Genomic DNA, 42110 nt, shown 5'->3' with positions numbered 1-42110 from the left:
CAGCTGATTTAATCAGCTGTGCTTTTTTATTGTTTAAAATAGGTTTCGAGAATGTTTCTATTCTGTGAGATCAGGTTATTGCTTCCACATTTCAGGTGGGATATATTTTGATATAATACAATCAAAAAGATTGGTGGACCCTTATGACAATAAAAAGACCATTAGTTATATTACTCCATGAAATTTATGGAGTAAACAATCATATGGAGTATTATAAAACGCTTTTTAATGATGAGGGGCTAGATGTAATAGTTCCTAATTTATTGGGTAGAATACCTTTTGATTATTCAGAGGAAGCAGAAGCATATGCTTATTTTATGACAGAAGTGGGTTTTGAAAAGGCTCAGTCGATAGTTGAGCAAATTATATGTGAGCAAAAACTACATTATGAGGACATTTATATCGTTGGATTTAGTATTGGTGCAACATTATCATGGCTATGTAGTGAAAAATCTGTATCAGCTGTTTTCGCTTTCTACGGATCTCGTATTCGCCAATATTTATGTATTAACCCGATGGTTCCTACTGTGGTTTATTTAGCTGAGCAAGAAAAATCCTTTGACCCTCGAAGAATTATTGACCAATTGCAACAAAAAAACCATGTTGATGCTTACTTAGTAAATAAAGAGCATGGCTATATGAATCCCTATGATAAAAATTTCGATAAATTAGCAGCTGAAAAATCAATAAATGAAATTTTTACATACATAAAATTGTCACTATAAATCCAATTTGTTATAATATATATAGAACAGAATGGAGTGATACGTATGTTTCTTCAAATTGAGCCACATTCAGATGTGCCGATATATACGCAACTAACGCAGCAAATTATTGAAGGCATTGCCAGTGGACAGTTGGAATCTGGGGAGTCCTTACCTTCGGTTAGATCTTTGGCTGCTGATTTAGGTGTGAATATGCATACGGTTAATAAGAGTTATCATGAATTAGAGAAGAAGGGGATGATCCGCATTATCCCAAAGTCTGGAGCAGTTGTTACAGGGCCAAATGATTTAGGGGTAACAAATGCACAAATGCAACAAGTTGAGAGAATGTTGCGACCTGTTGTTGCAGAAGGACTGGTCGTTGGATTAGGAGCACAGGATCTACAACACCTTGTACAAAAGCTAATTAAAAACTTGACATAAAGGGGCCTAAAGGAAATGGATAGTTTTATTTTTTCATTAGTTATGTTTGTTGTAATTGGTTTACTACAAGCGTTTGTACCATATTGGATTAAAGAGACAATTGTTTTTGGTGTGACAGTACCTGAACAAGAAGTTTATCATCCTGTAGTGAAAGCGTCAAAAAAGATATATACTTTAACGCTTTTAGGTTTACTGGCGATTATAATGGTGGGTTATGTTTTGTGGCATTTAAATAGTACAGCGAATGATGAATTACTTATCATTGTAGGAATTATCCTGCAGTTTATATTAATCGGTATAAGTATGTTGATGTATTTAATACTGCATAACAAAATTACGAAGTTAAAAAAAGTGGAGGAATGGGGAGCAGAACTGAAACAGGTAAAGGTAACAGATTGGTCCGTACGTGCACGTGATGAAATGTTGCCTATATTCTATTTTTTACTACCAATTTTTATTGTGGGTGGTCTGATTATATACACTTACTTGCAATATCCGCTACTTCCTGAAAAAATTGCAACACATTGGGGGCCAAACGGTCAGCCGGATGCTTTTACAGATAAAAATAGATTTTCAGTTATTGCACTACCACTTATTTTATTAGTAATGCAGATTATGTTTGCAGGCATTATTGAGTTAACACGTCGCTCGGGCATTAAGATTAGCGCTACTAGAACGAAGCAATCTATTCGTCAGCAATTAGCAATGAGAAAGTATTCGAGTTGGTTTATGTTTTTAATGACTATGCAAATAACAATACTCTTTAGTATCTTACAATTAACAACAATTCATAGTGACCTTGTTAGTGAGAGTACGATGCTTACTATGTTCATTGTTTTCATTTTTATCACAATTATTGGGTTAATTGCTTTTGCAGTGAAACTGAGCAGTTTAGGTGATTCTAAAGGGAATAATTATTCTACTTCGGGTATTACAGACGTAGATGAAGATCAGTATTGGATAGGCGGTCTTATTTACTTTAATCGTAATGACCCATCAGTATTCGTAGAGAAGCGATTTGGTGTTGGTTGGACGGTTAATCTAGCTCGTCCAATTGCTATTGCTTGTATTTTCGGACCGATTGTATTAATTCTCTTAATTTCAATATATGTATAGATAGATTGAAGAATTGCATATAAATTTAATTATGACCAAAAAGTAGCTAATACAAATTCAGCCTGTATAAAAAGACCAGCACAACATTTGTGATAGATACTAAGGGGAGAAAGTAATATAGAGAAGAAGCATCATCAGAGATGAACTGAAGATGCTTTTTTGCATTTCTATCAGAGAATAACAAATAAAAGTAGTTTAAGACCGACCTAATTTATTTTCTAGAAATTGAAGTGCTATTGGTTTTGATTTGTATAAATTTTGCTATAATTAAAGATTAGAAAGAGTGGTGAATTGACATAGTGTCGAATTGGTATAGTATTTTTCCGAAAAATCCATTGCTCAGTATTTCTGCTTGGATCTTTTTCTGTTTTGTCCCGTTCTACTTTGTTTTTCGTACAGCATCCTCATTAATTCTATCGATTGCTGCTGCTGTGTTGATTGTCTATCTCATTTGTTTTCGTTTTTCATATAGTACTAATAGTGGTTTAGTTTATGTGTGCATTGCCTTAGAAATGGTGATTAACTCTGTAATGACAATTCTCTTTGGCTATATTTATTTTGCTTTCTTCACTGCTTTCTTTATTGGGAAAATTCGTCATACTGTCGGGTTTTATATTATGTATGGCCTCCATATTGCAATCACTGTTGGTTCAATTATAGGGGGGTTCTTTATTGAAACAGAGCTATTCATTAAAGAAATTCCTTTTATTGTTATTGTTGTTTTCGGTGTGATTTTAGGACCGTTTTATTTATATAGTGCAAATAAACGTGAAAAATTACAAGGACAATTAGCAACTGCTAACGAACGTATTTCTGAACTTAGTGTCTATGAAGAACGTCAACGAATTGCTAGAGATTTGCATGATACTTTAGGACAAAAGCTTTCAATGGTTGGCTTAAAGAGTGATTTAGCCATTCGTTTAGTAAAAAAAGATCAAGAAGCGGCTATAGAGGAACTTCGCGATATTCGTCAAACAGCTAGTATTGCATTAAAAGAAGTGCGTGAAATGGTATCGAATATGAAAGCTGCAAAATTACAGGATGAACTAATACAAGTTCAACGAATTTTAACTGCAGCAGACATTAAGATGCGAATAGAAGGAGATTCGGAATTCAATCACATTCCTACAATTATTGGGAATACATTAAGTATGTGTTTGAAAGAAGCCATTAATAACGTAGTCCGACATAGTGATGCCACCGAATGCATAGTTACCATTATACAAAAAGCCGACGTGATCCAATTGAATATATTAGATAATGGTATTGGTATATCTAATATGAAGGTGAAACCATCAAGTAACGGTTTAAATGGTATGAAAGAAAGGTTAGAGTTTGTTAATGGTGAATTAGATATCTCTATAAATAACGGCACCCTTGTAAAAATTAGCGTCCCTAATGTTATAATGTATCAAAAAGAAGAACCACAGTTTAATTAAAAACATATAGTAGTATGTATTAAGGTCCCTAGCAATGTTTAAATGTTAAGGACCTTTATAGTATTCTTTATTTCCCGGGAAATATTGATGCTTCACCATTACTTAGATAAGAATTATATTAATTTGTCTAACCACACATGCAACAAATTGCAAAACAGACTTACAGCATTGTACAATATTGTGTAAATCGATACTGGTTTTTCGTATCGATCTATTTATAAAAGGATGTGATAATGGTGGCATATGCAACAAATTTGCCTGCTACAGCACAAACTCATGCAAAGCCTTTTAATAATAATTTGGCGAATCTTTGCATGGGGTGATTAAAGTATCATCGCCGTTGCATGTCATGTTATTCATTGAAATGCTTTGCCCTTAACTTCAATTATGATAGTGAAGGAGCGAGGTCCAATGCGATATATGAATGCACAGGATATAATACCGCAAAAGTTGTTAGCAGAAATTCAACAGTATGTACAAGGAGATTTACTCTATATCCCTAAACCTGAAAAAAGCAGGGTTAAATGGGGTGTTCATTCTGGTGAACGAGAAAGATTATCTAAACGTAATGCACTGATAAAAGATACATTTCGAAGCGGAGCATCACTAAAAAGCTTAGCCAAGGAATTTAATTTATCTGTGGAAACAATAAAAAAAATTATTTACACAAAATAAGTTGTAATAGCTGCTTAGGTAACTAGCAGCTATTTTTATGTAGAGTTTAATTATAAAAATAATCCCCAATTGTAGCGCTGTGATATTTGTAGTAAGTTGAAGACAAAGGAAGTGATACGAATGGAACACTTTATGAATGTGGAGCAATACCAGTTCTTGAAGAAGCAGGCTAAGAAAATAGCTAGTGCGTATTCGAACACGAAAGACGAGCGCATCATTCAAGCAATACAAGCACTAGTAATGGAGGATATTAATGAGAAGATTGTAGATTTAGATGAAGATAGCCTTCCAATATTAAAACCTATCGCAACTATACAAACGAAAGAGCAGCTTGAAGATTTTATTAGAAAGATTAAAGTTTACGTTGCTCCATTTGATAAACTTACTGAGAAAGAACTTAAAAAACTCTTTCCTAAGGATAAAAAATTAAAAGTTCCGGATCTGAAAAATATAGATTGGACTGAAATTTCTTATTTAAGTTGGCTCGATTCAGGAACTAATCGTAAATATATTGTATTTAGAACTGATAACGGCATTAAAAGCATCCGTGGAAGCTTTAGTCAATCTAATAAAAAGGGAATATGCACTATTTGTAATCAACATCAAACAGTCGGTATGTTCATGAGCTCCAAAAAGGGAAGAGCAGTAGGCACATATGTAAAAAGAGGAAATTATATATGCGTAGATAGCACTGTTTGCAATGAAAATTTATCAGATTTTAAACGGTTAACGGACTTCATTGAAACGATTGATGATTAGAACCTCAGAAAAAGAAAGTCATCTAATTTAGCTGATTAGCTTTTTGGTACATCTTTAAGATGGTTTTTAATATCTATCAACATTAAAAACAACCATTCTGATTCAAAATAAATAAACATCTCAGGAATATTATGATTTCTGAGATGTTTATAGTAGTTTGAATTGCGATATATTTAAAAAGAACTTAATTTAACAATTAATTATTTGTATCGAGGTAGCTACCTCGATACAAATACGAATACTTTCTGTTAGATCATCCAATGACCAGCTAGGGATTTTACCATGCTGGATAGCTAGTTCATGAGAAGCTGGAATATGTATAAACCCTGAAAGAATATTACTGTTCTTTGAAAGTGCATATTTTAGACCCTCATACATGATGTTATTACATAAATAAGTTCCTGCTGAGTTAGATATTTCCGCAGGATACCCTTTTTCTAAGAGTTGATTTATCATTTGACGAATAGGCAAATTAGTAAAATATGCGTCATTACCATCTGGATAAATTGCTTCATCTATAGGGGTATAACCTGAATTATCAGGTTCGCCATCTTTTGTATTGATTGCTATTCTTTCTGGCGTTATTTTAAATCGTCCACCTGCTAAACCAAGTGAAATGATGATATCTGGTTGCACTTTTTCAATTAACTGTTTAAATTGTATAGCGGATTGCTTGAAATCGACTACTAGTATTTCTGCATGTATTTCATAGTCATTGATGACCTTATTTTTAAATTGATTTACTACTTTCATAGTAGGATTCACATTGTAATGTAAAAAAGGTTCGAAACCTGTTAAGAGTATTTTCTTCATAGTTGTACCTCTTTCTTAAAGTATTTTTTGTCTGAATTTAAATAGCTTATTATTTCTTTTTAAAATGTAGATAGTATTTCCATGAAGCTGATGCTAAATTATTTATTTTAAATAAAGTGTAATGTTCAGAATATATTTGATATTATACAGAACTAAGTATATTGCCTCTTCCTTTTCAAAACAAGAGGCAATAAAATAATTATGATACAATCAAGTTAAACTCATCACTAATAGAACAAGCGTAAGAAAAGAAGGTGAAAGAATGTCGAACCAATCAGAAGAAGTAAAAGTTACACATCGATCAACTAAGGAAAAAGACGATATATTAAATAGGTTAAAACGAATAGAGGGGCAAGTTCGGGGTATTCAAAACATGGTTGAAAATGACCGTTACTGTGTAGATATCCTAATTCAAGTATCAGCAATTAATGCGGCATTGAAGAAAGTTAACATGAATTTGTTAGAAAGACATACTAGCCATTGTGTTTCGGACGCGATTAAGAATGGTGAAGGAGAAGAAGCGATAAAAGAATTAATGGACGTTTTCAAGCAATTTTCAAAGTCTTAAAAAGTTCGAGCCAGCATAAAAACTGGCATTTTATTTTTATTGTTGACATACCTAACGGGGGTATAGTAAATTGAGTGTAGAAGAAATTTTATATAGAAAGGAGAGATAGGAAGAGGAATCTTGAGTTTGTGATTTGTATATGTAGGTAGTAAGTGAAAAGTATAAATCGATCCAGTCATGCTAAGAAATCAGATTCAATATTAGAATATAAGAACCCAAACAACTAAGGAGGAATATTTTATGGAACAAATAACACTAGGTGTAAAAGGAATGTCTTGTGGACATTGCGTAAATGCAATTGAAGGAAACGTAGGGAAGTTAAACGGTGTAGATTCTGTAAAAGTGCATCTTGATACAGCTAAGGTAGATGTAGCATTAGACCCAAATGTCATTAGCATACAAGATATTAAAAATGAAATTGAAGATCAAGGTTACGATGTAGAGTAATCTGTCTAAATTAAAATAACTAATAAAGAAATCGTGCTGGTATTGGCACGATTTCTTTTGAAAAACATCACTTTCGAATGGTTGCTACTTAAGGAGTGAAAAATGATGAGTCAAAAAAAAGCGACTCTCCAAATAACAGGTATGACATGTGCAGCTTGTGCAAATAGAATTGAAAAAGGTTTATCAAAGATAGATGGTGTAGAAGAGGCAAATGTTAACTTTGCACTTGAAAAAACGCAAATAGTTTATGATTCAGATAAAGTGGATGAAAAGCAATTTAAAGATAAAGTAAAAGCTTTAGGTTATGACGTAGTAAGTAAAAAAGCTGAATTAGATATTACTGGGATGACATGTGCAGCTTGTGCAAATAGAATTGAAAAACGCTTAAACAAGATTGATGGAGTTGATACAGCTACCGTTAACTTCGCGCTAGAGTCAGTTCTTGTGGAATATAATCCGGAGCAAAGTAATGTACCTGAAATGCAAGAAGCAATAAAGAAACTTGGTTATGCTCTTATTGAGAAACAAGAAAAAACAGGAGAGTATGTAGACCATCGTCAAAATGAAATCAAGAAACAACAAGGGAAATTTACTTTCTCACTTATTTTATCTATGCCATTGTTATGGGCAATGGTCAGTCACTTTGAATTTACAAGCTTTATCTGGCTACCGAATATGCTTATGAATCCGTGGGTACAGCTAGCGCTTGCAACACCAGTCCAATTTATCGTAGGTAAACAGTTTTACGTTGGAGCTTATAAATCATTAAGAAATAAGAGTGCAAACATGGATGTACTCGTAGCATTAGGTACGTCAGCTGCTTATTTCTATAGTTTATATTTAAGTATCAAGTCAATTGGTTCTAACGCTCATATGGTAGAACTCTATTACGAAACAAGTGCAGTTCTAATTACATTAATTATTTTAGGTAAATTATTTGAAGCAAAAGCAAAAGGGCGTTCATCTGAAGCTATTAAGAAGTTAATGGGACTCCAAGCCAAAAATGCGACTGTTGTTCGTGATGGTGAAGAGATGATTATTCCAATTGAAGAAGTATTAAAAGGCGATATTGTCTACGTGAAGCCAGGTGAAAAGGTACCAGTTGATGGTGAAATTGTAGAAGGTCAATCAGCACTTGATGAAGCAATGTTGACAGGAGAAAGTATTCCTGTAGATAAAACGATAGGCGATATTGTTATTGGATCAACGATAAACAAAAATGGTTTCTTGAAAATTAAAGCAACCAATGTTGGGAAAGATACAGCACTTGCTCAAATTATTAAAGTTGTTGAAGAAGCTCAAGGATCTAAAGCGCCTATTCAACGTTTAGCCGACGTTATTTCAGGTATATTCGTTCCAATAGTAGTAGCTATAGCAATTATTACATTCCTTGTATGGTACTTCATGGTGAGTCCTGGAGACTTTGCTGAAGCACTTGAGAAATTCATCGCAGTATTAGTTATTGCTTGTCCTTGTGCACTTGGCCTTGCGACACCAACATCAATTATGGCAGGATCAGGTCGTGCAGCTGAGTTTGGCATACTGTTTAAAGGCGGAGAACATCTTGAGACAACACATCGTTTAGATACCATTATCCTTGATAAAACAGGTACTGTTACAAATGGAAAACCATCATTAACAGATATTCTGGTAGCACAAGATGTAGATGAGTCAGATTTCCTTAAGCTTGTAGGTACAGCAGAGAAAAACTCAGAACACCCACTTGCAGAAGCCATTGTTGCAGGGATAAAGGAAAAAGGAATTGAACTTGGATCTACAGATACATTTGAGGCCATTCCAGGTTTCGGTATTCAGTCGAAAGTGGATAGCAAAGAATTATTAATCGGTACACGTAAATTGATGGCGAAATACAATATTCAATTAAAAGATGAATTAGAGAATATGGAAGTGTTAGAGAAGCAAGGTAAAACAGCTATGCTAGTTGCTATCAATGGCCAATACGCTGGTCTTGTTGCAGTGGCAGATACAATTAAAGAAACATCAAAAGATGCTATTGATCGTTTACACAAGTTAGGTTTAGACGTTGTAATGATCACAGGAGATAATACGCAAACAGCGAAGACAATCGCTGATCAAGTTGGTATCAAGCATGTTATAGCAGAAGTTCTACCAGAAGGAAAAGCGGATGAAGTGAAAAAACTTCAAGCTGCTGGGAAAATCGTAGCGATGGTAGGCGATGGTATCAATGATGCTCCTGCACTAGCGACAGCTGATATTGGGATGGCAATTGGTACGGGAACGGATGTTGCAATGGAAGCGGCAGACATTACGCTAATTCGTGGTGATTTAAATAGTATTGCCGATGCGATCTTCATGAGTAAGAAAACTATCACTAATATTAAACAAAATCTTTTCTGGGCGCTGGCTTATAATAGTTTAGGTGTACCAATAGCCGCTGCTGGCTTATTGGCTCCTTGGTTAGCTGGAGCAGCGATGGCGTTTAGTTCGGTATCGGTCGTGCTCAATGCGTTAAGACTACAACGTATTAAGTTAAGAGACTAGAGGAGGAGAAAGGTATGAAAAGCAGTACTTGGATTTGGGCTCTATCGGCGATTGTGTACCTTGGTATCATCATAATAGGCTACAGTGTTTATGCCAATATGAACTCAAATAAAGAAGAAACAGCAAGTCATACAAGTAATGCTCATAATAGTAAAAAGTCAGATCAACCAAATCATGAAAATGAACACGCTGATCATAAAGAAAATGATATGAGTGAAGTGATCCCTAAAGTAAGTTATGCTAACGGAGTCACATCGGTTGAATTAAAAGACAATGATAATGAAGCCCTAGAATTAGACGTTTCACATAAGAAGCTTATGCATCTAATCGTTGTTAGTGCTGATTTAAAAGAATATCATCATTTTCATCCAGAGCAAAAGATTGAAGGAGTATATCAAAATACATTTAATTTAGCTGATAATTCTTATAAAGCATTCGTAGATATTAAACCAAAAGACCTTCAATATTCAGTGAAACCTATTGATTTACATGTTGGTAAGGGGCATCAAAAGAATTATAATAACAAACTTGATGTAGATAAGGACTATATAAAGACTATTAACAATAAAGCAGTTGAGTTAACTACTACTTCATTTGATACGAATAAGGAAATCACTTTGAATTTTGATTTAAAAGGGGCTGAACCTGAACCATATTTAGGTGCTTTAGGCCATGTTGTTATTTTAGATGAGGATGCGAAGAAGTTTATACATGTTCATCCCGCATCAAACAGTGAACCTGTTTTTAAAACAGAATTCACTGAACCTGGTATATATAAAATGTGGGCAGAATTTAAGTTTGGTGGTCAAGTTAACGCGTACCCATTTGTGATTGAAGTAAAATAGGATTGAATAAAAGGGTGTCTCTAAGCTGGTAAATTGGCTTATGAAGACCCCTTTTTAATTTGTACTCTAAACCGGCATTATCTTATGTTGTAGGTCGGACTTTTCAACTTGAAATGTCGCATGTGTAATATGGAATTCTTTTTCGATTTTATGAATGGCTTCTTGAAGTATCTGTTGTTCATTCTGATTATCCTCGATTAATAGATGACAAGTAAGAGAATCCAATCCGGATGTAATTGTCCAAATATGAAGGTCGTGTACATTGATGACACCGTTTAAATCGATTAATGCTTTTTTTACTTTATGATGATCAATTGAGACAGGTGTTCCTTCCAAAAGAATATGCACTGTATGTTTGATAATGCCCCATGCACCTCTTAAGATTAATAATGCAACGACAACACTAATAATTGGGTCTGCAATGTACCAGCCAAAGAAATACATGACGATACCAGCAACTATTGCACCGACAGAGCCTAGTGCATCTCCAAGAACATGAAGATAAGCACTTCTCAGATTTACATTGTCTTTCACATTCCCTTTACTCATTAAGGACCAAGCGCTTAGAAGATTTGCAAATAAGCCAACTAAGGCAATTAACATCATAGAACCACTAGCAACTGTCGGCGGCTCAAAGAATCTTCCATAAGCTTCATATATGATGAAGCCTGCAATTAAGAAAAGAGTGATTCCGTTAAAGAAAGCAGCCAAAATTTCAAAGCGATGATAACCAAATGTTCTTTTCGGTGAAGCGGCCTTAGCAGCAAACCCTATCGCCACTAAACTTAGGATTAAAGAAGCTGTATCACTTAACATATGCCCGGAATCTGCAAGTAAAGCTAGGCTATTAGTAAATAAACCTCCAAAAAACTCTAAAAACATAATTCCAGATGTGATTGTGAGAGCTATAATAAGGCCTTTTTTGTTACCGTCTCTGTCATGATCGTGCCCATGATCATGACTGTGTCCATGATGATGCATATACATTCCCCCTAATCATGTAATGAGTGGTCGATGACTTGCTTTAATATTTCAATAACATGCTCGTCATCATAGCTGTAAATTAATGATTTACCTTGACGACGCGATTTTACTAAACGTAAATTTTTTAGAAAGGATAGTTGGTGAGATACGGCAGATTGCGTCATGTTTAAAACATCTGCAATATGTCCAACTGAACATTCCTCTTGTGATAGTAGATATAAAATTTTCACTCTTGTAGGATCTGCTAATGCTTTGAAAGTTCTTGCAACATCTTCTACAGTCGAATCATTTAAAAAGTGATGTTCACTTTGCTTCAATCAATTGACCTCCTTCATATTAACATATGAACATGTGCTCATGTATTAATGATACTATAGAGCAAAATATTTGTAAACTAAATGGAATTTAATCTTTTGTGGAAGTTAATTCTTAAATTAAGGGGACAAATAAAATATCCCGCATACTCAGCTATAAGGGCATACGGGATTTTTACTTTTATTTCACTGTAAATGTTTTTTCTTCATGGAAATGAAGCTCTTTACCTTTTTCAACATGCAGAGTCACTTTATAAGTACCTGCATCATTGAAAGCGTGTTTAGCTTCATAAGTACCATCTGCTTTTTCTTTAAGTGTTAACCATTCAGCTTCTTCAGTACTATTATTGGCAATTTGGAAACGAACTTTTGCATCTGTCAGTGCTTTACCATCATGCTTGATTGTGACACCAAAATTAGTGTTTTCACCTTTTTTAGCAGTCGTTTGAGAGAAAGTAGCAGTAGTATCGTCATGAGCGTGTGCATGAGCATGTGCTTCTTCTAATTTGCCACCATGCTGATCAGCTTTCGAGTTGTCGCCAGCAACCTGCATGTCAGCATCAACCATTTCATGTGCCTCACCATTTGTAACATGTGCAGTGATTGCATATTCACCAGCTTCTTTAATTGTCATTTCAGCTACATAGATATTATCTTTATTTACTTTAGCTTCTAGCATCTTATCTGAGCCAGTATTATCGTTTTCCACTTCGAACATTACTTCAGAAGCGTCCGTGATTATTTTTTCACCTTCTGTTACTTTTACTTGGAATTCAACTTTATCTCCGATTTCCGCCTTTTTAGGAACGTTTAGATCAGCCTTAAGGACAGCAGTCTTGACCTCTTGATTTTCAATTTTATCTGTATTTTTTTCTTTATTATCATTACAAGCTACAAGTGCAATGCTTGAAAATAGTGCCAAAGCGGTAAGTGTAATTTTGCGCATAAAAAAAACTCCCTTCAATTGAGTACGATTGATTGTACCAAAAAAGAAGAGAGGGTTTGCAAAATATGTGTGAAGTTTTAACTAAATTGATTTATTTCTTGTCAATATAGTAGGTAAGGTCATACCAACTAATACAAGAATGATTCCTCCAATTTGCACCCAAGTTAAAGATTCATGTAAAACAACAACTGAAACAATAACCGCTACAGGTAGTTCCATGGCACTTAAAATAGAAGCCATGCCACCACCAACTTTAGGAACAGCAATTGTGAATAATAATATCGGTAAAATTATCCCGAATAATCCTAGTAATAAACCGAATTTCCATAGTCCACCACCAAATAGTTGTCCGTTCCAAACAATTTCAGGTGCTAAGAAGATAGAAGTTATAACAAGTGCAAAGAATGACATGATCATCATTCGTGCAATTGTCGATATTTCTTCAGTTGGTCTTGAGTTTATTTGGATAAAAATAGAGAAGCTGACTGCTGCAGCAAAACCATAAACCCAACCTTGCCAAGCAATGCCACTTAAATCGACATCTAATATTCCAGCGGCTAAAATTGTTCCCGCGAATAAGAAAATAAGTGAAATGACTTCCTCACGTTTTGGTAATCGATGGTGTAATAGACAATCTATAAGCATGCCAATCCAAGTGAATTGGAATAACATAACAACTGCTAATGAAGCAGGTAAATAATCTAAAGATTTTCCGTATACAATTCCTGTCGTACCTGTGAAAATCCCGGCTAAGACTAGTACACCAAGACTTTGTTTAGATAGTCGAGGTAATTTACGTTGTGTAAGTATAAAGAGTAGAAATGCTAATGAAAATCCAACAACATATTGGCTTGTAACGGCTTCAGCCGAATCAAATCCATGTTGCATAGCAACCTTTACAATAGTTGACAATATCCCATAACTACTAGCTGCAATTATAACTAGTAGCGAGTAAAATAGATTTTTATTCATAAAAACAACTCCTATTTTTGGTCAGTTTAGAATCAACCAAGAGGATAGTATAACATTTTTTTTGAAATTGTGAAAAGAGAAGTGTACTACGTAGTATTGCATTCCACACAAAAACATGAGTTTCCTTAAAATAAACTCATGATTCTATATTCATTTGTACTATCTCTAAATCGCCAATTTTCAAAGTTAGGGACTGATCTTCAATGAGTTATATATGAAAGAGAGGGCACTGAAAAAGTCCGTAAATTGAATTTTAGCCATGGTGGAAACGATTAATCGCTTCTACCATGGCTTTTTCTTCGATGCCGTTAATGTCCGTTCCGGCGGACGCTTTCCTGGGGGCGAACCTTGAGCCGCCTGCACTCCAATCAACTAGTTTATCTTTTTTCTGAGTTTTTTATTCTTTCTGATTCACACCTAACCCTTTTTAATGAAAGGACTAATTCAAGGTGATGCTGTCCATGATTTCCAAACAAGAAACAATCTCTCTAAGCCCTTATATGGTGATAAAAGAAAAATGTCCATTAAAACCAACTTCAAATGAAATCACAGAAATAAAAAGAAGTAGGTAAAAATCAAACACCCACAAACGTATTACTTTGACATAGAAAAATGTAAGGTTTGTCCATTACAAGATGGCTGTTATAAAGACGGTGCCAATTGCGGTGAATTTGAAACGCATCTTGAAGCTAATAAATGAAGAATAAGGGAAATACCAAAAAAAACACCGGCACTTTCTGTTCAAAATTGAACAAAAGGTGCCGGTGTTTACTATTGAAGAACATAACATTTGAAAAACGTTTAAGTTTTTCACAATAATAATTAAATTGATGTAAAGATTCTAGTAATCCTAGTGCATATTTAAATCTTTAATTTTTAGGTCCTACTCTTCCTCCCTTTGTTAACCAACTCCAACACATTCCAAAAAACTTCACCTTTTTTTGGAATATATAAGGAAGGCCAATTAACAACCAATACAAAAAAGCAAGAACCAACAAACCTATCAGTATACTGTTCATCTGTGTTGCGATAAAAATACTAAGAACCGTAATAAGAGCAAATAGTACCAATATTCTCTTGTAAGCTATCAAGAATCTCCCTCCTATTAATCCAATTATACATTAATGGAAGGAAAATCCAAACTTTACAAGCCAGCTACTTGGGTCACTCCACTCTCTCGGCACAAGACAAAAAGCGTCTTGTGTTCGAGCCCTCCAACGCCAGTCGAGTCTAAACGAGCGCCTTGGGCCAACAGGATGTTGGTCATGCAACCGTTGCGACAGGACGTCGGGAACTTAGGTTGCCTTCCTTAATCAGCATATCCAGCTTCAGCGACCAGACTCTGAGGTCACTTCCACTTTCTCGGTCGAAAACTAAAAGATGTTTTCGATTCGAAAGTTCCAGTGCTTGTCGAGTCTTGACGGGCCGCTTCAGCATTAAAGTGTATCCAGCTTCAGGCGCTAGCTGCTCGGGTCGTTTCAGTCGGGTACTCAAAGTCTAAGAGCGACTTTGGCTTCCGCCTTCCAACGACCTCGCAGCTAAACGAGCGCCTTGGACCCACAGGAAGTGGGTCATGCAACCGTTGCGACAGGACGTCGCGAACTTAGGTTGCCTTCCTTATTAAAGGGTTTTAACCATATGGTGGAATGGTTCGTCTATGATTGTCCATGGTTCGGTGATGACGTATCCCATACGTTCGTATAGTTGGCGTGCTTTTTCTTTTTGAGTTTCAACATTTAGTGATATTTTTTTATAACCTTTTTCAAGTGCTAGTTGTTCTGAGAATTCTAAGAGAATAGTACCGATTCCTTGACCGCGGAAGTCGGGATTGATGCAAATTGTATCAACGTAATATTCGTCTTCATGAGCTTCTTTATCTACTTTTGGTGTTTCTGCACCCTTTTCTTGTAGCCATGCTTCTAAGTTGGCATCCATTTGCGGTGCTGCATCACCTGAATAAATGACTAGAGTACCGACCACTTGACCATCATGTTCTGCAACATATGTATTAAGGTATGAGTGACGGTTATCTGTGCGCTCGAATAAGTTTATTAATTCACTTTCGATGGCTTTAGGTTCTGTTTCACCTGTCATACGATTTGCGATATCTCCTATAGCCTCAATAATAAGTGGTGCGACAAGTTTGCCATCAGCAGGTTCAGAATTTCTTACAGTAATCATCATATTTATCAAACTCCTTCAAGTTTAAGTATAGCAAAGAGAGACAGTAATTTCTGATTATAAGTGTTTGTGCCTAGGGCGATTTAAAGGAAGAGAGGGAGGTTCTCCTTAATTTGACGAAAGATGTCGAAAAACACGGAAAGAAACTTTTTCAATAAGTGATTTCATGGTACGCTAGAAGTAAGATATTTTGTGGAGGAGTTTGTAGATGTTAGACTCAAAAAAAGAATTCATTCTCGTATATGGAGATGCGTTTGTAGATTTTATTTCAAATGATAAGACTAATACGTCTTTTACTAAGTTTTTAGGTGGCGCTACTGTAAATGTAGCTGCGGGAATTAGTCGCATAGGTGCGCCTTCTGCATTAATCACAATAACAGGGGATGATGAAACATCTGAATTCGTCCGTAATGAACTAGACAAAGAGGGCGTAAATATGAATTATGCCAAATTTCTCCCTGAAAAACGCGTAAGTGGTGTACATGTCCATTTGACTGAAGGAAACGATCGTATTTTTACGAATTATATTGATGAAACACCTGATTTACAAGTAGAGACTGAGCATTTACAAGAAGAAGCATTTAGACGCGCTTCTATTTTTAACATTTGTTCAAATACTATGTTCCATCCGATTGCACTTGAAACAACTCGTGCAGCAGTAGCGTTGGCTAAAAAACATAATGTATTACTCGCAATGGATGCAAATATTCGTCCATTACGTTGGGAAAGTCAAAAAGCTTGTTATGAGACTATTAATACGTTTTTAAATAATGTGGATATGTTAAAGTTAGCTGATGAAGAAATGTTCTTCTTAACAGGAACAACAACACTAGAAGAGGGCATTGCAGCGTTAGCAAAATACAATATTCCGTTAATAATGATTACGGTTGGGGCACAAGGCACGCATGTCGTGTTAAATGGTGAAGTGAAACATGTACCTTCTATTCCAATTACATGTGTGGATTCAACAGGTGCTGGGGATGCCTTTATGGCAGGAATATTAAGATATGCACATTTAAATGGCATACCAAAAGCGATGGAAGATGCCTATAAGTGTGTATTCTTTGCCAATCAATTAGGGGCAATGGCTGCAACAAAAGCAGGTGCGATTACAGCAATGCCTTGTTTCGAGGAGATACAATCACTTATTAAAGAAGGTGTTTAATGGTGGAGAAAAATTATCAGGCATTAGTTGAAGAGCGTATCTTCTTCGGGGGAGCAGCAGATGCAGAATACGCTGTCACGAATGAAAAAGTTGATATTGTTATCGATTTACGTGTGAAAGAACCGGAAAAGGTTACTTATAATAGAGTACACGCTCCTATTGCAGACGAAGTAGAACAGGTTGAAGCTTCTATCTTGCATGCAGTCGATGAAGTAGTTTCAGCATACCGTGATGGGAAAAAGGTGTTTTTCCATTGTGGTGGCGGTGGTGGTCGTGCAGGTACCGTCGCAGTTGCTACACTTATTGAGCTAGGACAAGCAGAATCTGTTGAAGAAGCCGAACAAAAAGCCAAAGCTATACGTGATAAAGTAAATGTTCGTGAACCAATGAAAAAAGCTTTGCAAAATATATATAATAAATAACTAATAAATCCTTGGTGCATTTGCAGCAAGGATTTTTTGTATATATAAAGCTGAGCTTTTGTAATTGTAAATGGCCCGTTTAATTTCATAATATTCTATAACAAAACAAATGAGGGGTATTTCCTAAGGAGTTCCAATTTTATGAGCTAATTAAACTACACGGAAAGAACAATCAAACTGAATTTTTTTATTAAGAATGAACGAAGTACTCTTACAATATTGCAGCTATGGGAAAGGTTGCATATGTAATTTAAAGCGCCTGTCGAATTAAAGCGCTTTTTATTGAAATAAGTAACACATTATTAGAAAGTAATAAGTAGCGTTTTATATTCGCAAGTAATTTGAAAAGAATTAATTTTAATTTCCTCCAAGTAGAATGAATATCTGCCTATGGATAAGGTATTAAATATCCTTATCTCTCACAGTAATATACAATGAGCCATTTGGTTGAACTTGAGCATAGAATACTTCTTTGACAGCTTCTATATCTTTTTTACGTAGCTTACGTAATAGCCAATCCTCTGTTAAGTTTAGTTCCTCCATAGTACTCCTTACAATCTTCCCATCGGCGATTACTTCCATAGGTATATGCGGGGGAGTTGAGACATCGGCTTTTACATCTTGTTTTGTGGCACTCAGTTGCGGTGTTTTTTTCAAAATGCTTAGCTCTCCGTTTGTTTCTAAAATAGCATATTCTACATCTTGAATTGAGAAGACTGATTGTTCACGCATCATCATCATGACATCATCCATATGCAGCCTAGCGGACTTTAAGGCTTGTACAGATAGTTCGCCGTGTTTAATTATAACTGTAGGCGTATCATCTATTATGACTCGTATCTTTGGAAACTTTATTGCTAGAATACTCATAAGTATTGTTAAAACAGTCCACCATACTAGTGAAATCAAGCCATCAATAAATGGTGTTTCTTCTTGAGAAGCAATTTCTGCCGCTATCGATCCAATTGTAATACCTGTAATGTAATGGAAAAATGTTAGCTGACTTAGCTGTTTTTTTCCAAGCCAGCGCGCCAATATAAGCAATACAATAAATGATATAGTTGTTCTCAGCATCATTTCCCAAAAATTAATTTCGAAAAAATGGTCCATGTAAATCAAACTCCTTTTCACTTCATATCCATTAGCTTTCCTTTAAAGACTACAGATATTCCTAAAAAATATGAAAACATTTGCTTAGTTATTGCTATAATAAGTAAATTGATTATTTCGAAATCAGAAGGAAGTGTGACTAAATAAAATGACGACTGTAAATAAAACGCACTCATTAGGGAATCCAGTGTATCCGATAATGTTTGCAATAGGGCTTTGCCATTTGTTCAACGATACTTTACAAGCAGTTATCCCGGCTATGTTCCCTGTATTAGAAAGTGAGCGAGGTTTAACATTTACTCAACTTGGTTTTATAGCATTCGCATTAAATATGGTAGCTTCGGTTCTACAGCCGGTCGTTGGTTATTTTAGCGATAAAAAGCAAAAACCGTATGCATTACCGCTCGGTATGACTAGCTCATTTATTGGTATGGCAGGTTTAGCGTTTGCCGCAGATTACTGGATGATCTTAGTTTCGGTTATATTTTTAGGTTTTGGCTCAGCTATTTTCCATCCAGAAGGTTCTCGCGTTTCTTTTATGGCGGCAGGTTCGAAACGCGGATTGTCACAATCTATTTATCAAGTTGGTGGTAACTCCGGGCAAGCGTTAGCACCTTTAATTAGCGCTTTTATTTTAGTGCCATTTGGTCAAAAAGGAGCGGCATGGTTTTTAATTGTCGCAGCTTTAGGTATCATTGTTTTATCAAAAATTTCTGCATGGTATAAAAAACAATTAGAGGAAGAACGTTTATCTAAAAAGAAAAAAGGGATTATCTCTTCTTTACCACAAATGACAAAAAAGCAGGTAGGAATTGCACTTGGCTTATTAATGATGGTCATATTCGTCCGTTCACTTTATGTTACAAATATAACTAGCTTTTATATCTTTCATTTAATGGATAGATACGGTTTAACAATACAAAAAGGACAGTTAATTATTTTTGTATTTTTAGCTATTGGAGCGGTAGGAACATTCTTTGGTGGACCAATGGCAGATAAGCTAGGGCGTAAAAACATCATCTTATTATCGGTGCTCGTCCCGATGCCACTTGCTTTAATATTGCCTTATGTTCCATTGTGGGCAGTAGTTGTATTACTTATTTTAATTGGCTTCTTTATTATGTTAAGTTTCTCTGTAACAGTAGTTTACGCACAGGAATTAGTACCGAGTAAAATCGGTACAATGGCAGGGTTAACGGTAGGATTAGCTTTTGGAATGGGTGCGATTGGAGCAGTCGTTATTGGTATTATGATGGACCATTATGGGATTTTTAAAACAATGGTTGTTATATCTGTATTGCCTTTACTTGCTTTAGTGGCTTTTGCATTACCGACGGATCGTAAATGGAAATTAAAAAGTTAAAGTTATTTATAAATAAAAAAGCTGTCTAATTTGTCATTTGAATGACTGTTTAGACAGCTTTTATTATTGTCGCGATTTACTTGGTATTATAGTTGGATCTGTTACCCGGTTTTCAGAAATATGCACCTCATGCATTTTGTTGTCATGCATAAACTTGAAGATACCATTATCAAAATCAGTACCAATTTCTTTAAAGAAAATACCTTCGTAATAAATGTTCTTTGAGCATGTAAAACTTACTTTATAATCGTTACCGTCCTCTAGTAAATACGCTCGTACACCTTTTTCAAACATTGCATCTTCTTCATTACGGACGTGACGCTCTACAGAAACAACATGTAAATCAACAAAGGAAATTGTTTTCAGAAGTATGTTCATAAATGAACCTTTCGTAATTTCTTCCCAGCGGCTCTGTGCAGTTTGGCCAATAACGACTTGTGTAATGTTGTATAGGTGTGCAACCTCAGCAATAACATTTTGAATTGGTTTTTTCTCGTTGTCGCGGATGATAAATTCTTCTACTTCTAGCTCTTCCGCAAGTTGCTGCCAATTAGTAAGATATTCAACTTTTTCTGCATCGAAGTTATCGAATGGTTGCGGATCAACCGTCAAAATATACAGTGGGCAGTCAAGCATTTTCGCTATTTTATGTCCTCTGCGAATCAATCTATCTCCATTTGCTCCGTAGTATGCACATACTAAAATACTCTCGTCCATTCGTCCTCTTAAATGTTTCACGGTAGTTTTCACCTCGTGTTTATTATTTTGCTATTTTATATGAAAGTGCCTAAATTTTATACGGTTAGTTGAAGAAAGAATATAAATAACAGACTGTTTCAGTTCAATGATTTTACAAATAGTTTATACAAAAAATCTTTGTTTAACTGCATTTTTTAATGTCTTATCACTTATCTTAAATTTCTTTTGTTACAAAAGATTCGTCCGTTACTTCTCACTATTAGGTATGAACTTTTTCTTCAAAAAAAATCACGAATACCTAATCTGCATCCGTATGGCTTCTTATTATGATGGTACACACATTTATAGTCAAGTGCTCCCATAATTGAAAATTACTCTGGTAATAAATCTTTATATTTTAAGGGTGATTAACATATAGATTTCTTCAGAACTACAAGGGGAGCTTAAAACAAAAATGAGATGAAAAAATTGAGAAGAGAGGGCTGAAAAAGTTAAACATAAATTAAGCGAAATTAACAATTTTATGACTATTTATTGTGTTGGAGTTGTTTTTTTGTGATTTGAGTAGCATAAAAGTGAAATGAGCGAGAAAATATTGTATAATTTACAGAGAATCTCGTTATATCCTTTTAAAATTATAATCACCATATTCTGCATTGATATTTATTAAATGGTTGTAATGCTAGATTTTCACCACGTATTGTTTCACCCCTAATTCTACATTCTTACAGTAATAGAACACCAAAAGAGTCCATCAGGCTTCTTAATAAGATATTATATATTTTGTCCATCGAGTACCCTTTAAACATGAAAATTCACATAATATTAGAATACTGCAACAAGGAGGTTTGGACTTTTGACAATAAATTTGGCAATTGTAATACCGTTTTTGATGGCAATACTCATTCCAATTCTTTATAGGCGTTTTACTAAACTACATATTGGCTGGCTTGTATTAGTAGTACCTGTCATTATTTTTATAATGTTAGTCAGATTAGTACCATTAGTAGCGGAAGGACATACTTTCTCTCATACGTATAATTGGATTCCTTCTTTGGATATTAATTTTACAACGTATTTGGATGGGCTAAGTATGATATTTGGACTTCTCATCACTGGTGTAGGTAGTTTAGTTATTTTGTATTCCATTTTCTATTTATCTGCTAAAGAATCCCTTCAACATTTTTACTGCTATTTACTCCTTTTTATGGGCGCTATGTTAGGCGTCGTATTTTCTGATAATTTAATGGTGTTATACGCTTTCTGGGAGCTAACAAGCGTTTCTTCGTTCCTATTAATTGCGTTTTGGCATCATCGTAAAGCTTCGCGTGCTGGTGCACAAAAGGCTATGCTCATTACAGTTACTGGCGGCGTTTCGATGCTTGTTGGTTTTATAATGTTGCATATGATGACGGGTTCATATAGTGTGCATGAGATTATTCATAATGTAAGCCAATATACGGACCATCAGCTGTTTATTCCTGCAATGATATTAATATTGTTTGGAGCGTTTACAAAATCTGCACAGTTCCCATTTCATATATGGTTGCCAGATGCGATGGAGGCACCAACACCCGTTAGTGCTTATTTGCACTCAGCGACGATGGTGAAGGCTGGAATATACTTAGTTGCTCGGTTAACTCCTATTTTTGGAGGAGATGCAATTTGGTTTTGGCTCGTAACTGTAGCAGGGCTTGTGACGTTGTTCTGGGGTTCGTTTAACGCGGTGAAGCAAACGGATTTAAAAGCATTACTCGCTTTTTCTACCGTCAGCCAATTGGGACTCATCATGAGTTTGTTTGGTATGGGTTCAGTCGCTTTTAAGCTTGGCTATTCAGAATCAACTATTATTTATACACAGGCGACTTTTGCTGCGCTCTTTCATTTAGTGAATCACTCTACTTTTAAAGGTGCGTTATTTATGATGGTTGGGATAGTCGATCACGAGCTAGGGACACGTGATGTCCGGCGACTTGGGGGCTTGATGTCGATAATGCCTCTGACGTTTACGGTCGCTGTCATTGGTAGTCTATCGATGGCAGGAATGCCACCATTTAATGGCTTTTTAAGTAAGGAAATGTTCTTTACAGCTGCTATTCAAATGCGGGATCTCGATATTTTTTCAATCAGTAGCTTAGGGATATTATTCCCTGTTGTAGCATGGGTGGCGAGTATTTTCACCTTTGTATATTGCATGATTATCATCTTCAAAACATTCTTTGGTAAACCTTATGAGGAAGGCGAAGGTAAAGCTATCCACGAGGCACCAATAGGAATGCTAGTATCACCCATAATTTTATGTGTGCTTGTTATAGGAATATTCGTCTTTCCCAATGTTCTTGGGCAATATATTTTGAAGCCTGCAATGGCAAGTATTTATCCTGGATTTGCTCCAGCTGATATACTTACGCCAGAAATTCATGCTTGGCATGGTATTAATACAGAATTACTTATGACGATTGGAATCGTAATTGTTGGCTTATTGTTATACAGGAAATTAAAAACGTGGAAGCCTGTGTATCGTTTATTCCCTTATCGCTTTTCATTTAATGAACTGTTCAAGAGCTTATTAGAGAGACTTGAAATTGGATCAAATAAGGTGACAACAAATTATATGACGGGTTCATTAAGAAAATATGTAATTTATATATATTTATTTTTCATTGTAGCGGTCGGCGGCTATTTCTTATTTAGTGGTGGATTTGCTTATAGCAATGCAAATGATGCGCCCGTTGAGGTTTATGAATTGATGTTAATCACTGTGATGTTGTTAGCTAGCGTATCGATGCTCTTTGTAAAGTCGCGTTTAACGGCTATATTATTGAACGGAGTTATTGGGTTTGGTGTTTCAATTTTCTTCGTTATTTTCAGAGCACCAGACCTTGCTTTAACTCAACTTATTGTAGAGTCCGTAACGACGGTGTTATTTCTACTTTGTTTTTCATTTTTACCAGAATGGAAACGTGAAGATTCTTCTAAATCAGTGAAGGTAAGTAATGCAGCAGTTGCAGGTGCTGTTGGCGCACTAGTTGTTGTTATGTCATTTGCAGTTATGTACTATGATGAATTCGATTCCATTTCTGCGTATTTTGAGAATGCATATGAGCTAGCTGGCGGTGCCAATATCGTCAACACAATATTAGGTGATTTCCGTGGCTTTGATACGATGCTTGAAGTGGTTGTTCTCTTTATTGCTGGCTTAGGTGTTTATACGCTTATTAAGCTGAAGGCAAGAAAGGGGGACACAGACAGTGAAAATTAATGATGTAATATTGCGGACGGTAACAAAGATCGTCGTCTTTATCATTTTGACATTAGCTGTTTATCTGTTCTTTTCTGGACACTATTCTCCAGGCGGTGGCTTTATCGGCGGGTTAGTGCTCGCTTCTGCAATTGTATTGTTGTATTTAACTTCTGATATTGAAACAGTGCATAAAGGCATGCCGTTTGATTTTAAACTTGTTGCGGCACTGGGCGTTTTAATTGCAACAGGAACTGGCTTTGCTTCTGTCATTTTCGGCAAAGATTTTATGACCCAAGCCGCTACGAAAATGAATTTGCCGATATTTGGTGAAACGGAATTTGCCTCGGTTGTATTATTTGAAGCAGGTGTTGCAATGACAGTTATTGGTGTCGTTGTGACAATTATATTAAGTATAAGTGAGGATGAGTAGACGATGGAAACATTAATGATTTTATTAATAGGCGTACTAATCGCAGTCGCTACGTATTTAATCCTCTCAAAAAATTTAATCCGAGTGATTTTAGGGACTGCAGTATTATCGCACGCAGTACATTTGTTAATATTAACAATTGCTGGCGTGAAAAAAGGTAATGTACCGCTATTGAAGGAAGCAGAAGCTCCGTATACAGACGCTTTGCCACAGGCATTGATTTTGACAGCCATTGTCATTAGCTTTGCTGTGACCGCTTTTGTTTTGGTACTAGCTTATCGCACATATCAATCCAATGGGACAGATGACTTGGAAGGATTGCGAGGGCCAGAGAATGAATAATATTGTTGTAATTCCATTGATTTTGCCAATTATGCTTGGTATTGCACTCGTGTTTTTACGTCCGTATGTGAAGACACAACGTGTAATTAGTCTGTTGACGATGGTAGCAATTACTGTTGTGAGTATGATAATGCTTGGTAGAATCCAAGAGACGGGCATAATGCGACTTGATTTTGGTGGTTGGAAGCCACCGTTTGGTATTTTGTTTGTTGCAGATTCATTTGCCGTGTTACTTGTATTAACAACGAGTATTGTAACAGCCATTTGTTTGCTTTATGCGTTTTCCTCTATCGGTGAGAAGCGAGAGAATATGTTTTTTTATCCATTTGTACTTTTGTTAGTAGCAGGTGTAAATGGTTCATTTTTAACCGGCGATATTTTTAACTTATTTGTTTGTTTTGAAGTGATGTTGTTAGCATCGTACGTACTTATTACGCTTGGTGGGGAAAAGGCACAGCTCCGTGAGTCATTGAAGTATGTGCTCATAAATGTATTAGCTTCCTGGTTTTTCTTAGTTGCACTTGCTTATTTATATGGTACTTTAGGGACTTTGAATATGGCGCATTTAGCAGAGAGAGTTGCTGAAGCTGGTCAGGATCCAATTCTGACGACTATAGCGTTACTATTTTTAGTTGTCTTTGCATTGAAGGCAGGCCTACTTTTATTCTTCTGGTTACCAGGTTCATATAGTGTACCGCCAACTGTTATTGCAGCCTTGTTCGGAGCGCTTCTAACAAAGGTTGGTATTTACGCTTTGTTCCGTATGTTCACGCTCATTTTCATACATCAGCCGGAAGTAACACATTTGCTCATTAAAGGAATGGCTGCTGTAACAATTATTGCCGGATGTTTAGGGGCATTAGCATATAAAGATGTACGTCAAATTGTTGCATATAATGTTGTCATTGCTGTCGGCTTTGTATTAATTGGACTTGGCGTGTCGACAGAAGCAGCTTTCGAAGGGGCCATTTATTATTTAATGCACGATATGATTGCTAAGGCGATGCTGTTCTTACTTGCTGGTACTATGATTTTTTTAACTGGTGAGACACGCTTTGATAAAATGAGTGGTTTGATAAGAAATTATCCTGTATTCGGTTGGATGTTCTTTGTTGTAATGGTATCACTTGCAGGTATTCCACCTTTTAGTGGATTTGTCGGTAAGGTACTTATTGGACAGGGAATGATAGAGACAGGTTCGTACGTATTATTAGCACTGGCTTTTATATCTAGTGTAGTCGTGTTGTATTCATTATTACGTATTTTCTTAAATGCTATTTTTGGTGAAACAATTATTATTATTGAAGATGAAACACCGTTGCCGAAGAGAATGTTGACGCCAATCGTATTATTTGCTATTTGTACGATGGCACTTGGCTTTGGAGCAGAGGGGCTATCTAGTTATGTGAGTGACGCTGCGAATACTTTAGCTAATCCATCCATTTATATTGATGCAGTACTCGGCGGAAAATAAGAAGGAAAGAGGTGAGACGTGATGCCAGCACAGTTTTTATTAAATATATTTATTGCAGTGTTATGGATGTTATTGAAAGATGAAGATGCTCCGTATTTCACGACGTTTATGACAGGATTCGTAGTGGGGATTGGCATATTATATTTAATGCATCGTTTTTTTGGAACTCAATTTTACTTAAAAAGATTGTTTGCACTCATAAAATTGCTGTTTCTTTTTATATGGGAACTATTATTGTCTAGTGAGCTTGTTTTGAAGCAGATTTGTAGTCCGAAGTTGAAGATAAAGCCCGGAATATTCACATATAAAACAGCCTTAAATGGAGATTTGGAAATTACGACTCTTTCAATCTTATTAACGCTGACACCTGGTTCGGTTGTGATGGAGATATCGCCAGAAGGGGATCTTTTCTACATCCACGCGATGGATTTGGAGAAGTCAAAGGCAGATGTACTGCGCTCAATTGGGAACTTTGAGAAAGCCATTATGGAGGTGACACGCTAATGACGGAGACGATATTACTCATTTCACTGACTTTATTTGCATTAACAATTATGGTTGCGTTTTACCGAGTTTTACGTGGCCCTTCAATGCCAGATCGCGTAGTAGGTCTTGATATGATTGGGGTTAATTTGCTGTCGATGATAGCAATTATTTCAATTGTACTAAAGACGAAGGCGTTTCTAGAAGTTATTCTGATTTTGGGGATTCTGTCGTTCATTGGGACGATAGCATTTTCAAAATACCTAGAGAGGGGCGCTATCATTGAACGTAAATCCGATCATTGAGTGGGCAGGTGTGTTGTTGATCTTCGGTGGTAGTTTGATGAGTTTAATCAGCGCATTCGGTTTGCTTCGCTTACCAGATGTGTACACTCGTTCGCATGCAGCAACGAAGAGTTCAACATTGGCTGTACTACTGTCGCTTCTTGGTGCATTCTTATACTTTTGGGCGCATGATGGCTATATAAGTGTTCGTATAATACTTGGTATAGTATTTGTGTTTTTAACAGCTCCTGTAGCAGGACATTTGATCACCCGTGCTGCGTACCGTTCAGGCGTTGAGCTATCAGAGTCTTCAGATGATGATGAGCTTGAGGAGATTTTGTTTCCTGAGGGACGCGATAAGGGAAATTAAAAGATAAAGCCTCCGGCGGATGTCACGGAATCGGAAAGGAGTTCTTTGTGCAAGCACAAATCCGATTCTGGACGCAATTATGCCGAGGCATAATTGATTATGAAGTAATTGGCTATCTAATAAGTAGTAAGTTATCTTACTTAATTAGATAGCCTTTTTCGTGATTCATAAGTTGAAAATCTACCTTCATATTAAATCTTTCTCACTGTATTATTCATCTTCATATCGAAGCATCCTGTAACCGACACGTACATGAGTCTGAATATACTTTGGGTTTGCTGGGTTTTCTTCAATTTTTTTGCGTAAAGTTGCCATGAAAACCCGTAAACTTGGTACATCAGATTGCAATACTTGCTGCCAAACTTCTTTCAAAAGAAAATTATGTGTTAATACTTTTCCAACATGTTTGGCTAATACGACTAATAACTTATACTCAATTGGTGTAAGATGTACTTCCTCTCCACGGATAAACACGGTATTCGCTAAGTAATCAATTTTCAAATCACCATTTGTGAAGTTAGGGAGCTCCCTATCTAGAAGGCCTTCTTTTTTAACTCTCCTAAGCGCTACACGAAGACGAGCGAGTAGCTCGTCTACGCTGAATGGTTTTGTCACATAATCATCAGCTCCTGCATCGAGTGCATGAATTTTATCATGCTCCTCGCCTCGTGCACTGACGATAATAATTGGTGTTTGAGACCATCCACGAATTTTATTAATTACTTCAATGCCGTCCATATCTGGTAGTCCAAGATCAAGAATAATTACATCAGGTGGCAATGAAAGTACCTTTTGCAATGCTGATTTACCATCAATTGCAATATCGTATTCATAGCCTTGCGTACTCAATGTCATTTTAATCAGGTTTCCTATAGCTTTATCGTCTTCAATTACAAGAATTCGGTTACTCATCGACATTGACAACTCCTTTATTAAGTACAAAACTAAAAACGGTACCTTTTGGCTCATAGTCTGAAACAGTCAATTTACTATCATGTACTTTTAAGATGGTTTGGCACAGTGCTAAGCCTAGTCCTAGACCCCTTCGGCTGTCACTACGATAAATTTTCCCAGTTGTAAAAGGTTCAAATAGTCGTGTTTTTAGAGCATCGTCAATGCCAGGTCCATTATCGCTAATACTTATATGCACATAGTTACCCGTTTCCTTTGCAGTTAGGATAATCTCACTTCCTGCTGGTGTGTATGTCAGTGCATTATCAACAATATTGATAATTACTTGGATAATAAGCCGTGCATCCATCACTGCAAATAACAAGTCTGGTTCGACATGGCAATGAATTTGATGTGTATGTTCATTGCGAGCTACATGCATTAGCGCCTCTTGTAGGATATCTTCAACAAGCTCCGGTCGCATTTCAATTGCAAGTTGACCATCATCTAGCTTCGAAACGGCGAGTAAATTCTCCACCATTTGTACAAGCCATTTTGAGTTACTGTAAATATCTTGGTATAGCTGTTTTTTTTGCGTAGCGTCAATTTGATCACTTTTGGTCAATAATATATCAGCGTTACCTGAAATACTTGTAAGTGGCGTCCTTAAATCATGAGAGATAGCACGTAAGAAGTTTGCCCGCATTTGCTCAAGCTCAGCCTCTCGTGAGACCTTCTCATTAGATTTCTGTAAGTACCATTTATCAATCGCGAATGAAAAATCATTCATAATTGCATGTAAAATATGTCGTTCAAAAGCAGGTAGTGGTGTTTCTTTCGACAGCATAATACCAATTACTCCTTTGACGTCATCACCTGAGAGAAATGGCAAATAGTAAGCACTTGCCCCAGGAAACGTATCAGTAGATATACCAGCTACTTGCTTGTTATTGGCAACCCATGCGACCACACCACGCTCGTTCCTATCCTCAAATAAAGTTGCTAATTCATTATTTTTTGAGTTAGTCATCATATCAGTTGGGAAAAATGATGATTTCACAATCTGTTGTTGGTTGAATTCATAAAATATAGCTGGCTTTTCCACAAGCTTAACAACTTGTGACATCCCCTCTGTAACAATATCTTGTAGCGATTTAGCCTGCTGTAACTTACGGTTAGTTTCAAGTAAAACCTCCATTCGATAAGATTTCTGTACTGCACTAATAGCTTGTTTTTTTACTTTTCTTGTCAAAGTACTTGTGATTATCCCAGAAATGAACATGATTAAAAACGTCATTGGATAATCTCTGTTATACGCTTCAAATGAGAATCGTGGTTCGGTAAATATAAAATTAAAAATAAGAACCGCCATCAATGAACTAATTATGCTAGACACCCAGCTCGTTGACCAAATGGCAAGTATTAACACGCCTAAAATATAGATCGTTATTATGTTGGCTTCACTTACACCTATTCTAGAAAAGAACAACCCAATTAGGGATGCCATACTAAAAATGAATAGCATTTTTAGTAAGTCATACCATTCAAATTTTAGGTGTGACCGTACTTCTGGGAAACGTATCGATTCGTTTTCTTGATCAGGTACAATATACATCGCTAAATTTGGTGCAAAATCGTTAAGCCGATCACCGATTTTGGAGTTAGGTCTCCACCATTGTTTCTTTGTAGTTGTTCTACCGATAACGAGTTTTGTTACGCCACTCATTTGAGCATAATTAGCGAGCGCTGCAGCAATATCATCTTCTTGTACAGTCACTATATGCCCACCAAGTTGCTCCGTTAATTTAATATGCTGTTGCAATCTCTCTGAATTAACCTCATTTTCATCCTTCATTTCTTTGTTATGTACATATAGTGCAGTAAATTTACCATGTGAGGATTGAGCTAGTCGTGCTGCTGTTCTTATTACTTTCGCATTGGTAGGTGAACTACTGATACCTACCAATATATGTTCCTCAATTTGGGTATTGTGGAACAGTGAACAGCTTTCTTGCGTTTTTTGATAATCAATTGTATCAGCAGTCCTGCGCAAAGCTATCTCACGGAGTGCAATTAAATTTGGCTTTTGAAAAAAATGTTGCATGGCTTTTTCAGCCTGCTCAGTATGATAAATTTTACCTTCTCTTAATCGTTGTATTAAATCATCAGGCTCAATATCGACAAGTTTAATTTGGGTAGCATTATCAATCAGGTAGTCTGGAATACGTTCCTTCACTTTCACACCCGTAATTTCCTCAACCAAATCGTGAAGACTCTCAATATGTTGTATATTGACAGTTGTATAAACATGAATACCTTTTGCTAATAACTCTTGAACGTCACCAAATCTTTTTAAATGGCGCATTGTAGGTACATTTGAATGCGCAAGTTCATCAATCAGTACAAGATCAGGTTTACGTTCTATGACTGCATCTATATCCAGCTCTTCAAATAACTTTCCTTTATAGTTAATTCTTTTAGTGGGGATTATTTCAAGTCCTTCAAGCAATGCAGCTGTTTCTGGTCGTGGATGAGGTTCAACATAGCCAACAACTACATCCAAACCTAGCTTTTTCGTTTGATGGGCTGTGTCGAGCATTGAATACGTTTTACCTACACCAGCGGCATAACCAAGAAATATCTTCAGATTCCCTAATGCTTCTTTTGATTCCTGTTTTTTTATCTTAGCTAAAATTGCATCGGGACTAGGGCGCATGTATTCCATCAATCTTCACCTCCTCCTTATTATATCCTCAACTAGCATTAAGACAGTATTAAGTTTTAAATCTTAATACCATTTTAATACAAATCACTGATTTTCTAACACTACATTAATTTTAACTGCATTATGATTATGCATGAAATCAATAGAAGGGGTGATGGACTTAATGGATATATACATGGTGATGGCATTAATCATAAGTTTTGCTAGTCTCTATTGGCTAACGGTTTGGTGTTATAAGCAAGTAGATAATTAAGGGGGTCTTCTTATGTGGATTGTAGTAGGCATCATTATTGTATCGCTGTTTGGTTATTTAGGTCACGCATTGCTCTATCCAGAAAACTATTAAAATACCTATTGGGGGAAATAAATATGTGGCAAATTGCCTTAGTGCTCGTCATTTATTTACCGCTCGTCATTGTAGCAGGTCATTATTTGTATCATGTGACGATGCAGCAAAAGACATGGCTTGATCCGGTAATGAATCGAGTGGATAACATTATCTATAAATTTTGTGGTATCAAGCAAGTCGATATGACAGGTAAACAATATGTAATAGCACTCATTCTATCAAACGCTATTATGGTATTCATCGGCTATCTCATATTACGAATTCAGTCGGCTTTGTTTCTTAATCCGAATGATATCGATAATATGGAAGCCACGTTGTCATTCAATACGATTATTTCATTTATGACAAACACGAATTTGCAACACTATAGTGGTGAATCAGGGTTAAGTTATTTGGCTCAGATGCTTGTCATCACATTTATGATGTTCACTTCTGCTGCGACAGGTTATGTAGCATGCATGGCATTCTGTCGTAGACTGGTTGCGAAATCAGATACAATAGGAAACTTCTTTGTGGATTTCGTACGTGTGATAACACGTATATTAATTCCTATCTCATTTATCGTGGCGCTGATTTTAGTATCACAAGGTTCACCACAAACTTTGAAGGGGAACGAAACAGTTCAGACAATAGATGGAAAGATGCAGGATATTGCACTAGGTCCAATCGCATCACTTGAATCGATTAAACACATCGGTACAAATGGTGGGGGTTTTAACGGAGCTAATTCAAGCACACCATTTGAAAATCCAACAGTCATTTCAAACATTGTGGAAATGCTATCTATGATGTTATTGCCTGGTGCATGCGTTGTGACATTCGGTTTAATGGTTGCAAACCGACGTAAGAAAACGCTATTTGGCAAACAAGGCTTGGTAATTTTTGCAGCTATGAGCATTCTTCTTCTCATAGGTTTAGTTACTTGTTACATAGCAGAAAATGCAGGTAACCCCATTATTAATAATCTAGGTATCTCTCAGGATTTAGGTAGTATGGAAGGAAAGGAAATGCGCTTTGGTATACCCCAATCTGTGTTGTTCACAGTCGTGACGACGGCCTTTACGACAGGCTCAGTGAATAATATGCATGATACTTTAACCCCACTTGGTGGTATGGTGCCGATGTTTAATATGATGTTGAATGTCGTGTTTGGGGGCAAAGGTGTTGGATTAATGAACATGATGATGTATGTCATGTTAACCATTTTCATCGCATGTTTAATGATCGGACGTACTCCGCAATTTTTGGGAAAAAAAATTGAAGAGAAAGAAATGAAATTAATAGCACTTTGCATTTTAATCCACCCTGCTATTATATTGTTATTCTCAGCTCTTGCTGTAACGACAACAGCGGGTATTGCAGGAATTACAAATCCGGGAGCACACGGTTTATCACAGGTTTTATATGAATATGCCTCATCCTCAGCAAATAATGGTTCCGGTTTTGAAGGTTTAGCAGATAACTCGTCATTTTGGAACATGACGACCGGTTTTGCTATGTTCTTTGGACGCTATCTATCTATCATTATTCAACTAGCTATTGCATCACTATTAGCAAAAAAGCTATGGCACAGTGATTCGGTGGGAACATTGAAAACTGATAATGCAATGTTCACATTCTTGCTTATCGCTACTGTCTTGATGATTGGTGCATTGACCTTCTTACCAGCTTTAGCATTAGGCCCAATTACAGAACATTTACAAATACGTTCTTAATGAGGAGAGACATAAATGGAAACCGTAACGAAAAAGAGTTTTATAACTCGCGATATTATGAAGAGTTCTATTTTAGGAGCATTTAAAAAATTAAATCCTTTATATATGATAAAAAATCCTGTCATGTTTGTAGTTGAAGTAGGCTTTATATTTGTAATTTTGTTAACGATATTCCCGAATATGATGGGCGATGTCACAGAAGAATCTGCCCGTCTCTATAATGCGATAGTGGCTATAATTTTGTTCATTACAATCTTATTTGCGAATTTCGCTGAATCCATTGCAGAAGGGCGTGGCAAAGCGCAAGTACAGTCACTTAAGAAAACAAAAACAGTGACAGAGGCATGCGTTTTACTTGCTGATGGAACGCAGGTGAAAAAACAAGCTGATGAACTTAAGAAAGGCGATATTGTCCTAGTGCAAGCCGGAGAGGTTATCCCAAACGATGGAGAAGTAATTGAAGGAATTGCTACTGTCGATGAATCAGCAATCACTGGAGAGTCAGCACCTGTTGTAAAAGAACGTGGAGGAGATTTTTCATCGGTTACAGGTGGAACGACGGTGACAAGTGATTGGCTGAAAATAGAAATCACCTCCCTTCCCGGTGAATCGTTTTTAGATAAGATGATCGCGCTTATTGAAGGTGCTAGCCGTAAGAAAACACCGAATGAAATTGCTCTAAATACGTTATTAGTCAGTCTAACGATTATCTTTTTACTAGTAGTTGTTACGCTTTATCCTATGACTACTTATCTACAAGTGCATATTCCGATCGCGACACTGGTTGCTTTGATCGTTTGTTTAATCCCGACGACAATTGGTGGGTTGTTATCTGCAATTGGAATAGCAGGGATGGATCGTGTAACCCAGTTTAATGTTATCGCTATGTCAGGAAAAGCTGTGGAATCATGCGGTGACGTGGATACATTGATTTTAGATAAAACAGGTACTATCACTTATGGAAATCGTTTTGCTTCTGAATTTTTACCTATCCAAGGTGTTGAAAAGAAAGAACTAATACGTGCTGCGTGGTTGAGTTCGTTGACAGATGATACTCCTGAAGGGAAATCGATTTTAGCTCTTGCATGTCAATTAGATGTCGATAGTACAAATGAAAAGATGGTTATTGAGACGAGTGAACATATTGCATTTTCGGCATATACACGTATGAGTGGACTTGATATGAAAGATGGAACGAAAATACGTAAAGGTTCCTATGATTCGATTAAGAATAAGAGTGTAAATGCTGGTTATGATGTACCAGAGGATTTGGAAAGTCTAGTTCATCAAGTATCATCTTTAGGTGGTACACCATTAGTTGTAATGAAGAATGATAAGATTCTTGGCGTTATTTATCTAAAAGATATCGTAAAACCCGGTCTGAAAGAGCGCTTTGAAAAACTTCGCTCAATGGGGATCAAGACCATTATGTGTACAGGTGATAACCCACTCACTGCCGCTACAATAGCAAAAGAATCCGGAGTGGATAGCTTTATCGCCGAAAGTAAGCCTGAAGATAAAATTAAGGTGATTAAGGATGAACAATCTAAAGGGAAGATTGTCGCTATGACAGGTGACGGTACAAACGATGCACCCGCTTTAGCGCAGGCCAATGTAGGCTTAGCTATGAACTCTGGGACCAACGCTGCGAAAGAAGCAGCAAATATGGTCGATCTAGACTCTAATCCTACCAAGATTATTGAGGTTGTAGAAATAGGAAAACAGTTACTAATGACTCGTGGAGCATTAACTACATTTAGCATTGCAAATGATGTAGCAAAATACTTCGCTATCATACCAGCTATGCTAATGGTTGCAGTACCAGAAATGAGTGCTCTAAATGTGATGCAATTAAACTCACCGACAAGTGCTATCATTTCAGCGCTAATCTTTAACGCAATAATCATCCCCCTATTAATCCCAGTTGCGATGAGGGGAGTTAAGTATGAGCCAATGAGTGCTTCAAAATTATTAAGAAGAAACTTGCTGGTTTATGGGTTAGGTGGCATTATCGCACCATTTATCGGTATTAAACTAATTGATTTAATTAGTGGACCAATATTGAACTTAATGGGCTTATAGGAGGGATAAACATGAAAGCATTTTTTAGAGATTCTAAACAAGCGTTGAAGATAACTTTATTGATGTTTGTGTTGTGTGGATTGCTTTATCCATTCGCTGTTACTGGGATGGCACAAGTGTTGTTCAATCACGAAGCAAACGGTAGTTTAATTGAGCTGGATGGCAAAGCGATAGGCTCAGAGAAATTAGGGCAGGCTTTTTCATCTCCTGAATTTTTCTGGGGGCGTGTTTCAGCAATCAATTACAACGTTTATACGAAAGAAGATATTGTTCCAGATGCCAAGGGAGAAACAAAGTATAATGGCGTAAGTTCAGGTACCTTTAACTATGCACCATCAAATCCTGAGTTAGAAAAAAGAATTGAAGCTGATATAGAGACATTTTTAAAAGCGAACCCTGGGGTAAAGCTTGAACAAATTACAACAGATTTAGTTACTGCATCTGGATCGGGTCTTGACCCACATATCAGTGTAGAGGCTGCAAAAATTCAAATAAAACGTATAGCGCAAGCAAGCGGCCTTTCTGAAGCTGAAGTGAAGGACATTGTGAAAACAAACACCGATAGACGATCACTTGGTGTGTTCGGAGAAGATAAAGTCAACGTCCTTGGTGCAAATTTAGATATTTATAAAAAAATGAAGGTAAAATAATTAGGGGAATATTAAGTGTGATAAAGAGGATAAAATTGCCGTTTAGTTACCGTATCTTATCGGTGCTCGGTGGCGTTATCGGTCAAGTGTGTTGGAATTGGTTAGAAATACATTCATTAATCGTTGATGAAAATTTACGTGAATATGGATATGGTATAAAACTTCTATTAGAAATAGAAAAGATTGCAATAGACACAGATTGTGAATTTTATCAAAAGATACACTAAGCTTTCAGGCATTAGGCTTTTATGAAAAGAATGGCTATGAGGTATTTGGTAGCATTGATAATGTTGGTAGAGACTATCAGCATTACTATTTGAAAAAGGAATTATAAAAAATACAAAAGAGCTGACCCAAAGTAGGTTTTTATCGACTTTGGGTCAGCTCTTTTGTAACTAGAATACTCCCCACATAAACTCCCGCATATCTCTAGATAAACTCCTAGATATCTTCATACTAGCTCCAGACAAGTCCTATATATTTTAGATATCAAGGAGGTTATAGAAATGAATTTTATTAAACGAGCATTTTTAAGTGTAAGAGCAAGAAAGGGAAAATCCCTTATCCTATTTACTGTATTTTTAGTCGTTGCTAATTTAACCTTAGCAGGATTCGCAATGCAAAATGTCACAGAAACAGCGAGTGATCTCGCTAGAAAAAAATTGGGCGTTGAAGTAACGCTAGGATTAGATCATGAAAAGCTTCAAAAATATATAGAAAAACAGGTAGAAGAAAATCCAAATGAAAGAATAAATATTCCGGAAATTTCCACGGATGAAGCAGATAAGTTAGCTAAATCATCCTATGTGAAAAATTTCAATTATCTAAAAGAAGCTTATGGTTTAGCGGATGGCTTTAAGCACATTGAAGATGAAAATGAAAGTGAAGGTGCGGTTGCTTTCGCTGGTGGAGGCCAAAATGAAGATAGGGAAATGCCTAATATAGCAATTACCGGCGTGAGAAGCTCTGATTTATTGAAAGGGTTTACAGAAGGAACGGAGAAAATCATTAAGGGGCGCCCCATAACAGCAGAAGATAAAGGTAAGAAAGTTGCCTTGGTTGAAAAACAATTAGCTAAACAAAACAAGCTAAAAGTTGGCGATAAGGTAAAGATCAAAACAGACGATGGAAAATCGAAAATAAAGGTAGAAATAATAGGGATTTATGAAGCATCCGATACTGGCCAAAGACCACCAATAGCGTTCTTAAATCCATCTAACAAAATATACGTTACGTGCGAATCTTTAAAAGGGTTTTCCAAAAATAAGGATATTAAGGGCACACCCATTGATAGCGCAGCGTATTACTTAACTGACCCAGATCATATCGATGCTTTTAAAGCACTGGGAAAGAAAACAGACATTGATTTTGACCTATTTAAACTAGATGCTCATGATGCCTTATATAAAAAAATGGTAGGCCCAATTGAGAACATGGCAGCCACTTCAAAATGGATTGTATATATGGTTTCAATTACTGGATCAATTATTCTAGGTCTTATCATAATGTTGACTATAAAAGAACGTCGGAAGGAGCTAGGTATCTTACTGGCAATTGGTGAGAAGAAAGGGAAGTTAATAGGTCAACTCTTAGTAGAAGTAGTATGTATAGCTGTTTTAGCATTTAGCCTTTCTATATTTACAGGTGGAGCAGTATCTCAAAAAATGGGAGACAGTCTATTACAGAAAGAAATTACGGCTTCTGAAGAGCAAGAAGATAATTCAGGGCAACAAAGACAATCGGGTATGGTTACGAGTAGTGCGAGTGTGATGAATGGTGACCTAGATAAAGATGTGGATCCTATTGATAATATTGATGTAAGTGTAACATCCCAAGATATTTTGAATTTAGGTGGGTTAGGTCTATTAATCGCAATTTTAGCGACACTTCTTCCAGCGTTATCGATTCTTCGATTGAATCCAAAAGATATTTTATTAAAAGACGAATAGAGGGATACACATGGATACTATATTACAATTCGAAAATCTGAATTATCACTATCACAGCAATAATAAAAAAATCAAAATTTTAGATAATGTAAACTTCTCGTTTCAAACTGGCTGCTTATATACTATTTTAGGACCATCAGGATCAGGGAAAACAACTACCCTTAGCTTAGCGAGTGGATTAGATATCCCAAGTAGTGGGAATGTAGTATACAAAGGAACAGATTTACGGAAGATAGGCCTGGATTCCTATCGAAACAAACATGTTTCGATTATCTTTCAATCATATAACCTCATAACGTATATGACAGCTCTTCAAAATGTAGTCACTGCAATGGAGATTACAGGGGTCGATGTGAAAGACAAAAAAGCAAGAGCACTTGAGTTATTAGCAAAGGTAGGCCTGACAGAAGTAGAAGCAAAAAGAAAAGTATTACAGCTTAGCGGTGGTCAGCAACAGCGTGTAGCGATTGCTCGTGCATTATCTTGTAATGTAGATTTATTAATTGCGGATGAACCAACTGGGAATCTAGATCAGGAAACTTCTATGGAAATTATCGAGCTATTTAAAGAACTTGCTCATAAAGAAAATAAATGCATCATTGTTGTGACGCATTCCCAAGCGGTGGCTAAACAATCAGATAAAGCGGTGTACCTAGAAAAAAGAAATTTAGTAGTCAAAGAGTTGAAAGGCAAATGAATAGTAAAACTTACAACGGTATAGAAGGGAACATTATTAATGAAGGTTCCAATGAAGGAGTGTAAGTTATAAATAATACATGCTTTAAAGATTCTAAAAAAGTCGGCAATCTTTTATCAGAGGGACGCCGGCTTTCCATTCAAAAAAATTAAGGGTAGTTGCCAGGGTGTTAGCCAGAAACAAAAGGTAAATGATATAAAATTTTAAAATAGAGTTAGTGGTATATATTGTTAAAAGAAGGGGTGGTAGAGATGAACGAAGAAAGTAGTTGTAATCTAGAGGGGATTAATAAGGGTATTTTAAAACAAATGGAACTAAAAAGAAGGGAAATCATTTCAAACATTTCGGATTTGCCTCCATCGAAAAAAGAAATTGTGATTAAAAACCTTGATGAATTAACTATATTAGCTAATAAATCCAATTTATGGCCTCTATTTTTAAGGCTTTAAGGTAGGTGATGCATGACAAAGCTTTTTAATTTAATTGTTTTCTATGAATAAAGCCGGTAAATATAATTTAGTGCACTTCCCGGTCGATTTAAGAGGACGGTACCAAGAGATTAGTATCTATCTTAAAGACGAAAATGGTAATGTTCGTGGTGGTAAATTAGGTCAAGTGTGTTGGAATTGGTTAGAAATAGAATTGTTAATAATAGATAAGGATTTCCGTGAATTTTGGTATGGCACGGAATAGAACACATAGCATTAGAAACTAATTGTGATTTCATAAATGTAGATACTCTAAGCTTCCAGATGTTAGATTTATATAAAAAATATAAAAGAGCTGTCCTAAAGTAGGTTTCTATCGACTTTGGGTCAGCTCTTTTGTAACTAAAAAACTCCCACATAAACTCCCGCATATCTATCGATAAACTCCTAGATATCTTCATACTAGCTCCAGACAAGTCCTATATATTTTAGATATCAAGGAGGTTATAGAAATGAATTTTATTAAACGAGCATTTTTAAGTGTAAGAGCAAGAAAAGGGAAATCCCTTATCCTATTTACTGTATTTTTAGTCGTTGCTAATTTAACCTTAGCAGGATTTGCAATGCAAAACGTCACAGAAACAGCGAATGATTTGGCTAGAAAAAAATTGGGGGTTGATGTCAGCCTTGGACTTGACTTCGAAAAACTCCAAAAAAGCGTAGCAAAACAAAGAGAAGAAAATCCAAATGGAGAAATACAGCGTCCACAACTTTCTTCAAAGGAAGCAGATCAGTTAGCTAACTCCCCATATGTAAAAGATTTTAACTATATAAGGATGGCGATGGGGTCAGCGGATGGCTTTACACCTATTAATAATGACAAAGGGGGAGCTGGGGAGAGTGCATCCATTAATGGAGGTGGAGGCCAAGGGGAAATGCCAAATACATCCATAACAGGCGTGAGAAGTTCTGATTTAGTTAAAGAGTTTAAAGAAGAAACTTATAAAATTATAAAGGGGCGTCCATTAACATCAGAAGATAAAAATAAGAAAGTAGCCATAGTTGAAGAAAGGTTAGCAAAACATAACAAGTTGAAAATTGGTGATAAGTTAAAGATTAAACACGATGAAACATCCACAATCAACTATGAAATAATAGGGATTTATAAAAGATCCGATGTAAATAGAAGTGAGGAAGCAGCACCACCAATGTTCCATCCATCTAATAAAGTGTATGTTTCTTACGGATCGTTAAAAGAGCTTTCAGAAAATAAAGATGCGAAGGGTACACCAATTGACGAAGCAATTTACTACTTAAAAGATCCAAATCATATCAATGCTTTTAAAGCAGCTGCAAAGAAAACAGATATTGATTTTGACCTATTTAAACTAGATGCTCATGATGTCTTATATAAAAAAATGATAGGCCCAATTGAGAACATGGCAGCCACTTCAAAATGGATTGTATACTTGGTCTCAATTACAGGATCAATTATCTTAGGTCTGATTATTATGTTGACAATAAAAGAACGTCGGAAAGAATTAGGGATCTTACTGGCGATTGGTGAGAAAAAAGGGAAATTAATAGGTCAACTCTTAGTAGAAGTAGTATGTATAGCTGTTTTAGCATTTAGCCTGTCTATATTTACAGGTGGGGCAGTGTCTCAAAAAATGGGCGATAGTCTATTACAGAAAGAAGTTGCTGTTTCTGAAGAGGAACAACAGCAGGGAGCAGATAATTTAGGATTCTCGTTTGGAATGGATATGGGACAAAATCAAGATGTAGGTCCTATTGATAATATTGATGTAAGTGTAACATCACAAGATATTTTGAATTTAGGTGGGTTAGGTCTATTAATCGCAATTTTAGCAACACTTCTTCCAGCATTATCGATTCTTCGATTAAATCCAAAAGACATTTTATTAAAAGACGAATAGAGGGATACACATGGATACTATATTACAATTCAAAAATCTGAATTATCATTATCACAGCAATAATAAAAAAATCAATATTTTAGATAATGTAAACTTTTCGTTTCAAACGGGATGCTTATATACCATTTTAGGACCATCAGGATCGGGAAAAACAACTACTCTTAGTTTAGCAAGTGGATTAGATGTTCCAAGAGGTGGTTATGTATTATACAACGGAAGGGATATACGGAAGATAGGCCTAGATACTTATCGAAACAAACACGTTTCGATTATCTTTCAATCGTATAACCTCATTACGTATATGACAGCTCTTCAAAATGTAGTCACCGCAATGGAGATTACAGGGGTCGATGTGAAAGACAAAAAAGAAAGAGCACTTGAGTTATTAAGTAAGGTAGGATTGACAGAAGTAGAAGCAAAAAGGAAGGTATTACAGCTTAGCGGTGGTCAGCAACAACGTGTGGCAATTGCTCGTGCACTATCTTGTAACGTAGATTTATTAATTGCGGATGAACCAACTGGGAATCTAGACCAAGAAACTTCTATGGGAATTATCGAGTTATTTAAAGAACTTGCTCATAAAGAAAATAAATGTATTATTGTCGTGACGCATTCCCAAGAGGTGGCTAAACAATCAGATAAAGCGGTGTATCTAGAAAAAAGAAATTTAGTAATTAAAAAGTTGTAACATGAATATTTAAGCTTAAGAAGTGTTTCGGTAACGTTGTTAAATAAAAAGTGAAATAGAACCATAAAAGCTAAAGTAGATCTAATTAGACAAAATGTATCGATAAAATGGTTTAAATCCATAAGAAAGGAATGAGAGAGATACGGATGAAAATAGTGACTTCTATTGGTCTAGTGACATTCGGCATTTTAATTGGTACGTATTTAAACCTTTTGAATTTAGGTGATAACATGGATTCTGATCCAAAAGAAGCAGATTCATATCAAGATAGCAGAATGCCAAATGCGCCAAATCCAGGGGGGATGACCCCTTCTAATAAAGATGGAACAATGACAGATCCAGGAGATATATTTCCTCCAAATCAAAACGATATGGAGCCAGATCCGGGAGAATTGTTTCCTCCAAACCAAAATGAGATGGAACCGGGTCAGAGAGAAATACCCCCTTCTGATCAAGAGGGGAGTGAGAGTGGTAGGGCAGGACCATCTAGTTGAGGTTCAGAAAATAGAAAGAATAATGGGATAGCCTCAAGATAGAATCAGAAGGTAAAGGTCCCCAACGAATGAGAATTAAATAATAGAGGTGTTGGCAGATGTGTTGCCTTTCAAATAAGTTTGATAAAAACAGCTTGTGGATTTAAAATCCCACAAGTTGTTTTTATTTGGAATATTTTCAGGTAGAATGAATTGTGGGTAAACATTTTTATTCACCAAAAGGTTAGAGCGGAGTGAATCTATTGGAACTAAGTGGTTGGATTTTTATGACGATTGCCGTATTCTATTGCCACTCGTTGTGTTGTTAGCTGCCTCATGAAGGACAAAAAAGTTGAAGAGTATTGATGTTGTGAGAATATAAGTTGTTCAAAGGTTAAATGTAGTTAACA

At 36.1% G+C, this 42110-nt stretch carries 41 protein-coding genes and 2 pseudogenes; 32 read left to right on the top strand and 11 right to left on the bottom strand.

The features are described from left to right. The first annotated feature begins 143 nt into the window (after positions 1-143). The 6 genes from ACZLO7_RS21885 to ACZLO7_RS21860 all read left to right on the top strand — a co-directional run bounded on the left by ACZLO7_RS21885 (position 144) and on the right by ACZLO7_RS21860 (position 5137). A complete protein-coding gene (locus ACZLO7_RS21885; RefSeq protein ID WP_464938465.1) occupies positions 144-725 on the top strand; it encodes a dienelactone hydrolase family protein in 582 nt (193 codons plus the stop codon). Between the two features lie 45 nt (positions 726-770). Beyond that, a complete protein-coding gene (locus ACZLO7_RS21880) occupies positions 771-1148 on the top strand; it encodes a GntR family transcriptional regulator (protein WP_464938466.1) in 378 nt (125 codons plus the stop codon). Between the two features lie 15 nt (positions 1149-1163). Then, positions 1164-2264 carry a DUF1648 domain-containing protein gene (locus tag ACZLO7_RS21875; RefSeq protein WP_464938467.1) on the top strand — a complete coding sequence of 367 codons (1101 nt, stop codon included), beginning with the start codon at positions 1164-1166 and terminating at the stop codon, positions 2262-2264. A 299-nt stretch (positions 2265-2563) separates the two neighbouring features. Next, positions 2564-3703, top strand: a complete 1140-nt coding sequence (locus tag ACZLO7_RS21870) for a sensor histidine kinase (RefSeq protein WP_464938468.1) — start codon at positions 2564-2566, stop codon at positions 3701-3703. A gap of 411 nt (positions 3704-4114) precedes the next feature. After that, positions 4115-4378 carry a CD3324 family protein gene (locus tag ACZLO7_RS21865; protein ID WP_464938469.1) on the top strand — a complete coding sequence of 88 codons (264 nt, stop codon included), beginning with the start codon at positions 4115-4117 and terminating at the stop codon, positions 4376-4378. Between the two features lie 120 nt (positions 4379-4498). Beyond that, a complete protein-coding gene (locus ACZLO7_RS21860; RefSeq protein ID WP_464938470.1) occupies positions 4499-5137 on the top strand; it encodes a FusB/FusC family EF-G-binding protein in 639 nt (212 codons plus the stop codon). Between the two features lie 189 nt (positions 5138-5326). Here the strand turns inward: ACZLO7_RS21860 and pcp are convergent, their stop codons facing one another. Beyond that, the gene (gene pcp, locus ACZLO7_RS21855; RefSeq protein WP_464938471.1) at positions 5327-5950 is read right to left on the bottom strand and encodes a pyroglutamyl-peptidase I; all 624 of its coding nucleotides are present in this window, start codon (positions 5948-5950) and stop codon (positions 5327-5329) included. A 262-nt stretch (positions 5951-6212) separates the two neighbouring features. On the opposite strand from pcp, the gene ACZLO7_RS21850 reads away from it, so the two are divergent. The 4 genes from ACZLO7_RS21850 to ACZLO7_RS21835 all read left to right on the top strand — a co-directional run bounded on the left by ACZLO7_RS21850 (position 6213) and on the right by ACZLO7_RS21835 (position 10333). Further along, positions 6213-6518, top strand: a complete 306-nt coding sequence (locus tag ACZLO7_RS21850; RefSeq protein ID WP_427754116.1) for a metal-sensing transcriptional repressor — start codon at positions 6213-6215, stop codon at positions 6516-6518. Between the two features lie 240 nt (positions 6519-6758). After that, on the top strand, positions 6759-6965 hold the full coding sequence (gene copZ, locus ACZLO7_RS21845) for a copper chaperone CopZ (RefSeq protein ID WP_464938472.1): 207 nt from the start codon (positions 6759-6761) through the stop codon (positions 6963-6965). Between the two features lie 102 nt (positions 6966-7067). Further along, positions 7068-9488, top strand: coding sequence for a heavy metal translocating P-type ATPase (locus tag ACZLO7_RS21840; protein ID WP_464938473.1), 2421 nt, complete (start codon positions 7068-7070; stop codon positions 9486-9488). A 14-nt stretch (positions 9489-9502) separates the two neighbouring features. Next, positions 9503-10333, top strand: coding sequence for a DUF8832 domain-containing protein (locus tag ACZLO7_RS21835; RefSeq protein WP_464938474.1), 831 nt, complete (start codon positions 9503-9505; stop codon positions 10331-10333). Positions 10334-10399: 66 nt separating this feature from the next. On the opposite strand, the gene ACZLO7_RS21830 is transcribed toward ACZLO7_RS21835, so the two are convergent. The 6 genes from ACZLO7_RS21830 to ACZLO7_RS21805 form a co-directional block, all read right to left on the bottom strand. Next, entirely contained in the window at positions 10400-11320 is a 921-nt protein-coding gene (locus tag ACZLO7_RS21830) for a cation diffusion facilitator family transporter (RefSeq protein ID WP_464938475.1), read from the bottom strand. Positions 11321-11325: 5 nt separating this feature from the next. Beyond that, positions 11326-11634 carry an ArsR/SmtB family transcription factor gene (locus ACZLO7_RS21825; protein WP_464938476.1) on the bottom strand — a complete coding sequence of 103 codons (309 nt, stop codon included), beginning with the start codon at positions 11632-11634 and terminating at the stop codon, positions 11326-11328. A 178-nt stretch (positions 11635-11812) separates the two neighbouring features. Further along, on the bottom strand, positions 11813-12577 hold the full coding sequence (locus ACZLO7_RS21820; RefSeq protein WP_464938477.1) for a FixH family protein: 765 nt from the start codon (positions 12575-12577) through the stop codon (positions 11813-11815). Between the two features lie 81 nt (positions 12578-12658). Further along, entirely contained in the window at positions 12659-13549 is an 891-nt protein-coding gene (locus tag ACZLO7_RS21815; RefSeq protein WP_464938478.1) for an EamA family transporter, read from the bottom strand. A gap of 869 nt (positions 13550-14418) precedes the next feature. After that, on the bottom strand, positions 14419-14640 hold the full coding sequence (locus tag ACZLO7_RS21810) for a hypothetical protein (RefSeq protein WP_464938479.1): 222 nt from the start codon (positions 14638-14640) through the stop codon (positions 14419-14421). Between the two features lie 529 nt (positions 14641-15169). Beyond that, positions 15170-15733, bottom strand: coding sequence for a GNAT family N-acetyltransferase (locus ACZLO7_RS21805; protein ID WP_464938480.1), 564 nt, complete (start codon positions 15731-15733; stop codon positions 15170-15172). Positions 15734-15938: 205 nt separating this feature from the next. Between ACZLO7_RS21805 and ACZLO7_RS21800 the strand changes: the two genes are divergently transcribed. Together ACZLO7_RS21800 and ACZLO7_RS21795 are read left to right on the top strand one after the other, a co-directional pair. Then, positions 15939-16895: a carbohydrate kinase family protein gene (locus ACZLO7_RS21800; RefSeq protein WP_464938481.1), complete on the top strand. Its 957-nt coding sequence runs from the start codon at positions 15939-15941 to the stop codon at positions 16893-16895. Further along, entirely contained in the window at positions 16895-17317 is a 423-nt protein-coding gene (locus ACZLO7_RS21795) for a protein-tyrosine phosphatase family protein (RefSeq protein ID WP_464938482.1), read from the top strand. Before ACZLO7_RS21800 ends, ACZLO7_RS21795 begins: the two co-directional genes overlap by 1 nt. 402 nt (positions 17318-17719) lie before the next feature. Here the strand turns inward: ACZLO7_RS21795 and ACZLO7_RS21790 are convergent, their stop codons facing one another. Continuing rightward, positions 17720-18427: a YetF domain-containing protein gene (locus ACZLO7_RS21790; RefSeq protein WP_464938483.1), complete on the bottom strand. Its 708-nt coding sequence runs from the start codon at positions 18425-18427 to the stop codon at positions 17720-17722. Positions 18428-18575: 148 nt separating this feature from the next. Between ACZLO7_RS21790 and ACZLO7_RS21785 the strand changes: the two genes are divergently transcribed. After that, the gene (locus ACZLO7_RS21785) at positions 18576-19790 is read left to right on the top strand and encodes an MFS transporter (RefSeq protein ID WP_464938484.1); all 1215 of its coding nucleotides are present in this window, start codon (positions 18576-18578) and stop codon (positions 19788-19790) included. Between the two features lie 63 nt (positions 19791-19853). Here the strand turns inward: ACZLO7_RS21785 and ACZLO7_RS21780 are convergent, their stop codons facing one another. Continuing rightward, positions 19854-20528 carry a histidine kinase gene (locus ACZLO7_RS21780; RefSeq protein WP_464938485.1) on the bottom strand — a complete coding sequence of 225 codons (675 nt, stop codon included), beginning with the start codon at positions 20526-20528 and terminating at the stop codon, positions 19854-19856. A gap of 817 nt (positions 20529-21345) precedes the next feature. On the opposite strand from ACZLO7_RS21780, the gene ACZLO7_RS21775 reads away from it, so the two are divergent. From ACZLO7_RS21775 to ACZLO7_RS21745, 7 genes are read left to right on the top strand one after another with little or no spacing between them, the layout of a single operon-like run. Then, positions 21346-23751 carry a Na+/H+ antiporter subunit A gene (locus ACZLO7_RS21775; protein ID WP_464938486.1) on the top strand — a complete coding sequence of 802 codons (2406 nt, stop codon included), beginning with the start codon at positions 21346-21348 and terminating at the stop codon, positions 23749-23751. Beyond that, positions 23741-24163: a Na(+)/H(+) antiporter subunit B gene (locus ACZLO7_RS21770; RefSeq protein WP_464938487.1), complete on the top strand. Its 423-nt coding sequence runs from the start codon at positions 23741-23743 to the stop codon at positions 24161-24163. Before ACZLO7_RS21775 ends, ACZLO7_RS21770 begins: the two co-directional genes overlap by 11 nt. Before the next feature lie 3 nt (positions 24164-24166). After that, a complete protein-coding gene (locus tag ACZLO7_RS21765) occupies positions 24167-24505 on the top strand; it encodes a Na(+)/H(+) antiporter subunit C (RefSeq protein WP_340708080.1) in 339 nt (112 codons plus the stop codon). After that, complete coding sequence (locus ACZLO7_RS21760) at positions 24498-25979, top strand: Na+/H+ antiporter subunit D (protein ID WP_464938488.1); 1482 nt, start codon at positions 24498-24500, stop codon at positions 25977-25979. The genes ACZLO7_RS21765 and ACZLO7_RS21760 overlap by 8 nt, the downstream gene beginning before the upstream one ends. A 21-nt stretch (positions 25980-26000) precedes the next feature. Next, the gene (locus ACZLO7_RS21755; RefSeq protein WP_427754090.1) at positions 26001-26483 is read left to right on the top strand and encodes a Na+/H+ antiporter subunit E; all 483 of its coding nucleotides are present in this window, start codon (positions 26001-26003) and stop codon (positions 26481-26483) included. After that, positions 26483-26767 carry a Na(+)/H(+) antiporter subunit F1 gene (locus tag ACZLO7_RS21750; protein ID WP_464938489.1) on the top strand — a complete coding sequence of 95 codons (285 nt, stop codon included), beginning with the start codon at positions 26483-26485 and terminating at the stop codon, positions 26765-26767. Before ACZLO7_RS21755 ends, ACZLO7_RS21750 begins: the two co-directional genes overlap by 1 nt. After that, positions 26745-27116, top strand: coding sequence for a Na+/H+ antiporter subunit G (locus ACZLO7_RS21745; RefSeq protein WP_464938490.1), 372 nt, complete (start codon positions 26745-26747; stop codon positions 27114-27116). Before ACZLO7_RS21750 ends, ACZLO7_RS21745 begins: the two co-directional genes overlap by 23 nt. Before the next feature lie 210 nt (positions 27117-27326). Here ACZLO7_RS21745 and ACZLO7_RS21740 read toward each other — a convergent pair whose 3' ends face one another. Both ACZLO7_RS21740 and ACZLO7_RS21735 read right to left on the bottom strand, forming a co-directional pair. Next, positions 27327-28028, bottom strand: coding sequence for a response regulator transcription factor (locus ACZLO7_RS21740; protein WP_464938491.1), 702 nt, complete (start codon positions 28026-28028; stop codon positions 27327-27329). Next, positions 28021-30732: an ATP-binding protein gene (locus ACZLO7_RS21735; RefSeq protein WP_464938582.1), complete on the bottom strand. Its 2712-nt coding sequence runs from the start codon at positions 30730-30732 to the stop codon at positions 28021-28023. Before ACZLO7_RS21735 ends, ACZLO7_RS21740 begins: the two co-directional genes overlap by 8 nt. 265 nt (positions 30733-30997) lie before the next feature. Here ACZLO7_RS21735 and ACZLO7_RS21730 point away from each other — a divergent pair, with 265 nt between their 5' ends. From ACZLO7_RS21730 to ACZLO7_RS21675, 12 genes and pseudogenes are all read left to right on the top strand, one after another. Next, a complete protein-coding gene (locus ACZLO7_RS21730) occupies positions 30998-31078 on the top strand; it encodes a potassium-transporting ATPase subunit F (RefSeq protein ID WP_427754099.1) in 81 nt (26 codons plus the stop codon). A 23-nt stretch (positions 31079-31101) separates the two neighbouring features. Then, entirely contained in the window at positions 31102-32796 is a 1695-nt protein-coding gene (kdpA, locus tag ACZLO7_RS21725) for a potassium-transporting ATPase subunit KdpA (RefSeq protein WP_464938492.1), read from the top strand. Positions 32797-32811: 15 nt separating this feature from the next. Then, complete coding sequence (gene kdpB, locus ACZLO7_RS21720) at positions 32812-34878, top strand: potassium-transporting ATPase subunit KdpB (RefSeq protein WP_464938493.1); 2067 nt, start codon at positions 32812-32814, stop codon at positions 34876-34878. An 11-nt stretch (positions 34879-34889) separates the two neighbouring features. Beyond that, positions 34890-35528 carry a K(+)-transporting ATPase subunit C gene (kdpC, locus tag ACZLO7_RS21715; protein WP_464938494.1) on the top strand — a complete coding sequence of 213 codons (639 nt, stop codon included), beginning with the start codon at positions 34890-34892 and terminating at the stop codon, positions 35526-35528. 62 nt (positions 35529-35590) lie between these two features. Next, positions 35591-35862 (top strand): annotated as a pseudogene (locus ACZLO7_RS21710) (GNAT family N-acetyltransferase); the annotation flags it as partial. Between the two features lie 172 nt (positions 35863-36034). Then, a complete protein-coding gene (locus ACZLO7_RS21705) occupies positions 36035-37477 on the top strand; it encodes an ABC transporter permease (protein WP_464938495.1) in 1443 nt (480 codons plus the stop codon). A 10-nt stretch (positions 37478-37487) separates the two neighbouring features. Next, positions 37488-38174 carry an ABC transporter ATP-binding protein gene (locus tag ACZLO7_RS21700; protein WP_464938496.1) on the top strand — a complete coding sequence of 229 codons (687 nt, stop codon included), beginning with the start codon at positions 37488-37490 and terminating at the stop codon, positions 38172-38174. Positions 38175-38425: 251 nt separating this feature from the next. Further along, entirely contained in the window at positions 38426-38623 is a 198-nt protein-coding gene (locus ACZLO7_RS21695) for a hypothetical protein (RefSeq protein ID WP_464938497.1), read from the top strand. Positions 38624-38666: 43 nt separating this feature from the next. Further along, positions 38667-38950 (top strand): annotated as a pseudogene (locus ACZLO7_RS21690) (GNAT family N-acetyltransferase); the annotation flags it as partial. A 164-nt stretch (positions 38951-39114) separates the two neighbouring features. Further along, positions 39115-40539, top strand: a complete 1425-nt coding sequence (locus ACZLO7_RS21685; protein WP_464938498.1) for an ABC transporter permease — start codon at positions 39115-39117, stop codon at positions 40537-40539. A gap of 10 nt (positions 40540-40549) precedes the next feature. Further along, complete coding sequence (locus ACZLO7_RS21680; RefSeq protein WP_464938499.1) at positions 40550-41227, top strand: ABC transporter ATP-binding protein; 678 nt, start codon at positions 40550-40552, stop codon at positions 41225-41227. A 146-nt stretch (positions 41228-41373) separates the two neighbouring features. Next, positions 41374-41721 (top strand): hypothetical protein, encoded by a 348-nt coding sequence (locus ACZLO7_RS21675; RefSeq protein ID WP_464938500.1) that lies wholly within the window; start codon positions 41374-41376, stop codon positions 41719-41721. Positions 41722-42110 lie beyond the last annotated feature (389 nt).

It is taken from the genome of Viridibacillus sp. d25.2 (assembly GCF_055456015.2).
This window is presented reverse-complemented; position numbering and strand designations above follow the sequence as displayed.

What these genes read in the sequence shown, in the direction of transcription:
- pcp (WP_464938471.1), bottom strand. Translation starts at nt 5,950, where the DNA reads ATGAAGAAAATACTCTTAACAGGTTTCGAACCTTTTTTACATTACAAT.
- ACZLO7_RS21750 (WP_464938489.1), top strand. Translation starts at nt 26,483, where the DNA reads ATGACGGAGACGATATTACTCATTTCACTGACTTTATTTGCATTAACA.
- kdpA (WP_464938492.1), top strand. Translation starts at nt 31,102, where the DNA reads ATGTGGCAAATTGCCTTAGTGCTCGTCATTTATTTACCGCTCGTCATT.
- ACZLO7_RS21685 (WP_464938498.1), top strand. Translation starts at nt 39,115, where the DNA reads ATGAATTTTATTAAACGAGCATTTTTAAGTGTAAGAGCAAGAAAAGGG.
- ACZLO7_RS21755 (WP_427754090.1), top strand. Translation starts at nt 26,001, where the DNA reads ATGCCAGCACAGTTTTTATTAAATATATTTATTGCAGTGTTATGGATG.
- ACZLO7_RS21700 (WP_464938496.1), top strand. Translation starts at nt 37,488, where the DNA reads ATGGATACTATATTACAATTCGAAAATCTGAATTATCACTATCACAGC.
- ACZLO7_RS21860 (WP_464938470.1), top strand. Translation starts at nt 4,499, where the DNA reads ATGGAACACTTTATGAATGTGGAGCAATACCAGTTCTTGAAGAAGCAG.
- ACZLO7_RS21815 (WP_464938478.1), bottom strand. Translation starts at nt 13,549, where the DNA reads ATGAATAAAAATCTATTTTACTCGCTACTAGTTATAATTGCAGCTAGT.
- ACZLO7_RS21675 (WP_464938500.1), top strand. Translation starts at nt 41,374, where the DNA reads ATGAAAATAGTGACTTCTATTGGTCTAGTGACATTCGGCATTTTAATT.
- ACZLO7_RS21835 (WP_464938474.1), top strand. Translation starts at nt 9,503, where the DNA reads ATGAAAAGCAGTACTTGGATTTGGGCTCTATCGGCGATTGTGTACCTT.
- ACZLO7_RS21790 (WP_464938483.1), bottom strand. Translation starts at nt 18,427, where the DNA reads ATGGACCATTTTTTCGAAATTAATTTTTGGGAAATGATGCTGAGAACA.
- ACZLO7_RS21740 (WP_464938491.1), bottom strand. Translation starts at nt 28,028, where the DNA reads ATGAGTAACCGAATTCTTGTAATTGAAGACGATAAAGCTATAGGAAAC.
- ACZLO7_RS21680 (WP_464938499.1), top strand. Translation starts at nt 40,550, where the DNA reads ATGGATACTATATTACAATTCAAAAATCTGAATTATCATTATCACAGC.
- ACZLO7_RS21705 (WP_464938495.1), top strand. Translation starts at nt 36,035, where the DNA reads ATGAATTTTATTAAACGAGCATTTTTAAGTGTAAGAGCAAGAAAGGGA.
- ACZLO7_RS21885 (WP_464938465.1), top strand. Translation starts at nt 144, where the DNA reads ATGACAATAAAAAGACCATTAGTTATATTACTCCATGAAATTTATGGA.
- ACZLO7_RS21695 (WP_464938497.1), top strand. Translation starts at nt 38,426, where the DNA reads ATGAACGAAGAAAGTAGTTGTAATCTAGAGGGGATTAATAAGGGTATT.
- ACZLO7_RS21735 (WP_464938582.1), bottom strand. Translation starts at nt 30,732, where the DNA reads ATGGAATACATGCGCCCTAGTCCCGATGCAATTTTAGCTAAGATAAAA.
- ACZLO7_RS21795 (WP_464938482.1), top strand. Translation starts at nt 16,895, where the DNA reads ATGGTGGAGAAAAATTATCAGGCATTAGTTGAAGAGCGTATCTTCTTC.
- ACZLO7_RS21730 (WP_427754099.1), top strand. Translation starts at nt 30,998, where the DNA reads ATGTGGATTGTAGTAGGCATCATTATTGTATCGCTGTTTGGTTATTTA.
- ACZLO7_RS21785 (WP_464938484.1), top strand. Translation starts at nt 18,576, where the DNA reads ATGACGACTGTAAATAAAACGCACTCATTAGGGAATCCAGTGTATCCG.
- kdpB (WP_464938493.1), top strand. Translation starts at nt 32,812, where the DNA reads ATGGAAACCGTAACGAAAAAGAGTTTTATAACTCGCGATATTATGAAG.
- ACZLO7_RS21865 (WP_464938469.1), top strand. Translation starts at nt 4,115, where the DNA reads ATGCGATATATGAATGCACAGGATATAATACCGCAAAAGTTGTTAGCA.
- ACZLO7_RS21875 (WP_464938467.1), top strand. Translation starts at nt 1,164, where the DNA reads ATGGATAGTTTTATTTTTTCATTAGTTATGTTTGTTGTAATTGGTTTA.
- copZ (WP_464938472.1), top strand. Translation starts at nt 6,759, where the DNA reads ATGGAACAAATAACACTAGGTGTAAAAGGAATGTCTTGTGGACATTGC.
- ACZLO7_RS21820 (WP_464938477.1), bottom strand. Translation starts at nt 12,577, where the DNA reads ATGCGCAAAATTACACTTACCGCTTTGGCACTATTTTCAAGCATTGCA.
- kdpC (WP_464938494.1), top strand. Translation starts at nt 34,890, where the DNA reads ATGAAAGCATTTTTTAGAGATTCTAAACAAGCGTTGAAGATAACTTTA.
- ACZLO7_RS21830 (WP_464938475.1), bottom strand. Translation starts at nt 11,320, where the DNA reads ATGTATATGCATCATCATGGACACAGTCATGATCATGGGCACGATCAT.
- ACZLO7_RS21850 (WP_427754116.1), top strand. Translation starts at nt 6,213, where the DNA reads ATGTCGAACCAATCAGAAGAAGTAAAAGTTACACATCGATCAACTAAG.
- ACZLO7_RS21760 (WP_464938488.1), top strand. Translation starts at nt 24,498, where the DNA reads ATGAATAATATTGTTGTAATTCCATTGATTTTGCCAATTATGCTTGGT.
- ACZLO7_RS21765 (WP_340708080.1), top strand. Translation starts at nt 24,167, where the DNA reads ATGGAAACATTAATGATTTTATTAATAGGCGTACTAATCGCAGTCGCT.
- ACZLO7_RS21805 (WP_464938480.1), bottom strand. Translation starts at nt 15,733, where the DNA reads ATGATGATTACTGTAAGAAATTCTGAACCTGCTGATGGCAAACTTGTC.
- ACZLO7_RS21840 (WP_464938473.1), top strand. Translation starts at nt 7,068, where the DNA reads ATGATGAGTCAAAAAAAAGCGACTCTCCAAATAACAGGTATGACATGT.
- ACZLO7_RS21880 (WP_464938466.1), top strand. Translation starts at nt 771, where the DNA reads ATGTTTCTTCAAATTGAGCCACATTCAGATGTGCCGATATATACGCAA.
- ACZLO7_RS21800 (WP_464938481.1), top strand. Translation starts at nt 15,939, where the DNA reads ATGTTAGACTCAAAAAAAGAATTCATTCTCGTATATGGAGATGCGTTT.